Origin of the sequence: Vibrio sp. 2-2(8), assembly GCF_963888495.1 — a bacterium.
In the GTDB taxonomy this organism is placed as follows: Bacteria; Pseudomonadota; Gammaproteobacteria; order Enterobacterales; family Vibrionaceae; genus Vibrio; species Vibrio anguillarum.
This window is the reverse complement of record NZ_CAWPJM010000001.1, coordinates 1-57671: the sequence shown is the minus strand read 5'-3', so window position 1 is coordinate 57671 and position 57671 is coordinate 1. Positions and strand designations below refer to the sequence as shown.

51 protein-coding genes are annotated in these 57671 nt (G+C 45.4%); 26 read left to right on the top strand and 25 right to left on the bottom strand.

From position 1 onward, the window contains the following. Positions 1-134: 134 nt before the first annotated feature. Complete coding sequence (gene uvrD, locus AACV12_RS00255) at positions 135-2309, top strand: DNA helicase II (RefSeq protein ID WP_013855687.1); 2175 nt, start codon at positions 135-137, stop codon at positions 2307-2309. A 784-nt stretch (positions 2310-3093) separates the two neighbouring features. On the opposite strand, the gene AACV12_RS00250 is transcribed toward uvrD, so the two are convergent. From AACV12_RS00250 to rarD, 3 genes are all read right to left on the bottom strand, one after another. Further along, complete coding sequence (locus tag AACV12_RS00250; RefSeq protein ID WP_069212055.1) at positions 3094-3753, bottom strand: LysE family translocator; 660 nt, start codon at positions 3751-3753, stop codon at positions 3094-3096. 73 nt (positions 3754-3826) lie between these two features. Beyond that, entirely contained in the window at positions 3827-4633 is an 807-nt protein-coding gene (locus AACV12_RS00245) for an AraC family transcriptional regulator (protein WP_170901212.1), read from the bottom strand. Between the two features lie 120 nt (positions 4634-4753). Further along, entirely contained in the window at positions 4754-5671 is a 918-nt protein-coding gene (rarD, locus tag AACV12_RS00240) for an EamA family transporter RarD (RefSeq protein WP_013855691.1), read from the bottom strand. Positions 5672-5922: 251 nt separating this feature from the next. Here rarD and recQ point away from each other — a divergent pair, with 251 nt between their 5' ends. The 3 genes from recQ to AACV12_RS00225 all read left to right on the top strand — a co-directional run bounded on the left by recQ (position 5923) and on the right by AACV12_RS00225 (position 8509). Then, complete coding sequence (gene recQ / locus AACV12_RS00235; RefSeq protein WP_094165815.1) at positions 5923-7761, top strand: ATP-dependent DNA helicase RecQ; 1839 nt, start codon at positions 5923-5925, stop codon at positions 7759-7761. Next, positions 7754-8056, top strand: a complete 303-nt coding sequence (locus AACV12_RS00230) for a DUF3630 family protein (RefSeq protein WP_013855693.1) — start codon at positions 7754-7756, stop codon at positions 8054-8056. The genes recQ and AACV12_RS00230 overlap by 8 nt, the downstream gene beginning before the upstream one ends. 90 nt (positions 8057-8146) lie before the next feature. Further along, positions 8147-8509: a hypothetical protein gene (locus AACV12_RS00225; RefSeq protein WP_170901210.1), complete on the top strand. Its 363-nt coding sequence runs from the start codon at positions 8147-8149 to the stop codon at positions 8507-8509. 5 nt (positions 8510-8514) lie between these two features. Here the strand turns inward: AACV12_RS00225 and AACV12_RS00220 are convergent, their stop codons facing one another. Beyond that, positions 8515-9363: a MurR/RpiR family transcriptional regulator gene (locus tag AACV12_RS00220; protein WP_170901208.1), complete on the bottom strand. Its 849-nt coding sequence runs from the start codon at positions 9361-9363 to the stop codon at positions 8515-8517. Positions 9364-9604: 241 nt separating this feature from the next. Between AACV12_RS00220 and murQ the strand changes: the two genes are divergently transcribed. After that, on the top strand, positions 9605-10507 hold the full coding sequence (gene murQ, locus AACV12_RS00215) for an N-acetylmuramic acid 6-phosphate etherase (RefSeq protein ID WP_013855696.1): 903 nt from the start codon (positions 9605-9607) through the stop codon (positions 10505-10507). A 29-nt stretch (positions 10508-10536) separates the two neighbouring features. Continuing rightward, positions 10537-11985 carry a PTS N-acetylmuramic acid transporter subunit IIBC gene (gene murP / locus AACV12_RS00210; RefSeq protein WP_088721413.1) on the top strand — a complete coding sequence of 483 codons (1449 nt, stop codon included), beginning with the start codon at positions 10537-10539 and terminating at the stop codon, positions 11983-11985. A gap of 135 nt (positions 11986-12120) precedes the next feature. Here the strand turns inward: murP and AACV12_RS00205 are convergent, their stop codons facing one another. Continuing rightward, positions 12121-13953, bottom strand: coding sequence for an ABC transporter ATP-binding protein (locus AACV12_RS00205; RefSeq protein WP_017045934.1), 1833 nt, complete (start codon positions 13951-13953; stop codon positions 12121-12123). Positions 13954-14096: 143 nt separating this feature from the next. Here AACV12_RS00205 and AACV12_RS00200 point away from each other — a divergent pair, with 143 nt between their 5' ends. The 4 genes from AACV12_RS00200 to fhuB all read left to right on the top strand — a co-directional run bounded on the left by AACV12_RS00200 (position 14097) and on the right by fhuB (position 19965). Then, positions 14097-16193, top strand: coding sequence for a TonB-dependent siderophore receptor (locus tag AACV12_RS00200; protein ID WP_170901203.1), 2097 nt, complete (start codon positions 14097-14099; stop codon positions 16191-16193). Positions 16194-16298: 105 nt separating this feature from the next. Beyond that, positions 16299-17084 carry an ABC transporter ATP-binding protein gene (locus AACV12_RS00195; RefSeq protein ID WP_170901201.1) on the top strand — a complete coding sequence of 262 codons (786 nt, stop codon included), beginning with the start codon at positions 16299-16301 and terminating at the stop codon, positions 17082-17084. Further along, a complete protein-coding gene (locus AACV12_RS00190; protein ID WP_094133967.1) occupies positions 17075-18001 on the top strand; it encodes an iron-siderophore ABC transporter substrate-binding protein in 927 nt (308 codons plus the stop codon). The genes AACV12_RS00195 and AACV12_RS00190 overlap by 10 nt, the downstream gene beginning before the upstream one ends. After that, a complete protein-coding gene (gene fhuB, locus AACV12_RS00185; RefSeq protein WP_170901199.1) occupies positions 17998-19965 on the top strand; it encodes a Fe(3+)-hydroxamate ABC transporter permease FhuB in 1968 nt (655 codons plus the stop codon). The genes AACV12_RS00190 and fhuB overlap by 4 nt, the downstream gene beginning before the upstream one ends. 66 nt (positions 19966-20031) lie before the next feature. On the opposite strand, the gene AACV12_RS00180 is transcribed toward fhuB, so the two are convergent. Beyond that, the gene (locus AACV12_RS00180) at positions 20032-20520 is read right to left on the bottom strand and encodes a TIGR00645 family protein (RefSeq protein ID WP_017045929.1); all 489 of its coding nucleotides are present in this window, start codon (positions 20518-20520) and stop codon (positions 20032-20034) included. Positions 20521-20808: 288 nt separating this feature from the next. Between AACV12_RS00180 and AACV12_RS00175 the strand changes: the two genes are divergently transcribed. Both AACV12_RS00175 and AACV12_RS00170 read left to right on the top strand, forming a co-directional pair. Continuing rightward, on the top strand, positions 20809-23601 hold the full coding sequence (locus AACV12_RS00175) for a M16 family metallopeptidase (RefSeq protein ID WP_170901197.1): 2793 nt from the start codon (positions 20809-20811) through the stop codon (positions 23599-23601). Between the two features lie 337 nt (positions 23602-23938). Then, on the top strand, positions 23939-26827 hold the full coding sequence (locus AACV12_RS00170) for an Ig-like domain-containing protein (RefSeq protein WP_170901195.1): 2889 nt from the start codon (positions 23939-23941) through the stop codon (positions 26825-26827). A 105-nt stretch (positions 26828-26932) separates the two neighbouring features. On the opposite strand, the gene AACV12_RS00165 is transcribed toward AACV12_RS00170, so the two are convergent. Next, complete coding sequence (locus AACV12_RS00165) at positions 26933-27799, bottom strand: YicC/YloC family endoribonuclease (protein WP_013855720.1); 867 nt, start codon at positions 27797-27799, stop codon at positions 26933-26935. A 178-nt stretch (positions 27800-27977) separates the two neighbouring features. Between AACV12_RS00165 and rph the strand changes: the two genes are divergently transcribed. Together rph and pyrE are read left to right on the top strand one after the other, a co-directional pair. After that, a complete protein-coding gene (gene rph / locus AACV12_RS00160; protein ID WP_017042236.1) occupies positions 27978-28694 on the top strand; it encodes a ribonuclease PH in 717 nt (238 codons plus the stop codon). A 430-nt stretch (positions 28695-29124) separates the two neighbouring features. Further along, positions 29125-29766 (top strand): orotate phosphoribosyltransferase, encoded by a 642-nt coding sequence (gene pyrE / locus AACV12_RS00155; protein ID WP_170901192.1) that lies wholly within the window; start codon positions 29125-29127, stop codon positions 29764-29766. Between the two features lie 101 nt (positions 29767-29867). Here pyrE and lpxM read toward each other — a convergent pair whose 3' ends face one another. From lpxM to coaBC, 4 genes are all read right to left on the bottom strand, one after another. Next, positions 29868-30845 (bottom strand): lauroyl-Kdo(2)-lipid IV(A) myristoyltransferase, encoded by a 978-nt coding sequence (gene lpxM, locus AACV12_RS00150; RefSeq protein ID WP_029189937.1) that lies wholly within the window; start codon positions 30843-30845, stop codon positions 29868-29870. 22 nt (positions 30846-30867) lie between these two features. Next, the gene (gene lpxL, locus AACV12_RS00145; protein WP_017048263.1) at positions 30868-31815 is read right to left on the bottom strand and encodes an LpxL/LpxP family Kdo(2)-lipid IV(A) lauroyl/palmitoleoyl acyltransferase; all 948 of its coding nucleotides are present in this window, start codon (positions 31813-31815) and stop codon (positions 30868-30870) included. Positions 31816-31871: 56 nt separating this feature from the next. Further along, entirely contained in the window at positions 31872-32462 is a 591-nt protein-coding gene (gene slmA / locus AACV12_RS00140) for a nucleoid occlusion factor SlmA (protein ID WP_013855724.1), read from the bottom strand. A gap of 208 nt (positions 32463-32670) precedes the next feature. Continuing rightward, on the bottom strand, positions 32671-33885 hold the full coding sequence (gene coaBC, locus AACV12_RS00135) for a bifunctional phosphopantothenoylcysteine decarboxylase/phosphopantothenate--cysteine ligase CoaBC (protein WP_069573315.1): 1215 nt from the start codon (positions 33883-33885) through the stop codon (positions 32671-32673). Between the two features lie 221 nt (positions 33886-34106). Between coaBC and radC the strand changes: the two genes are divergently transcribed. The 5 genes from radC (at position 34107) to mutM (ending at position 36952) form a co-directional block, all read left to right on the top strand. After that, positions 34107-34781 carry a RadC family protein gene (gene radC, locus AACV12_RS00130; RefSeq protein ID WP_010318993.1) on the top strand — a complete coding sequence of 225 codons (675 nt, stop codon included), beginning with the start codon at positions 34107-34109 and terminating at the stop codon, positions 34779-34781. Positions 34782-35058: 277 nt separating this feature from the next. Next, positions 35059-35295: a 50S ribosomal protein L28 gene (gene rpmB / locus AACV12_RS00125; protein ID WP_004397476.1), complete on the top strand. Its 237-nt coding sequence runs from the start codon at positions 35059-35061 to the stop codon at positions 35293-35295. Between the two features lie 13 nt (positions 35296-35308). Continuing rightward, positions 35309-35476 carry a 50S ribosomal protein L33 gene (gene rpmG / locus AACV12_RS00120; protein ID WP_010318992.1) on the top strand — a complete coding sequence of 56 codons (168 nt, stop codon included), beginning with the start codon at positions 35309-35311 and terminating at the stop codon, positions 35474-35476. A 135-nt stretch (positions 35477-35611) separates the two neighbouring features. Continuing rightward, positions 35612-36079: a hypothetical protein gene (locus AACV12_RS00115; protein WP_013855728.1), complete on the top strand. Its 468-nt coding sequence runs from the start codon at positions 35612-35614 to the stop codon at positions 36077-36079. A gap of 63 nt (positions 36080-36142) precedes the next feature. Further along, on the top strand, positions 36143-36952 hold the full coding sequence (gene mutM, locus AACV12_RS00110; RefSeq protein WP_170901190.1) for a bifunctional DNA-formamidopyrimidine glycosylase/DNA-(apurinic or apyrimidinic site) lyase: 810 nt from the start codon (positions 36143-36145) through the stop codon (positions 36950-36952). A gap of 15 nt (positions 36953-36967) precedes the next feature. On the opposite strand, the gene coaD is transcribed toward mutM, so the two are convergent. Next, positions 36968-37459 (bottom strand): pantetheine-phosphate adenylyltransferase, encoded by a 492-nt coding sequence (gene coaD, locus AACV12_RS00105; protein ID WP_026028196.1) that lies wholly within the window; start codon positions 37457-37459, stop codon positions 36968-36970. 123 nt (positions 37460-37582) lie between these two features. Between coaD and AACV12_RS00100 the strand changes: the two genes are divergently transcribed. After that, positions 37583-38617 (top strand): glycosyltransferase family 9 protein, encoded by a 1035-nt coding sequence (locus AACV12_RS00100; protein ID WP_170901187.1) that lies wholly within the window; start codon positions 37583-37585, stop codon positions 38615-38617. Here AACV12_RS00100 and AACV12_RS00095 read toward each other — a convergent pair. Together AACV12_RS00095 and AACV12_RS00090 are read right to left on the bottom strand one after the other, a co-directional pair. Beyond that, the gene (locus AACV12_RS00095) at positions 38586-39371 is read right to left on the bottom strand and encodes a glycosyltransferase family 2 protein (RefSeq protein ID WP_170901185.1); all 786 of its coding nucleotides are present in this window, start codon (positions 39369-39371) and stop codon (positions 38586-38588) included. The genes AACV12_RS00100 and AACV12_RS00095 overlap by 32 nt on opposite strands. Next, on the bottom strand, positions 39368-40438 hold the full coding sequence (locus AACV12_RS00090) for a glycosyltransferase family 9 protein (RefSeq protein ID WP_170901183.1): 1071 nt from the start codon (positions 40436-40438) through the stop codon (positions 39368-39370). Before AACV12_RS00090 ends, AACV12_RS00095 begins: the two co-directional genes overlap by 4 nt. 115 nt (positions 40439-40553) lie before the next feature. Between AACV12_RS00090 and AACV12_RS00085 the strand changes: the two genes are divergently transcribed. Together AACV12_RS00085 and AACV12_RS00080 are read left to right on the top strand one after the other, a co-directional pair. Further along, the gene (locus tag AACV12_RS00085) at positions 40554-41246 is read left to right on the top strand and encodes a 3-deoxy-D-manno-octulosonic acid kinase (protein WP_170901181.1); all 693 of its coding nucleotides are present in this window, start codon (positions 40554-40556) and stop codon (positions 41244-41246) included. 16 nt (positions 41247-41262) lie between these two features. Then, positions 41263-42222: a WavE lipopolysaccharide synthesis family protein gene (locus AACV12_RS00080; RefSeq protein ID WP_161437790.1), complete on the top strand. Its 960-nt coding sequence runs from the start codon at positions 41263-41265 to the stop codon at positions 42220-42222. A gap of 3 nt (positions 42223-42225) precedes the next feature. Here AACV12_RS00080 and AACV12_RS00075 read toward each other — a convergent pair whose 3' ends face one another. Genes AACV12_RS00075 through waaF form a run of 8 tightly spaced genes read right to left on the bottom strand, consistent with a single transcriptional unit; the run spans position 42226 to position 50008 of the window. Beyond that, positions 42226-43155 carry a WavE lipopolysaccharide synthesis family protein gene (locus tag AACV12_RS00075; RefSeq protein WP_094144871.1) on the bottom strand — a complete coding sequence of 310 codons (930 nt, stop codon included), beginning with the start codon at positions 43153-43155 and terminating at the stop codon, positions 42226-42228. Further along, on the bottom strand, positions 43152-43895 hold the full coding sequence (locus tag AACV12_RS00070; protein WP_094149164.1) for a glycosyltransferase family 2 protein: 744 nt from the start codon (positions 43893-43895) through the stop codon (positions 43152-43154). Before AACV12_RS00070 ends, AACV12_RS00075 begins: the two co-directional genes overlap by 4 nt. Next, the gene (locus AACV12_RS00065; RefSeq protein ID WP_170901179.1) at positions 43892-45475 is read right to left on the bottom strand and encodes a capsular biosynthesis protein; all 1584 of its coding nucleotides are present in this window, start codon (positions 45473-45475) and stop codon (positions 43892-43894) included. The genes AACV12_RS00070 and AACV12_RS00065 overlap by 4 nt, the downstream gene beginning before the upstream one ends. Then, the gene (locus tag AACV12_RS00060; protein WP_088732963.1) at positions 45466-45846 is read right to left on the bottom strand and encodes an HAD-IIIC family phosphatase; all 381 of its coding nucleotides are present in this window, start codon (positions 45844-45846) and stop codon (positions 45466-45468) included. The genes AACV12_RS00065 and AACV12_RS00060 overlap by 10 nt, the downstream gene beginning before the upstream one ends. A gap of 14 nt (positions 45847-45860) precedes the next feature. Further along, positions 45861-47126 carry a lipid IV(A) 3-deoxy-D-manno-octulosonic acid transferase gene (gene waaA, locus AACV12_RS00055; protein ID WP_094163580.1) on the bottom strand — a complete coding sequence of 422 codons (1266 nt, stop codon included), beginning with the start codon at positions 47124-47126 and terminating at the stop codon, positions 45861-45863. Position 47127: 1 nt separating this feature from the next. Continuing rightward, the gene (locus AACV12_RS00050; RefSeq protein WP_166537971.1) at positions 47128-47922 is read right to left on the bottom strand and encodes a glycosyltransferase family 32 protein; all 795 of its coding nucleotides are present in this window, start codon (positions 47920-47922) and stop codon (positions 47128-47130) included. Between the two features lie 11 nt (positions 47923-47933). Further along, positions 47934-48974: a glycosyltransferase family 9 protein gene (locus AACV12_RS00045; protein WP_170901177.1), complete on the bottom strand. Its 1041-nt coding sequence runs from the start codon at positions 48972-48974 to the stop codon at positions 47934-47936. Further along, positions 48971-50008 (bottom strand): lipopolysaccharide heptosyltransferase II, encoded by a 1038-nt coding sequence (gene waaF, locus AACV12_RS00040; RefSeq protein ID WP_170901175.1) that lies wholly within the window; start codon positions 50006-50008, stop codon positions 48971-48973. Before waaF ends, AACV12_RS00045 begins: the two co-directional genes overlap by 4 nt. A 178-nt stretch (positions 50009-50186) precedes the next feature. Here waaF and AACV12_RS00035 point away from each other — a divergent pair, with 178 nt between their 5' ends. Both AACV12_RS00035 and AACV12_RS00030 read left to right on the top strand, forming a co-directional pair. After that, positions 50187-50924 (top strand): glycosyltransferase family 25 protein, encoded by a 738-nt coding sequence (locus AACV12_RS00035; protein WP_170901248.1) that lies wholly within the window; start codon positions 50187-50189, stop codon positions 50922-50924. After that, on the top strand, positions 50899-52104 hold the full coding sequence (locus tag AACV12_RS00030; protein ID WP_170901173.1) for an O-antigen ligase family protein: 1206 nt from the start codon (positions 50899-50901) through the stop codon (positions 52102-52104). The genes AACV12_RS00035 and AACV12_RS00030 overlap by 26 nt, the downstream gene beginning before the upstream one ends. Positions 52105-52202: 98 nt before the next feature. Here the strand turns inward: AACV12_RS00030 and AACV12_RS00025 are convergent, their stop codons facing one another. From AACV12_RS00025 to rfaD, 3 genes are all read right to left on the bottom strand, one after another. Continuing rightward, a complete protein-coding gene (locus tag AACV12_RS00025) occupies positions 52203-52763 on the bottom strand; it encodes an acyltransferase (RefSeq protein ID WP_170901172.1) in 561 nt (186 codons plus the stop codon). 63 nt (positions 52764-52826) lie between these two features. Beyond that, positions 52827-54596 (bottom strand): polysaccharide deacetylase family protein, encoded by a 1770-nt coding sequence (locus AACV12_RS00020; RefSeq protein WP_170901171.1) that lies wholly within the window; start codon positions 54594-54596, stop codon positions 52827-52829. A gap of 114 nt (positions 54597-54710) precedes the next feature. Then, positions 54711-55652, bottom strand: coding sequence for an ADP-glyceromanno-heptose 6-epimerase (gene rfaD / locus AACV12_RS00015; RefSeq protein WP_170901170.1), 942 nt, complete (start codon positions 55650-55652; stop codon positions 54711-54713). Between the two features lie 241 nt (positions 55653-55893). Here rfaD and AACV12_RS00010 point away from each other — a divergent pair, with 241 nt between their 5' ends. Further along, positions 55894-57033, top strand: coding sequence for a Wzz/FepE/Etk N-terminal domain-containing protein (locus tag AACV12_RS00010; protein WP_170901169.1), 1140 nt, complete (start codon positions 55894-55896; stop codon positions 57031-57033). A 241-nt stretch (positions 57034-57274) separates the two neighbouring features. Continuing rightward, the coding region (locus AACV12_RS00005) for an ISAs1 family transposase (RefSeq protein WP_170901168.1) at positions 57275-57671 on the top strand (397 nt) is incomplete at its 3' end.

Here is a 57671-nt window from a genome sequence, read left to right as displayed (position 1 = left end):
AGCTCGAATTAGCCCACCTTTGCGGTGGGCTTTTCATTTTTGAATGCCCAGAAAAAAGTGATAGAGACGAGCATCTTGCCGCGATTTGAGGTTATAATCTGGGCAATTATGTATAAATAACCAGTAGCTTAGCCATGATGGATCCTTCTCTCTTACTCGACGGTCTCAACGATAAACAGCGCGAAGCGGTTGCAGCGCCTTTAGAAAACTTGCTGGTGCTTGCCGGAGCGGGGAGTGGTAAAACCCGAGTATTGGTGCATCGCATTGCTTGGCTTATCTCGGTTGAAAACGCCTCGCCTTTTTCAGTCATGTCGGTGACTTTTACCAACAAAGCGGCGGCGGAAATGCGTGGCCGAATTGAAGAGTTGATGATGGGCAGTGCATCGGGCATGTGGAATGGTACCTTCCACGGTATTTGCCACCGTATTTTACGCGCTCACTATCTTGACGCTCGCCTGCCTGAGGATTTTCAGATCCTCGATTCTGAAGATCAACTGCGTTTGCTGCGTCGCTTAATCAAAGCACAAAACCTAGATGAGAAGCAGTGGCCTACACGCCAGGTGTGCTGGTGGATTAACGGTAAAAAAGATGAAGGTCTTCGTCCGAAGCACATCGATGCGTACCGCGATCCCGTGACTCAAACCTATTTGCAGCTTTATTCCGCGTACCAAGAGGCGTGCGATCGCGCTGGTTTGGTTGATTTTGCCGAAATTTTGCTGCGTTGCCACGAGATGTTGCGTGATAAGCAGCACATTCGTGAACATTATCAAGCGCGCTTTAAACACATCTTGGTCGACGAATTTCAAGACACCAATAACATCCAATACGCGTGGCTGCGCATGATGGCTGGGCGCGATTGCCACGTGATGATCGTCGGTGATGATGATCAGTCCATTTATGGCTGGCGTGGTGCCAAAATTGAAAACCTCGAAAAATTCACGCAGGAATTTCCGAGCGTTAATACCATTCGTTTAGAGCAAAACTACCGTTCAACCAAAACCATTTTGCAAGCCTCGAACGCACTGATCGCGAACAACACCGAGCGAATGGGTAAAGAGCTCTGGACAGATGGCAGCGAAGGCGAGCCAATTTCTATCTATTCGGCCTACAACGATCTTGATGAGGCGCGTTTTACCGTCAATAAAATCAAAGAGTGGCGAGATAAAGGTGGCGCATTAGAGGATTGTGCGATGCTTTATCGCAACAACGCCCAATCTCGTGTTTTGGAAGAAGCCTTGATTCAAGCAGGCTTGCCCTATCGCATCTACGGCGGCATGCGCTTCTTCGAGCGCCAAGAGATCAAAGATGCGTTAAGTTACTTGCGTTTGATGTCTAACCGCAATGATGATTCGGCCTTTGAGCGAGTCGTAAATACGCCACCGCGTGGTTTGGGTGATAAAACGCTGGAAACCATTCGTTTTGCGGCGCGAGATCGCGGCTGTACCTTGTGGCAAGCGAGCCTTGTGCTGTTGGAAGAAAAAGTGCTCACAGGACGTGCGGCAAGCGCATTAAGCCGGTTTATTGAACTGGTCAATGCCCTTGAAGATGATAGCGCTGAGATGCCGTTACACAGTCAAACCGACCATGTAATCAAAACCTCAGGTTTGTTTGAGATGTATCAGCTTGAAAAGGGTGAAAAGTCTAAAGCCAGAATTGAAAACTTGGAAGAACTAGTCACCGCAACACGCCAATTTGAAAAGCCAGAAGAAGCGGATGAGATGAGCATGTTGACGGCCTTTTTAACCCACGCAGCGCTGGAAGCGGGCGAAGGGCAGGCTGACGAATTTGATGATGCCGTACAGTTAATGACACTGCACAGCGCGAAAGGGTTAGAGTTCCCGTTGGTGTTTATGGTTGGCGTTGAAGAGGGCATGTTCCCCAGCCAAATGTCGGCCGAAGAAGCGGGGCGATTGGAAGAGGAGCGCCGTTTGTGCTACGTCGGAATGACGCGCGCCATGCAAAAGCTCTACATTACTTACGCTGAAATTCGCCGTTTATACGGTCAGGATAAATACCATAAGCCGTCACGCTTTATCCGTGAGCTGCCAGAAAACTGCCTTGATGAAGTGCGCATGAAAGCGCAAGTGAGCCGACCAAGCAGTGCCGGGCGTTTTAGTCAAACAGCGGTCAAAGAGAACTTTAACGAGACGGGCTTTAGCTTGGGCGCACGCGTGAAACACCCTATTTTTGGTGAAGGCACCATCATTAATTTCGAAGGTAGTGGCCCGCAAAGTCGAGTGCAAGTCGCTTTTAACGGTGAAGGCATTAAATGGCTAGTGACTGCTTATGCCAAGCTAGAGAAACTATGATCTTCCTTGTACAAAGAAAGGGTACTTTTCTTTGCTGAGATGGTTGGATTGTTCTCCTCCCCCTTTGAGGGGGAGGCAGGGAGGGGGTGTTTATGGCGTTGTTTAAACCAAATACCTAACCTAGCCGTTCAAGATATGAAAGCTGGATAACTCATATGCTTATCCGATCCAAAAGAAAAACCCCGAGGGCTTGCGCCCTGCGGGGTTATAGTCTTACTTGCAGCAATCCAGCTACGAAAGTGCTCCATGCATCAAATCCATGATAGTGGCTGAATTCCGTCAGCTTAATCCGTTCTTCGCCTTCCTAGCGGTGTCCTTGGTGACTTCCTAGTCTGCTAACCATCCACGTTAGCGCGCTTCACTTGTTCCTTGAGCGGTGTCCTTTACATCATCCTGATGTTCAGTCCTTGCCTCGTCCAGAGGTGTCCATTGTCTTTCCTTAGTAGTAACCATCCTAGCTACTATTGCGTCCATTCAATGTCCAATTTGCTTTCCGTGCCGACCATTCATCCTGAGCAGTCGTCTCTTCATCCTGAAGATGACCAATCCGTGGTGCTTTCCTGTTCCGTGTCAGAATCCTTCCGACAAGGTTCATATTACCCATCTCTAATTTATCGGCAATGCTAGAGAAACGCTTTTTCCGCAAAGGGTTTCTCTAGCTGGTTATTATTTTATTTAAAATCAAGTGTTTAGGTTTTTTGGTGTTGATTTTCCTACTCAAAAAGCGATATTTGCTCACTCGTTTGTAAGAGATCTCGCACAAAAATGGGCGCGAATCGCTGCATCAATGGCTAAGGCTAAGCAGCGCTTGCAATAAAATAAGTCCACCGATGAGCGTAAAAATGATGCCACATACCGCATCAATATACACAGTGAGTGATTGCAAACGTTTTTGTAGGCGGGCGGTGGAGAGCATCCACGCCAAGGTTGAGAACCACATAAAAGAGAGCCCCCAAAGAATCAGCAAGGCGATACCTTTACCTGAAAAGGACATCCCCACAGGCACTAAACTCGACATTAAGCTGATAAAAAAGACCAAAGCTTTTGGATTAAAAATATTGGTGATAAAACCGCGGGAAAAGGCTTGGCGTTGATTTTCGATCAGCTTGTAGCGCTCATTGTTGACTCCGACAGCTTGTGGCGATCGCCAGGTGGTGTAGATGGATTTGAGTGCGCCCAAGCCTAAATAGAATAAATACCCCCCGCCGGCCAGTTGCACCATCGCAAACAGTGCGGGTTGTTGATGCACCAAATAGCTTATCCCTGTGAGGCTAAGCAATGAGTGAATGACAATGCCACATGATAACCCTAGCGCAATAAAAACTCCGGTTCTGCGACCGTAACGGGTGGCATTTTGTACCACCAGTGCCACATCTGGGCCGGGGCTTAATAATGCCATAAAATGTACGCCAGCCAATGTGGCCAATATGGAAAGTTCGTTCATGTATTCTCCTCATGTTTTACGGTGAGTATGCGTGGAGAAAACGTGCTTGCCTTGTAAATTTCTGACAGTTTGGTTAGTAAAGTGTGCGATTGATGGCGGAGGGTGGCAGGCCAAAGGTTGTTTTGAACGCCTTACTGAAATGGGCTTGATCATAAAAACCGACTTGATAGGCGACTTCAGTGCTAGAGGTGCCGGTTTTCAACAATTTCATCGCTTGCTCTAAACGTAAACGCAATAACCACGCATAAGGTGTGATGCCCGTTTGCGCCTTGAAATGGCGCTGAAACTGAGTGGGTGAAAGCTGGCAAAGCTGAGCGAGTTGTTCAAGGCGGATTGGTTGGTCGAGTTGACTGAGTACCCACTCTTTCAGCGTGGCGAGGTTGCGCTGGCCAAGCGGTTTAACCTCCGGCAGTTTCAAGTGGCTATAGCGTTCAAGCAAAGGTGTGAACCCTTGGTAGGGTAAGCAATCTTTAGCGAGTTGGCTGAGCTTATCCTGCTTCATGGTTTGATGAAGTTGCAGCAGTGAGCAAAAAAGTGGCGCGTCATCGACTATTAACTGCTCAAAACCCAGCACTTGTTCAATCTGCTTGGCTTCTAAGGTTTGCTGTAGCCAAGTAGGTTCAATAGCAAACACTTGCACTTGGTAGCCAGAGCCATTGTGCGCTTGCCCATCGTGCAGTTCATCTGGCGACATCAGAACTACGCCGCCCCGTTGTACCTGATGCCAAGCGCCTTGGTGGTAGAAGCGCTGCGTTCCTTGAGTGATAAGGCCAATATGAATATCAAGATGGTAGTGGCGATCAAACGCAAACTGACGATAGTCTGCATCAATCAGACCGATCGCAGGATAGGCCGTTTGGCTGTAGCTCACTTTATCCATAGAGACCAAAATTTAGGGTTGAATAATGCAAGCTTAGCCAGCCATGTCGCCACTGTCTTGTAAAAAATGATCACAGGGCCCTCGATCGCTTTGACGAACGAGGGGAATAAACAATCCTAATTAAACGGATGCCCGTTGAGCGCGTCGCGCGGTTCGGCCTGTTTTTAAACCATCAAAACTGAACAGCAACAATGCAGCCCAAATAAAGGCAAAAGTAATGGCTTTATCACTAGAGAAGGCTTCACCGTAAACCAAGACAGCGAGCAAAAACATCAAGCTTGGGCCGATGTATTGGAAGAAACCCAGCGTTGAAAGTTTTAAACGCGTTGCTGCTCCTGTGAAACAAAGCAAAGGCAAGGTCGTGATGACGCCAGCTGCGATCAGCAGTAGGTTGAGGTTAAGCGGATTGAGCGCCATATCTGAAGTTGGCGAGCTGGCGATAAACAACAGATAAATCAACGCCGCGGGTAACATTACCAAGGTTTCGATAAACAAACCTGTTTGGGCATCAACCGCCACTTTTTTACGCAGTAAGCCATACAAGCCAAAAGTGGTCGCCAAAGCGATGGCGACCACAGGAATCGAACCAAACACAATTAACTGAATGGCCACACCAATGGTGGCTAGCGCTACCGCGACCCACTGCAGTTTGCGTAATCGCTCACCAAGAAAAAGCATGCCGAGCACCACATTGAGCAGTGGGTTAATGTAATAACCTAAACTGGCATCTAACATATGATTAGCATTGATCGCCCAGATGAAAATTAACCAGTTCACCGCAACCAGACAAGCAGTGGTCATTAGATAGATCATCTTTGATTTATGAGTAATCACACTGCGTACACTACGCCAGTTGCGGCCAAAATGAAGTAGTGCTGCTAACAAGAAAAACGACCACACTACGCGGTGAGTGAGGATCTCAAGTGCAGGAACATTGTTGATTGCTTTAAAATAGATCGGTGCGATGCCCCACATAGTGTAAGCACCAATAGCGAGTAAAACGCCTTGTCTGGAGCGTTGTTGTTCTTCTGCGGTCATGATGAATTCTCAAAGGAGTGAAGTGCTGAGCCAGCGAAACGATTCGACAGTATATACTGTTCCTCAAGTAAGTTGCAGCTTTGTTAATCGACCGCCTACTCGGGAGTTTGAGTGGCGAATAATGGCCGAGAATCAAGTGATTCGCTTTACCGCTACATTTTGCGGTTTTATTCACCATCGAACCCCACTACAATAAGACGCTTTGCGGTATAGCGGTTGCTCTACCCCTTTTGTTCACCCTTGGAAATTTCATGACCGCAACGTTAATGGCTCAACAAACCGATCCTCAACCTGAGACACCGCACAGTATTTTACAGACTGTGTTCGGTTATCAGTCGTTTCGTGTCGGCCAGCAAGAGGTGATTGACGCTTCGTTAGCGGGGCAAGATAGCTTAGTTATCATGCCAACGGGTGGGGGGAAATCGCTCTGTTATCAGATCCCTGCGTTAGTCAAAGAGGGCATCACTTTAGTCATCTCGCCGCTCATTTCGTTGATGAAAGACCAAGTGGATCAGCTCAAAGCCAACGGTGTCGCGGCTGAGTGTATTAATTCAAGTATGTCACGTGAGATGCTGATGTCGGTATATAACCGAATGAACGCGGGGCAACTGAAGCTGATTTACGCGTCGCCTGAGCGTGTTTTGATGTCCGATTTCATCGAACGCTTGCAGCAGTTGCCATTGGCGATGATTGCCGTGGATGAAGCACACTGTATTTCTCAATGGGGGCACGATTTTCGCCCTGAGTATGCGGCGTTAGGCCAACTTAAACAGCATTTTTCACACGTGCCTTTTATGGCACTGACGGCAACGGCCGATGACGCCACGCGCGTGGATATTTTGCACCGTTTGCAGTTGCAAGAACCGCATGTCTATCTGGGCAGCTTTGATCGTCCTAATATCCGCTATACCTTGGTCGAAAAGCACAAACCGGTTTCACAGGTGATCCGCTATCTTGATACGCAAAGAGGACATTGCGGCATCATTTACTGTGGCAGTCGCAAAAAAGTAGAAATGCTGACAGAGAAACTGTGCAATAACCATTTACGAGCAGCCAGTTACCATGCGGGTATGGACGCCGATGAGCGCGCTTATGTGCAAGAAGCATTTCAGCGTGATGACATTCAGATAGTGGTTGCTACCGTCGCATTTGGAATGGGGATTAATAAACCCAACGTGCGTTTTGTGGTGCATTTTGATATTCCGCGCAACATCGAATCTTACTATCAAGAGACCGGGCGCGCAGGGCGAGACGGTTTGCCAGCCGAAGCCATGATGCTCTATGATCCGGCCGACATCAGTTGGCTGCGTCGAATGTTAGATGAGAAGCCGGAAGGGCCACAAAAGCAGGTGGAAAGCCATAAGTTGGGCGCGATGAGCGCTTTTGCTGAAGCACAAACTTGTCGCCGCCAAGTGTTGCTCAATTATTTTGGTGAATATCGAGATAAACCTTGCGGCAACTGCGATATCTGCCTTGATCCGCCCAAGCATTTCGATGCCACGCAAGAGGCGCAAAAAGCATTATCGTGCGTTTATCGCGTCAACCAAAGTTTCGGTATTGGTTATGTGGTGGAAGTGATGCGCGGTATGCAAAATATCCGTATTCGTGAAAATGGCCACGACAAGCTCACTACTTACGGCATTGGTCGCGATCATAGCCATGATTATTGGGTGAGTATTTTCCGTCAGTTGATCCATAAAGGGTTGTTGCAGCAAAACATTACTCGCAATTCGACCTTGCAGTTGACGGAAGAGGCGCGACCGCTGCTGCGTGGAGAAATGCCATTAGAGTTAGCTATTCCACGCTTAGACACAGCCGCTCGTGCGGCGAAATCAGATAAGTTATCCAACAAAAACTACGACAAACCACTGTTTGCCAAATTGCGTAAATTGCGTAAATCGATTGCTGATGAAGATGGCCTGCCGCCTTACGTGGTCTTTAGTGATGCGACCTTAATTGATATGGCGGAGATATTGCCCACTTCGTACGGAGAAATGTTGGCCGTTAATGGTGTTGGGCAACGCAAGCTTGAAAAATACGCCGACCCATTTTTAGACCTGATTCAGGAGCACTTAACCCACCATGGCTGAGTTCGGTTTAGCACACAATTTACAAGATGAAGGGCGACTCGTCTTGAGTACACCGCGTTTTGATGTCGATACTTTTCCTGCACTAGGCGAACGTTTGGTCAAGCAGCTTTCAGCTACAGTGATAGAAAAACAGTGGGATGCGGACATTCACTCATGGTTGATTGATTTTGAAGGTTGCTTACTTTTTCTCAAAGCCGAGCATTACAGCGAGTCAGTTTGGCTTGAAGCACTTGCCATCAAAGAGAGCCAAGAAGAGTTGGCGTTTCTCGCGCAATTATTAGCGCGAGGTTTCTAAGCGTGTAGATCAACTCTGCATATCCGCCTTTTGGTCCTTCATTATTAAGCCGCCATTGCTTATGATGAGGCAAACATCAAGGAGGCTGGCGTGAAATTTGAATCGATTCATCAAGAAGTTATCTCCGTTGAGCGTTTTACATGGCGCTGCTTACGCTATGCGGCGATCGCTGCGTTACTGCTGTTGACTGGCCTCATTCCCGGAGTGATGGGTTTTGTCTACCTAGCTGATCTCCCAGCGGCGCAAGCGTGGTTGAATGCGCTTTCGATGGTCAGTGGCCTCGAGCTTCCCTACCCGATAATCAATCTGCATCTTGCGCCGAGCTTGCATCTCTTTTTAGCCTTTTACAGCTTATTTATCGAAACGGTCTTTTTCGTTTCATTGGCTACCTTATTTGCGCCGATCATTCATCGCGTTTTTCATCGCATGCACTGCATTGAAGAGAGCGATTAGTTCCGTTAAAAGATTTGACGAATATCAGATGAAATGTCTTGGATCAATTGACGCGCCGACTCGTCTCTTTGCTGTACAAGAGTAATAAACAACAGGTCGGTTAGAACATTCTGCGCGGTGCGAGAGGCGATGGATGAGCTGCGATGTTCATTTTCATCGGCAATCGTATCAAAAGAGAGATCGGCTAATTCACGTAATCGATTTTTCTTCGGAGAGGTGAGCGCGATAACGCTTGCTCCTTGCTGCTTGGCCGCTTCGGCGGCAATCAAAATCTCTTTTCTCTCTCCTGAAAATGAAATCACAATTTGAACATCTTGCGCACCTAGCGTGCGTGCGGTGGCGATTTGTACGTGGCTATCTTGTTCTGTGAGCGCTGTGATGCCTAATTTCAGGAGCTTAAAAGCCAAATCTTTTGCGGTGAGCGCCGAGCCGCCGATACCGATAATTTGCACGCGGTTGGCGAGGTTTATCCACTGTACTGCTTGGTTGAAATGGGGAAATGAAAGCGCGTTGGTGGTGTGAAACATCGCCTCTGTTTTCGCTTGCACCAATTTTTGTGCGATCACCGCCAGTGGGTCGTTAGCCAGAATATTGCTGTGCAGTGGCGTGGTCTGAAACGCCAATTTACGGCCAAGCTCTTCGGCCAGCGCTAACTTAAACTCACTGTAGCCCCTAAAGCCAATTTTCTGGGTAAATTTGACAATGCTCGATTGGCTGACTTTTGCGTGTTCGGCCAATGCTTGGCTGGTGGCGAGCGCGGCTTTTTCTGGATGAGCGATGATCCAATCGGCGATTTGTAATTCACTGCGAGAGAGTTGAGTGCGGCGGCTGACGATTTTATGCATCACAGACATGCGCGATCCTTGTATTATTTGGAATAAATTATTCCAAATTTAAAATAACGAACATTAGTGTAGTGGCTTGTATTAACTAGCCTTTTGTTCAGAGGCTTAAAAGATATCGGTGCATTGTAGGCCATTATTCCATGTAATGGCTGGTCAAAGAATAACCTTTGTTGTGATTTTTGTCACTAAAATGGAATATTTTATTCCATAGAATCGCCCTCAGTTCCGAATTCAAACCGAGAAATAGACGATGAACCTAGACCTAACCCAGTTGGTTACCGAAAGCCGCAACCCTGCCAGTGCTGACATTGACACCCTTTCCACCTTAGAGATGTTGCAAGTCATTAACCATGAAGATCAACTGGTCGCGTTGGCGGTTGAAAAAACCTTACCGCAGATAGCGCAAGCGGTGGATGCCATTACCTTGGCATTTCAAGCGGGTGGACGTTTGATCTACATGGGAGCGGGAACCTCCGGTCGCTTGGGGATTTTAGATGCTAGCGAGTGCCCACCCACCTACGGCTCTGATCCTAAACAAGTGGTTGGGCTTATTGCGGGCGGACACTCAGCGATTCTTAAAGCGGTTGAAAATGCCGAAGACAATGTTGAGCTTGGGCAAAGCGATCTGAAAAATATTAATTTGACCCGCAACGATGTGGTGGTGGGTATCGCCGCCAGTGGTCGCACACCCTATGCGCTAGGCGGTATGGCTTACGCTAAATCACTTGGTGCAACGGTTGTGGCAGTAGTGTGCAACCCAGATTGCGCGATGCAGCACGCGGCTGACATTGCCATTGTGCCTGTGGTGGGCGCGGAAGTGGTCACGGGCTCTTCACGTATGAAAGCGGGCACGGCGCAAAAACTGGTGCTTAACATGTTAACCAGCGGCGCGATGATTCGTTGCGGTAAAGTGTTTGGCAACCTCATGGTCGATGTCGAGGCGACCAACGCTAAGTTGATTCAGCGCCAAAATAACATTGTGGTCGAAGCGACAGGTTGCAGTAAAGAGGAAGCAGAACAAGCACTGAGCGCCTGCCATCGTCACTGTAAAACCGCCATTGTAATGATTCTTGCGGGGCTAAGCGCCGAGCAAGCGACGCAAAAACTGGCCAAGCATAATGGTTTTATTCGCGCGGCACTGAATGATCAATAACCCGACTGGATCTATCCAAGGATGTCCCAATGGCAAAAATAACCTCCAATATGATCGCCAAGCTGCTTAGTGCAGTCGGTGGTAGTGGCAATATCGGTAAGTGTGGTAACTGCATGACGCGCTTACGTTTAACATTAAATAATACGGCATTGGCCGATCAGGCTCTGCTGAAAACCCTTCCCGGCGTAATGGGCGTGGTGGAGAGTGACCAACAACTGCAGATCATTTTAGGCCCAGGCAAAGCGCAAACGGCGGCCGATATGATGAATGAGATGATCGCCAACGGTGACGGTGCTGAGACGGATGTGGCCGTAACTGCCGATCTATCCGCGATTGCTGCTGAGCAGAAAAAGCAGATGAAGAGCAAGCAGACCAGCGGTGTACAACGTTTTTTAAGCAAATTTGCGACCATTTTTACGCCGCTGATCCCCGGTTTCATTGCTGCGGGTTTGTTGCTTGGTTTTGCCACTTTGCTGGAGCAAATGTTCGTTATCGATCAATCGCCTAGCCAGTTTATGCTCGATCTCATTACTTATATGAAAGTGTTTGGTAAAGGGCTATTTGCCTTCTTGAGTATTTTAATTGGTTATAACGCGCAGCAAGCTTTCGGTGGCTCGGGTGTTAATGGTGCCATTTTAGCTTCGCTGTTTGTGTTGGGGTATAACCCAGAGGCGACAACGGGTATCTACTCGGGTATGAGTGAATTCTTTGGCTTCGCCATTGACCCACGCGGCAACATCATCGGGGTACTATTGGCCTCTATTTTGGGCGCGCAAGTAGAACGTAAAGTGCGCCAATACATGCCTGATGATTTGGATATGATCTTAACCTCTGTGGTGACGTTACTCATCATGGGCGCGGTGACTTTCTTGGTGATCATGCCGATTGGTGGTGAGCTGTTTAAAGGTATGTCATGGTTGTTTTTGAACCTCAATGATAACCCGTTGGGCGCGGCGTTACTGTCGGGTTTGTTCTTAATTTCGGTGGTGTTTGGTATTCACCAAGGATTTGTGCCAGTCTATTTTGCGCTGATGGATGTACAAGGGTTTAACTCTCTGTTTCCTATTTTGGCGATGGCGGGCGGCGGCCAAGTGGGAGCGTCACTGGCACTCTATTTTAAAGCGAATAAGGATGCGTTGCTGCGCACGCAAGTGAAAGGGGCGATCATTCCCGGTATTTTGGGAATTGGCGAACCACTGATTTATGGCGTGACCTTGCCGCGGGTTAAACCGTTTGTCACCGCTTGCATTGGTGGGGCGGCGGGCGGTTTCTTTGTCGGCTTAGTTTCTTACCTTGGTTTGCCAGTAGGATTAAATACGGTGTTTGGCCCGTCAGGCATTGTCGCCATTCCATTGATGACTTCCGAGCAAGGAATTTTTGCTGGGATGATGGTGTTTGTTGGCGGTCTTTTAATCTCCTACACTGTTGGCTTTCTCGCGACCTACTTTTTTGGCTGCAAAGATGTCGATTTAAGCTAATTCACCACCCCCTATGTATGCAAAATACCTAAACTCGGAAGTGAGGGTATTGGGTGAAATAGCGCGGCCTTTAGCACATCTTCTTTCTCTGTTGGATGTGTCTAAAGGCCTTTTATTTGGCCTAAAGAGCATCCACTACGCAAGTTCGCCTATAAACCCACCCGTTTGATGTGCCCATAGCTGAGCATAAACGCCTTGTTGTTGCAGCAACTCTTGGTGTGAGCCTTGTTCAATGATTCGTCCTTCATCCAGCACAATTAAGCGATCCATGGCGGCAATGGTTGATAAACGGTGCGCAATGGCGATCACGGTTTTGTTTTCCATCAGCGTTTCAAAATTTTCTTGAATAGCCGCTTCCACTTCTGAATCTAGGGCCGAGGTGGCTTCATCCATGATCAGAATCGGCGCATTTTTTAATAGCACTCTGGCAATCGCAATGCGTTGGCGTTGGCCGCCAGAGAGTTTGACACCGCGTTCTCCCACTTGAACATCGTAGCCAAGGTTGCCATTCTCATCCTGCAACTGCGCGATAAAATCATGAGCATGCGCTTGACGGCTTGCTTCTATCAGCGCCTCTTCCCCGGCATCTGGGTTGCCATACAGAATGTTGTCGCGGATTGAGCGGTGCAACAGAGAAGTATCTTGCGTGATCATACCAATGTGTTGGCGCAGTGAATCTTGGCTAACCTGCGAAATATCTTGCCCATCAATGCAGATTTTGCCGCCATTCAAATCGTAAAATCGCAGCAGCAAGTTAACCAATGTGGATTTACCCGCTCCCGAACGACCCACTAACCCCACTTTTTCGCCCGCTTTTAACTCAAAGTTAAGCGCTTCAAACACAGTGTTTTCTTGTCCATAGTGAAAGTGAACGTTATGGAAGCTGATTTGCCCTTGCGTTACTTGCAGCGGCGGCGCATTGGCTACATCCGTTATGGTCACTGGTTGCGACAAGGTATTCATTCCATCCACCACAGTACCGATATTTTCAAATAGTGCGCTCACTTCCCACATGATCCATTTCGACATGCCTTGTACGCGCAGCGCAATGCTAATCGCAATCGCAATGACACCAACAGTCACTGAGGCATCGAGCCACAAATTGATTGATAAAGCGGCGATAGAAAACAGCAGTAAATAGTTGATGGCGTCAACACTCCACAACAGGCACGTCACCATGCGCATCTGTTGGTACACGGTGTTCAAAAACCGTTTCATGCTGCTTTTGGCGTACTGCATTTCTCGTTGCGAATGGGAAAACAGTTTCACGGTGGCAATGTTGGTGTAACTGTCGACTATGCTGCCCGTCATAGTTGAGCGAGCATCGGCTTGATCGGTCGCCACTTTTTTCATCTTGGGAATGAAATACAATTGAATGATGATGTAGGCCACGAGCCAAATCAGAATCGGGATCATCAAGATGCGGTCAGATTCGCCCATCATCCAAATCATCGAGACGAAGTAGACCGCGATGTAAACCAGTACATCGACCAGTTTCATCACTGTTTCTCGCACGGCGAGTGAACTTTGCATCACTTTGGTGGCAATTCGCCCCGCGAAATCGCGTTGGAAAAAACTGACGCTCTGTTTGAGTAAGTAGCGGTGGATCATCCAACGTATCGACATCGGGTAATTACCCAGTAGCGTTTGGTGCATGATCATGGAGTGGAAGAAAGCCAGCAGCGGCATAATGACCACCACCAGCGCGGCCATTACCCACAAGCGGTCACTCTGATCAGCCCAGAATGTGGCACGTTGTTGGCTGCCAAGCATATCAACCAATTCACCCATATAGCGAATGAGGGTGACTTCGGCAATCGCCACACAAGCACTGAGCAGTGACATGACCAATAACGGTACTTCAAAACCCCGCGTGTAATGACGGCAGAAGGCTAATAAGGAGTTAGGCGGTTGTTGCGGCTCTTCTTTAGGAAACGCCGTCGTGAGATTTTCAAACCATTGAAACATAGGTGATCAACTTATGGTGATGTGCGAGTGAGATTCATTCTTATTTTTATCTGTTAAATATTGAATTTATCAGTAAAATGACGGGCAATAATAATGATAATAAAAACGTTTCTCAAACTAATTAAAGCAGGAGGTATCCTTTAATGGATCTCATTCGCCCAAGCTTGCTGGGGACAGCAATTCACAACATATTAAAAATCAGCGCATTACCTTGTCTGTTCATGGTTTCGGCTACGGCACAAGCTGAGCAAACACCGCCACCAGTTTTAGACACGATCGTGGTAACGGCATCGGCATTGAAAGTCGATACCCCGACACAAGAAACCGCAAAGTCGGTCACTGTCATTGAACGTGATGAACTCGACCAGCATAACGTACAAAAACTGGATGAAGCATTGCGCTATACGCCGGGGTACACCTCACCTTATGGCGCGGATAACGACGCCGAATGGATGTTTGTGCGTGGTTTTGAACCGAGTGTCTATCTCGATGGTAACCGTCTTTATAAAGAAGGTTTCTTTGCTTGGACGGTTGAACCCTTTGGTTTAGAGCAAGTTGAATTGGTGAAAGGCCCATCTTCTGTGCTGTATGGTGAGTCCATGCCGGGCGGTATTGCCAACGTGGTGCAGAAAAAGCCGACTGATGGCGCGCAGCATTCCGTATCTCTGTCGGTGGGGAATAAAAATTACCAGCAGTTGGGTGTCGATATTGCCGATTGGGCCAACCAAGATGGCAGCCAGCGCTACCGCTTGGTGGCGATGGTTAATCAAAAAGAGGGTGAATTGGATGGCATTGAGAGCCAGCGCGTTTATGTTGCGCCAAGCTACGCTGTCGATTTATCAGATCAAACCACGCTAACGCTGATGGCCACTTTCTTAAAAGATAACGGCGTGCCACAAAACGGTTTCTTCCCAAGCGATGGCACATTAATGGCGCTGCCCAATGGTGAGACGATTGCGCCTAACCGCAACTTTGGCGAGCCGGATCACGATGATTTCGATAAAACACAACTGTCGTTCGGCTACCAACTCTCTCATCAACTGAACGACACTTGGAGCCTCAAGCAAAACTTCAACTACGCCTATGTTGATCTGTACCTACGAAGCTCTTCGGCCTATCAAAATGCTTGGCAAGACAGCGACCCATACACATTGGCACGTTATACCTTGATCAATGATGGCGATGCACACAGCGTAACCTTAGATAACAACGCCCAAGCACAATGGCAAAGTAGCCAATTTGAACATCGCTTACTGACCGGGTTTGACATTCAGTATCACCAAAATAAATGGCTGGGTAATGGCACTGGTTCACAGGTGGGCGTGATCAACAGCCTTAATCCGACCTACGGCAATGTGCCTGATCTCTCAAGCAGCTTGTATGACAATGAGATTGTCAAACAGCAACTGGGTGTGTACGCGCAATATCAAACGAAATGGCAACAGAAATGGGTGCTGAATTTAGGTGGCCGCTACGACAAAATTGATGTTGAAAGCAAAGGTTTGAATAAAGATGAGCTTGATGATGGCCAACTGTCATTAAACAGCGGTTTGATCTATTTAGCCGATAACGGTTTGTCACCTTATGTGAGCTACTCAGAATCTTTCTATGTGATCAGCAGCTTAGATTTCACCACCAACAAACTCTACAAACCCGTTGAGAGCAACCAAACCGAGGTGGGTGTGAAATACATGCCAAGCTGGCTCGATGGCTATGTCAATCTGGCGTGGTTTGATATCGACCAGAAAAACGCAACCGCCTCTACCGTCGGCAGCAATGGCGCGTTAACCACCAGTCAATCGGGCACAAAAACCAATACGCAAGGGTTCGAAGTGGAAGCTCGCATGGCTGTGACAGAGAATCTGATGCTGAATGCCAGCTACACCTATCTCGATGCTCATACGGGTGAAGGAACGAGCCAGAAGCGCAAGTCGATGATTCCGCGCCACTTAGCGACAGGTTGGGCGAGCTATGATTTTGCAGGCCTTGGGATTGAGGGGCTGACGTTGGGCTCTGGCGTGCGTTATACCGGAACGTCTGTGGATGCCTCGCTCGATAAAAAGGTGCCTGCTTATATGCTGTGGGATGCAATGGCAAGCTACGCCATCAATACACAGTGGGATGTGCAGGTTAACCTCAATAATATTTTGGATGACGAGTCCCTTGCTGGTTGTGATTTCGGAACCTGCTATTACGGCGAATCACGTCGTATGGTGGCAAGCGTGAATTACCGCTGGTAAGCCAGCATGAACTCACCTTCGCTGAAGGTGAGTTTGACGGTTTTTGAACATTCCCGCGCCGGCGGGGATGTGTGTTTTAGGTGGTTCGATTTTTGGGGGAGAGTGATGTTTACCTTATCAAATGTTCAAGTGGTACGCGGTGGACGAAGCATTTTATCCATTGAATCACTGAATATTCCCACCACAGAGTTAACTGTGGTACTCGGCCATAATGGCTCTGGTAAATCCACGCTGGTGAGTTTGATTTCTGGTCAGCAAGCACCTGACCGTGGCGACGTGTTACTTAACCAGCAGCCGATTGCCGAGCTCAGCGCCAGAGCGCTGGCTAAAGCGGTGGCGTTTTTGCCACAAAAATTGCCAACTTCAGCGGGGTTAACGGTACGAGAGTTAGTGCGCCTTGGGCGTTTTCCGTGGCGTGGTCCTTTTGGTCGCTGGCAAAATCAGGATGAAGTGATCATCGATCAAGCGATCGCCCAAACCGGCGTCACTGAATTTGCCTATACCTTGGCCGATGAATTGTCTGGTGGTGAAAGGCAACGCGCTTGGGTGGCGATGCTGTTGGCGCAGCAGTCTCCGGTGCTGATTTTAGATGAGCCAACTTCAGCGTTAGATGTGCAGCACCAATATCAGTTAATGGCTCTGCTTGCGCAATTAAACCAGACACAAGGCTACGGAATTATCGTCATTTTGCATGATCTGAACCTTGCGCTACGTTACGCGACCCACATTGTCGCGCTCAAGCAGGGCAAGGTTGCTTTTGAAGGCGATGCCTCTTTATTGGCCGATGAAGCACGTTTATCGGCGCTTTATCAAACGCCGATCCAACTGCTGGATCACCCAATGTCCAATTCAGATTCTCACACGCATAAGGTCGCGATTGTATGTGCTTAAACCTTGTAAAGCGCTGGCTGGTTGCTGGCTTACTCTCTGTTTTTTCGAGTGTCGCTTTTAGCGCGCCATTGACCGTACACGACAGCCGCGGAGAGCAAACTCTACAGCAGCGGCCACAACGTGTGGTGGTGCTCAATTGGGATTTACTTGAGCAAGTGATTGAACTGGGTATCACACCCGTTGGCGCGCCAGAGCTTGCCAGTTATCAAGATTGGGTTGTCAAACCGCAAGTGCCGCAAGGGGTAGAAGATATCGGCACGCGTGTTGAACCCAATTTGGAAAAAATTGCTGCACTGAAACCAGATCTCATTCTCGCTGCTGCGCCGCAGCAAGATTTAATCACACCGTTAGAGCGCATTGCTCCGGTGCTCTATTTCTCTAATTTTCAAGCCAATGATAACAGTGGCGCAGTCGCGATTGACCATTTTCGCCAATTAGCGCAGCTCTTTGACAAGCAAGCGCTCGCCGAGCAAAAACTGACCACAATGACGGAACGTTTTGCGCAGTTAAGAGCACAAATTGACATCGCATTTTCTCATCAAACACCCGCGGTGGTGGCGATGCGTTTTGCTAATCCAACCTCGGTGTTCCTTTACGGTGAAAACTCCACCACTCATTATGTGTTGAAGCAATTGGGCTTGCATGAAGCGCTGCCTCAGCCCGCCAAAGAGTGGGGGATTGTGCAACATCGGTTAACGGATCTGCAGTATGTTGAGCAAGGTTATGTGCTCTATTTCTTGCCATTTGCCCAGCAAGCACAGCTAGAAAAATCAATGCTTTGGCAAGCGATGCCGTTTGTGCGTCAAGCGCGAGTGAACTCGGTTGAGAGTGTCTGGAACTACGGCGGCGCGATGTCACTACAATACATTGCAGAAGCGCTGACACGCAGTTTGCTTGAGGTTGCGCCTAAGTCATGAACGGAAAACTGTTTCTCGTACTGAGTAGTGCGCTGCTGCTTGCGGCGATGCTCAGTGTGCAAATTGGCAATGGCGTTGATCTAGTCACGCAATGGCAACTGTTGTGGGCGCAACGTGAAGCGAGCTCTTTTGCGGAGTTCAATTTCCTATATGGTCAATTGCCCCGTTTGGTGATGACGTTGCTGGTGGGCGCGATGTTAGGTTTGGTCGGCAGTGTGATGCAACAACTGACGCAGAATAACCTCACTTCACCATTGACGCTGGGCACCTCATCTGGAGCTTGGCTGGCGCTGATTATTCTCAACATTGGTTTTCCAAGCCTAGTTGCCAGTTACAGCGCGTTGGCGGCAATGAGTGGTGCTTTGCTCGCATTTGCGTTGATCGTGGTGATTGCGGGCGTGCGTAACATGACGGGCTTGCCGTTGATTGTGGCAGGCATGGTGGTGAACCTGCTACTTGGCGCGATTGCGACGGCACTGATTCTACTCAATGAACAATACGCCAAAAACGCCTTCATGTGGGGCGCGGGCGATCTGGCGCAAAATGGCTGGGATTGGGTGCAGTGGTTGCTGCCGCGGTTATCGGTCTCCTTATTGATTTTACTGTTTGCGCCAAGGGTTCTGACGTTATTGCGTTTAGGTCATCAAGGTGCTGCGGCTCGTGGTCTGCCTGTCATTCCTGCATTTTTAATCTTAATGGTGCTCGGGATTTGGTTGGTTTCAGCCTCGATTACAGCGGTGGGCGTCATCAGTTTTATCGGGCTACTCACGCCAAACATCGCCCGTGCTATGGGGGCAAGAACGCCCAAACAAGAGCTCTATTCGAGCTTACTGCTTGGCGCGTTACTGCTTTTATTAACCGATATGCTCGCAATGTGGTTGAGCCTATGGACTACGCAAGTCATCGCCAGCGGTATCACAGCCGCGGCGATTGGCGCGCCCGCATTGATCTGGTTTAGTCGCCGTCAGCTCAAGGCGCAAGATACCTTGACTATCTCACTGCCTCAGTCGCGCGCATCATTAAGCCGTGTCGCACTATTGGGGTTGTTGTTAATGATGCTGGCAGGACTTGGGTTGCATACGTTGTTTCAAATGAACGAACTCAGTTGGCAATTGGCACTGCCAAGCAGCTATCAGTGGTCATTACGCTGGCCGCGCATGCTTACCGCATTGTGTGCCGGTATTGGTCTTGCCCTAGCAGGTAGCATTTTGCAACGTTTGATATACAACCCGTTAGCCAGCCCAGATATTTTAGGGGTCTCGTCAGGGGCGACGTTTGCGTTGGTGTTTGCCAATCTCTTTTTAGGTCAAAGCTTGTTAGCCGCTCATTGGGTGACAGCGTTGTTGGGTAGTTTGCTGGTGTTGGCGGCATTAGTTGTGCTGGGTAAGCGCCATCAATACGCCGCGTCGAGTTTGATTTTAACCGGGATAGCCATCACCGCATTACTTGAATCCTTAGTGCAATTTTGCTTGGCTAAAGGGTCAGAAGACAGTTATCGAATTTTACAGTGGTTAGCAGGCTCAACCTATCGCGTTACGCCTGACCAAGCGCTGTTGCTGGCTGTTTTGGTGCTGTTGCTGGCCGCAGCCGCCATCGCGCTGTCGCGTTGGCTGACTTTAATCTCCATTGGTCGTCGTTTTGCCAGTGCGCGCGGCGTTAATGCGCAAAGCACCAGTTTGATTTTATTGACCATTGTGGCGCTGTTATGTGCGCTGGTGACGGCGACGATGGGGCCAGTGTCGTTTGTGGGTTTGATTGCGCCACACATGGCGATGATGCTAGGCGCACAGCAAAGTAAAACCCAACTGCTGGTGGCAAGTTTAGTCGGTGCATCATTAATGTTGTGGGCAGATTGGTTCGGACAGGTGATCGTTTATCCGATGCAAATTGCGGCTGGCACGCTGGTGGCGATTCTCGGTGGGAGCTATTTCTTGCTGTTACTGTTGGTCAATCGTTCAAAATAAGCTCAGTCTATTTACCATTGGCATCGATAGTGTTAACGAATAGCCCTGTGAATACAGGGCTTGCGGCTATTTTTTGGTGATTTTATCTAAATAACCCATCGCAAAGGCCGATAAGACAAAGGTAATGTGCAGCAGTAAGTACCACTTGATTTTTTCACTGTCGATATTTTCAGTGTTCATGAAGACTTTCAGCAAATGAATTGAGGAGATGGCGACAATCGATGCCGAAACCTTATTTTTCAACGATCCTGTGTCTAATTTTCCGAGCCAGCCGAGCTTATCATCCTCTTCGGCGATATCAATTTTAGAGACAAAATTCTCATAGCCTGAAAACATTACCATCACAATCAACCCACCAACCAATGAAATATCAATCAAAGAAAGTGTCACTAAAATCAGGCTGACTTCATCGGTGCTCAAGATGTTAGGTAGCAGATGAAACACTTCTTGGAAAAATTTAATGCCTAATGCCAGCAGCACTAAACTTAACCCCAAATAGATAGGAGCCATAATCCAGCGCGCTGAATAGAGTAGTTTTTCGACGATATTTTCCATAATTATTCCGTTTATGATCTCCACGAAGTATGTGGAATAAGGGGTGATAATACTGTGTTTTCTTGTGATTTGGCTACGTTATTGCACAAAGTTTTTGTAGAGCAATATAAGCCAGCTAAGCTGATATTCAAGGGGGTGTGATACGCGTTTGATCACTATGGCATGATGTTGAAAATATTGTACGGTTTTGTATGGAATTGTCTTGATGTATTTATAAGTTCAATAAATGGGTGATAATAAGCGCTCAATTCGAATGAGTGTCGTCCCATACATACTGAGAATCTTAATTTGCGTAATATTCTATTTTTTCACCCATTGAGCTTATTATTGCTGCTTGTCATATCGGCCAGTTCGCTATCGACGGAGTTACCTAAAAGTCATCGCATTCACGAAGGTCAGCTTGAAAACGGCTTAAGGTACCAATTAGTCCATAACACGACTCCTGCTCATGCTGTCATTATGCGTATGCGCATTGCGGGTGGTTCTTTAGTTGAGTCAGATCAAGAACAAGGCTTGATGCATCTTTTAGAACACATGGCGTTTAAAGGTTCGGACTCTGTAGCCGAAGGGGAGATGATTCGCCAACTTGAACGCTTAGGATTAAGTTTTGGATCCGATACCAATGCGGTGACTCAATTCAATCAAACCGTGTATGAGTTCAATATTGCTCAAGGAGACTCACAAAAAGTAGCAACTGGTTTGTGGCTTATGAGAGAGATTGCGGATCGCCTTAAGCTTGAGCCAAAGGCGTTGGAGCAAGAAAAACCGGTTGTTGTGGCGGAATGGAAAGAGAGAAATTCCGCTGATGTTGAGAATTATCGTCAACAGCTGAGCTTCTTATATCCGAGGAGCCCTTTGTCAAAACGTTTGCCAATTGGTGATCTCGATGTAGTAAAACATGCTAGCTCAGAGCAGTTACGTTCACTCTATCAACGCTTTTACACGCCAGAGCGCACCACAATCATTGTGGTGGGAGACCTTGATGTTGCTCAGGCCGAAGAGCAGATCAAACGACTTTTTTCTAACTGGGTACCTCACCGGGATGCAGTACCGCTACGGGCTGACCATTTGATGTTGCCTGCAGTAAGGACACACTTGCAAGCTGATGCTTTCTTTGATGCTCGTTTGCCGACCCAAATTTCGCTTGGTGTGATTGCACCACAAGAGCGACAAGCAGATAGCGTTGAAAGTCGCCATGAAATGATCCTTGAATCAATATTGTCGAACTTACTCTACCAACGGTTACTTCCCCATCTGATAGACCAAGAGGGGATAACGAATGCTTTTGTTCATATTGAACAAGATTTCGGTATCGCATCACGGATGGAATTGTCACTGGTAACCTTGCCCGAGCAGTGGCGGCATGGGCTGACATTACTTGAACAGACGGTGCGACAAGCGATTCGATACGGCTTTAATCAGAACGAAATTGATCAAGCGATCAAGGCAATACATGCTGATTATCAGCAAAGAGCAGCAAGTAGCGATACTTTGCATAGTTTTTCGATTGCGCAAGGCCTAGTGACAAGTGATGCTCAGCAATTTGTCCCGATTGAACCGACGTTCGCGCTTGCTCTTTTTGAAGCTTATCAACCTCAAATCACCGCCGCTCGATTGCACGACCTGCTTACAGAACGTTGGCAAGGTAAGCCGTGGATTTATCTTTCTGGGCCATACAAGGTTGAGAAAATCAATCAAACGCTACTCGATGTATATGAACAAAGCCAAAAACAGCCAGTAGAGCCTTATCAAATATCATCGGTCGAGGCATTTGCCTACCGTGAATTTGGTGAGGCGGGCACGCTCGTTCACGACAAGCGAGATCCCGAAACGGGGATTCGGATGTTGAAATTTGCCAATGGCGTTAAGCTCAACATCAAGCCAACTGAGTTAGAGAAAAACGTCATCTACCTCAATCTTGCATTAGGTTTTGGCGAATATCCGTTACCTAGAAAAGAGGGCATTCAGGCACTGTTTAATGATGGCTTTGTTGCTGGTGGGTTAGAGCAGCATTCGTTTCAGCAGTTAATTCATCTCTTTTCTGCTGCCAATGTGACGACGGGGTTCAATGTCGGAACGCTTGGTTTTGCGAGTCAGGATTTCACCAATCAAGCGTCGCTTGACCAACAGTTAGCACTGCAAACGGCATTTTTAACGAGCCCGGGCTGGCGAGAAGAGGGGATGAACCAATTTCGTCAACGAGTACTGGCAGCGAGTAACAGCCAGAACACGACGCCAGAAGAGGCATTTTGGACGGTGTTACCTGAATTATTGCACCCTGACGACCCACGATTTCGTAGCCATGACGAGGAACTGTTAAAGCGTCATTTTTCAGAATTAGTTCCAGTGTTTGCCTCGGCGGTAGATAAAGGCCTTTTAGAAATAGCCATTGTGGGTGATCTTGACGAAGAGAAAACGATTCGATCGGTTGCTAAAACACTGGGCGCTTTGCCGCGTCATCCAGAAAAAGAGCTGCAAGTTGAGCGCGTTGAGTTTCCACCAGTGCCTGCATCACATATTGTTGAGCATCAAGGTTCAGCCAATGCCGCGGCATTGGCTTGGCTGTGGCCAACGACTGATAAGGTGAATGCCGAACACTACGCAAAACTGATGCTGCTTGAAGAGGTTCTCAGTATTTTGTTGACGGAAGAAGTGAGAGAAAAGGCTGGCGCGAGTTACTCACCTTACCCATTTAGCAGCAATGATTTTCTTCCCACAGGATTTGGTTATTTGGGGCTGTTCAGTGTGACAGACACAACGCAACTTAAATTAGTGGAAGAGAGTTTCGATGCGGTATTGTCTCGAGTGAAAGCTGATCATGGCATTGATGCTGATATGTTGCAACGAGCGAAACAACCGCTTCTACAATGGTTAGATAGCCTGCCAGAAAAGAATGTATTTTGGCTTGATGTCGCATCGTTAACTCAAACTTATCCGCATCGCTATAGTCGTTGGCAGGAGGTTCGTCACGCCATCAATCAGGTGAGTACGAATGATCTGCGTCATGTTGCTAATCAATATTTACAAGCAGACAAACGACTGAGTGTTAAGATATTACCCAGCACTACCTCTGCAATCTAAAAATAAAATGAGCCTCCTATTGGGGGCTCATTTTTATGATGAAACTTATCACTTTGTTATATTTTTCTTGGATTAATGTCACTTATTTAAACATAGATAATATAATATTTGTTTTTACATTTAATTAGAATAAAAAATCAGGTTTTTTCATGTTTTTAATTTATCTTAAAATGTAATCAATATAATTTAATGCATTCATGCCGATTATTTAGATTTTAAATAAATATTGATTGTCATTCCAAAAATTATTTTAAACGAAAATTGTTGATGTTAATTATTAACGGTGGTGCTAATAAATATACTGAATATTATAAATTTAATATGAGGGTATAAAATAATGTTTAATCAAAAAAACACGCCAGTCTCAATGGCCGACAAAAACTATTACCGGGTCTTAGGCCTAACCATGCTTTTTTCGGGTCTATTGCTAAACCCAATATCTCAGGCTATTGCTGTTGAGTTTAGCGCGGATGCGGTAGCTGAGTCAGAGGGGCAGTGGTGGAGCACTTACACCTTAGCGATTAAAAATACAGGAGCAGAGTCAGCGGATATGCGCGATGCGGTCATCGAATTTGTATTACCCATTGCGATTAACGATATAGGTTGGCAATCATCGGCGCTATCTCATCCTACGTGGAGTCTATCTCATACTGCTCAAGCGGGCGGTATTCTCCATTCAGTGGCGCTTAAATTCCCTGAAGGTGCTTGGGTTGACAGCGTTCTGAATTCCTCAGAATCACTCTCCTTGACGATAGCTTTTGCTGGTTCATTGGAAAACCTGAGTGCTTTTGAAGATTCTGTTATTGTGAAAATGGAAGGGGGCATCACACCACCGCCCGATTTTTCGCTAGATATTCTCTCTCCAGCGCCAAATTCAGTGGTATACACGGGCACAGACGTTAGCATTATGGCTCGTATTGATGGTGAGAGTGCCGGTAAGCTTGAGTTTTGGGCTAACCAAGACAAAATTGCTCAACAACCATTGAAGCAAGGTGTCACCGAGTATCAGCAAGTGTGGCAACCGAAAGAAATAGGAGCCGCTTCCATTTCAGTTATCGCGTTCAATGAGGAAGGCGATAAGCTCTCTGAGCAAAGCGTGCCTGTTTCTGTCGAGTCAGAATCGACGGCGCCTAATCCTCCGGTCGTTGAGTTCATTTCCCCAGAAGCGGGATCATCCCACCCACAAGGCACAAGTTTGACGATCTCTGCTGAAGTGACCGATGCTGATAATGATCTGGCTACCGTTAAATTTTTTGCTAATGACACCGAAGTTTGCAGTATCGATGCCAAAACAGAGCAAGTGTTCTCTTGTGACTGGACCCCTCAAACGGCCGGAAGCGCTGCATTACGTGTTGAAGCGCAAGATGATGAACGGCATGTAACACAAAAAAATCTGACGATTACGGTTACTGATGTGAGTGGTAGTTGCGGTGACGTTGCTCAGTACCAAGATGGCGTGAGCTATCAAGTGGGAGATGAGGTAACCAATATTGGCCATATCTACGCATGTAAAATCGCAGGTTGGTGTGGTAACCCAGTATGGACACCGGGTACTGGGCATCCAAATTATCCAGATGCATGGAAAGATGCATGGAATGACGTTGGTGAGTGCGATCCTAACCCTGTTCCTGAAGTGCATGTTCAATCGCCAGAAAATGGACAAAAAATAGCACCCAATCAGCCATTTGAGGTGGTCGTTGAGGCGAGCGACGATACCCAAGTGGCGCGTGTCGATGTTCAATTGAATGGCGAAGTCGTTGCAACATCCACCTCTTCTTCGGGCGATCTCTATACCATCACTGTGCCTGCTCAAGTTGAAGGACAATACACACTCACGGTTGCCGCGTATGACGATCAAGGTGCAAGTGCTCAAACTGCACCGATTTCGATTGCCATTACTGATAAAGATCTGCTGGTGTCACTCTCTGCCCCTGTAGACGGTTCAAGTTTCTTTGAAGGCCGAGCGATCTCAATCAAAGCGGATGCTAAGAGCTATGAAGGCGAGGTGACGTCCGTGACGTTTATTGCCAACGGCAAGGTACTGAATCAAGACACCGAAGCACCTTATGAATATGAGTGGATTGGAGCGCAAGCAGGCAACTACGCTATTTACGCAAAGGCGCTCAACAGTGCCAATCAAGAGCAAATGTCAGCCCCATCCAATATTACAGTGAAAGAGAGTACCGGTGGTGGTGGCCTTGCCGATAACCCAGACCGTGCCATTAGTTATCTCACTTCTTGGGGATTAAACGATTATGAAAAACTGTTTAATTCTGAAGGTGACGGTTATTTATTATCGTTCGGTAAATGGGATGCTAGCGGCAACATTACGATTTCTGATGACATGGTAACCCCACCAAGTTACAACCCAGATTGGATGCCATCTCAGTACTTAGCGTGGTCAACCTTAAAACACGATAATAGCAATGTCACCATGATGGTCGCGTTTGGTGGTCAAACTTATGAAAGTATTTGGTCTGCGATTGGTAGCGATGCAAATCGGGAGGCGGTGGCCAATGGCCTAGTTGAATTGGTCAACAAACCCTTCCCTGTCTATAAGAAGAACCTAAAACCAGAAGAGGTAGTGGGTGACTGCCTTGCGACGGGTGGTGATGGCCAATGTGATTACAGCAAGTACCAATTAGCGGGTTATGTGCAAATCGATGGTCTTGACTTCGACTTCGAGAAAGCAGCGCGCATTACCGATAAAGAGAACCAAGACCTAACCGCATTGATTAAGCTGATACGCCAAAAAGTGGGAGACAATAAAGTGTTGTCGCTGACCACATACCATGTCGGTGCTGATCCTGTGGCATGCATGGATTCAAGTGTGTTTGAAAATTGTTCTTACGTTGAGCCATCAGGTCGCTCGTCTCACCATGGTGAAGTGATCGATCTGTTACAAGCAACCAAGAACGATTTCGATTTCTTCAACGTCATGACCTATGACGCCGGCCAAAACTTCCTCTACGATGTCGCGATGGCCAATTACGCTCAATACATTGGAGATAAGTCGAAAATTGTTTTGGGCAATACGATCAATAGCCAGTGGGGGCCAAACGGCAATTTTGTGGAGAGCCGTGAAAACAACCTCAACCGTGCCAAGTGGCAAAAAGAGAATGGTTACGGTGGTTTCTTTATCTGGGCGTTGGGTTCAAATAATCAAAGTCTGAGCATGGAACAGCAAGTCGAGTACTTCAACGAAATGATCAGTGTCAGTAAGTAGCCTGCATGGTTACTTTGTGAGTTAATTAGATAACGGAAGGCCATGGTGCCTTCCGTGTTTTTATCCATCGTCATCAACTTAATCTGAATCGCCGAAGCTGAAAAACTATTCGATGTTTTGGATCTGCTCTCTCATTTGCTCAATCAGAACCTTAAGTTCGACGCCGGAGGCCGTGATGTCGGTGCTGATTGATTTCGAGGCTAACGTGTTCGATTCGCGGTTAAATTCTTGCATCATGAAATCGAGCTTACGGCCGCATGAGCCGCCTTTTTTGAGCACATTACGTGCTTCTTTGACATGCGAATCGAGGCGGTCTAACTCTTCGGCAACGTCTGACTTTTGTGCAAGTAAAATCAGCTCTTGCTCGACGCGCGTTGCATCAAGCTCAATCTTTGCTTCTTCAAACTTAGTCAATAGACGTTCACGTTGCCATTGCAGGATTTCTGGCATGCGTGCGCGCACTTTTACCACTTCTTCACTGATCGCCGTCAGGCGTTGTTCGATTAACGCCTTCATGTTGTCACCTTCACGGCCACGTGCGTCAATGAATTCAATGATTGCGTCATCAAAGCCTGCTAATAAGGCTTTATTAATGCTGTCCATGTCTTGTTCTGGCGTTTCCATTACGCCGGGCCACTGCATGATTTGAAATGGATTAATGCGGCTTAACTCGCCCGTCATGTGCATTACTTGGTTGGCGGCTTTAATCACTTGATTGGCGAGTGCTTCATTGATATTCAGCTCACTTTTAGCCGCAGGGTTTGCTTCATAACGTAAGTGACATTCTACTTTGCCGCGCGCTAAACGTTGGCGAAAGCGTTCACGCAGTACAGGCTCAAGACCACGAAATTGTTCCGGCAGGCGGAAGTAGGTTTCAAGATAACGTTGGTTTACCGAGCGAATTTCCCATACCGCGGTACCCCAATCACCTTTAACTTCTTTACGCGCGTACGCGGTCATGCTGTAAATCATTGATTTGTCCTTTGCTCACGAAGATGAAATATCAAACGAGAGGTATGTTAGCACTAGCTTCACGCGTGTACTAGGTTCACGCCAATGCAAAGGGTGACCAACCTAGCGTCAAGGCGGCTAATCCGCTATAATCTCGCCCCAATCGATTCCGTCTCACCCGATAAAAGGTAGATGCACTATGCGTCCAAATGACCGCGCGGCCGATCAAATTCGCCCAATTAAAATCACTCGCAACTACACTGCTTATGCTGAAGGGTCAGTATTGGTGGAATTTGGTAATACCAAAGTATTGTGTAATGCCACTGTCGAAGAGGGTGTTCCTCGCTGGTTGAAAGGTCAGGGTAAAGGTTGGGTTACTGCCGAATACGGCATGCTGCCACGTGCAACCCATTCACGGACTCGTCGTGAAGCGACCAACGGTAAACAAGGTGGCCGCACCATGGAGATCCAACGTCTCATCGCTCGCAGCTTACGTGCTGTGGTGGATTTAGAGGCAATGCCAGAGGTGATGATCACGGTTGACTGCGACGTTATTCAAGCGGATGGCGGTACTCGCACTGCATCAATTACGGGCGCAAGTGTGGCACTGGCGGATGCGTTTGCTCATCTGGTTGCTAGCGGTAAATTGAAGAAGAATCCAATGAAAGGCCATGTTGCTGCTGTCTCAGTTGGCATCTTGGGTGAAAACATTTTATGTGATTTGGAATACGTGGAAGATTCTGCCGCTGATACCGATATGAATGTGGTGATGACTGAAAACGGTAAGATGATTGAAATTCAAGGCACCGCAGAGGGTGAACCGTTTAGCCATGAAGAGCTGATGGATTTACTGGCCGTTGCCAAGAAAGGTATCGCTGATATTGTTGAAGCGCAGAAAGCATCGTTATTAGATTGATCAAGTAGCTCCCAGTTGGGGGCTATTTTTTTGCCCGTTTTATTCATTGTATTGTTGTACGTGATGACCCCACCCTAACCCTCCCCTATAAGGAGAGGGAATAAAGGAAGTGTTCCTAATATTGCCCTTGAGGGGAGGGAATTCATCATCTTAGTACCTCCCCTTTTAGGGGAGGCAAGCATTATCTTAGTACCTCTCCTTTTAGGGGAGGCGAGCATTATCTTAGTACCTCTCTTTTTTCGGGGAGGCGAGCACCATCTTAGTACCTCTCTTTTTTCGGGGAGGCGAGCACCATCTTAGTACCTCTCCTTTTTCGGGGGAGGTGAGCACCACTTTAGTACCTCCCCCTTTTAGGGGGAGGCTAGGAGGGGGTTGTTCTTGTTGAGAAAGCGAAATAAACCAAAGTGTATGAGTTAAGAGAGAGAAAATCATGAAAGCATACCAGCGTGAATTTATTGAATTTGCACTAGAAAAAGAAGTCTTGAAGTTTGGCGAGTTTACTTTGAAGTCTGGCCGAAAAAGCCCTTATTTCTTTAACGCTGGCTTGTTTAATACTGGCCGTGATTTAGCGCGCTTAGGGCGTTTTTATGCCGCTGCTTTGGTCGATTCTGGGATTGAGTTTGATGTGCTATTTGGACCTGCGTACAAAGGGATCCCAATTGCGACTACAACTGCAGTAGCGTTGGCTGATCATCATGATGTTGATACGCCGTATTGCTTTAACCGTAAAGAAGCGAAAGACCACGGTGAGGGCGGTAACTTGGTCGGTAGCGCATTAGAAGGGCGCATTATGCTGGTGGATGATGTCATTACAGCTGGTACTGCCATTCGTGAGTCGATGGAAATCATTCAAGCTAACGGTGCGGATCTTGCTGGTGTTTTGGTAGCAATTGACCGCCAAGAAAAAGGCAAAGGAGAGCTTTCTGCAATTCAAGAAGTCGAGCGTGATTTTGGTTGCACGATCATCTCAATTGTTAGCCTGACCGATCTGGTTACTTACCTTGAAGAGAAAGGGGCAGATGCTAAGCACCTTGAGGCGGTAAAAGCGTATCGTGCGCAGTACGGAATTTAAGCATCAACTTATTTGCGAATCGTAGAGCCACTTATTGAAAAGTAAAAGCCCCGAGTTTGTCGCTCGGGGCTTGTTTGCTATTAGTTTAGTCATTCTAGCGATTAACTTTGATCGCCATGGTGCGAGTTATCGTAAATTTCCGAGCCATCACGCTGCGTTTTCAACAGTGATAAATTCCACATGTACTGTTCTGGGCGTGGTGTGACTAAATCTTCAATCGCCTTATTCATAGCGCGTGCATCTTGCTCTTCATCGCCCGTTGGAAAGTTTTCTAATGCAGGCAAAATATGCACTTCGTACTTACAGGTTTTATCGTTATAAGCAGGCAAAATTGGCACGACTTTCGCCTTTGATAGGCGCGCCATTTTACCAAAACCTTTTAACGTGGCTTTTTCAGTGCCAAAGAATGGAACAAAGACCGAGTTGGCCGGGCCAAAGTCTTCATCGGGCAGCCAGTAGCCTAAGTATCCATCTTTAATTGAACGTACAAACGGTTTTACCCCTGCATCACGCGCAAAAATACGCCCGCCATATTGCATGCGTTGGACGTGCATTAACCAATCACCGATAGGATTGCGCTGTGGCTTCATGATGGTGGTTACTTTATAGCCTTTTGCAGCAAGCATTACCGCAGGGTAATCGACCGCCCAAGCGTGAGGAGCGAGGATAATCACGTTCTCGCCAGCATCTAACAATGGCAATAAGTTCTCTTCACCAATCATGATGCCGCGTTGCTGATTGTGTTTTGTGGAACGAACCAAAAACTCCGAATAACCGAGCATGTATTGTGCTGCTTTGACAAAGGTTTCTTCCAAAATAGCCTGGCGTTCTTGCGGGGATTTTTCAGGAAAGCATTTTTCCAGATTCACTCGCGTGCGGCGTACAACACGGCCGTTTTTACGTACCGCAAAGGTGGATAATTTGCGTGCTAGCCTATCTCGCCATACGGGTGGCATAAAGGCGAACAGAGCGGCAAAGAAGATCCCAATCCAAGTTCCCCAATGTTTTGGGTGTAAAAAAGACCATTGGAATGTGGGGTTGTGCAAGTGTTTGTCTGTGCTGTTTTCGTTGTTGCTCATTGAAAGCAAAACCTTTTTCTAGTTATAAATAGCGAGAGTTAGTTAACGTTTCATCTGGCAAAGATTTAAAACGCTTATGCAGCCACATCCACTGTTCTGGTGCGCGTAGAATCACTTCTTCAACGTATTTATTCATGTAAGCGGCGGCGGCGGTCATGTCATCTTTTGGATAGTCGCCATCAATGGTTTTATCGGCGATGATTTCATATTTTCCGTTGGCGTTTCGAAACCCTGAACCAGGGACAATCGCACATTGGCTAGTATAAGCCAGAATACTGGTGCCTGTGGTGGTACACGCTTCTTTGACCGCAAAGAAGGGAACAAACACCGATTTGTTATGGCCGTAATCTTGATCGGGTAGATAAAATAGGCGCTCGCCCTGTTTGAGTACGCGGATCATCTGTTTAATGTCGGTGCGGTAGATAAGTTTATTGCCATTGCGTGTGCGACCACGGTATTGGATAAATTCATACGCAGGGTTGCTGTGTGGGCGGTAAACGCCATAGCCTTCAAGGCCTATTACACCAAAAGCACGTGCCGTAATTTCTAAATTTAACGCATGTACGCAACACAGCAGTGCGCCACGTTTTTCTTGTTTGAGTTGCAAAAGGGCGCTGACATCTTTCACATCAAGTAGGCGAGCAAAACGCCAAGTCGGCCAAAACCAAGTAATTCCGGTTTCTATCAGTGCCATGCCAGTGTTTTTAAAGTTTTCGTTAACAATATGCTCAATCTCACCTGCACTTTTCTCTGGAAAAGATAGCTGTAGATTACGCGTGGCAATGTGTACTCGCTTGTTAGCAAAGCGCATTCCAAACGCGCCCATGCTGCGTCCTATTTTTAGTAACGCAGAATAAGGAAGCAGGTTGACCACTAAAGCGAGTAGCCCAAAGCTAAGCCACACGCCCCAATATTTAGGGTGCAGTAGCGAGAGGGAAAACTCAGGTTTACCGTATTTTTCTTTGCTCATTACTCTTGATTCTTTCACTGATGATGATTCTTTGTCACGACGGTGGTGGTTTGTTTTTACTGAATCTGAGCGCTTAATAATGCCCAATACTCTTCAAAATTTGCCGTCGGTTGGTATTTAAAGTCAGATCGCACAAAGCGATTTAGGCTTCCTTCCACTTGGCCAAGCAGTTGAGCGGCTAAAATGCTTTCGTCGACGGGGAAGGATTTACCTTCACGCAGTTTACGTTCGCGAAGGATCTGGCGTAGTGACGTTTCTATGCGTTCGAACAGTTGGTTGATCCGTTCACGCAGTCGCTCATTTTCAAACATTAGAGCATGGCCGGATAAAATTCGTGTCAAGCCCGGGTTACGTTCCGAAAAAGCCAAGATAAGCTGTAGCACTAAGCGGATGCGGTTGAGTGTATCTTTCTCTTCATCCAAAATGCGATTAATCCGCGACATTAAAGACTCTTCAATAAACTCAATCAAGCCTTCAAACATCCGTGCTTTACTCGGAAAATGACGGTACAAAGCCGCTTCAGAAACGCCCACTTGTTTGGCTAGCTTTGCTGTGGTGATGCGTGATGCGCCATCGTTAGATTCCAGCATTTCAGCGAGTGCTTGTAGAATCTCTTCACGACGATTGATTTTCTTATTGACGGCCATGACTCGATTTCCTTTTAGTTACCACATGCTTGTGAGCAAATATTTATACCCTTCAGATGGTTTGGGTATTGTCCATTAAGCGCAGTAGTTTAACGGACAGTTTTCGGACTGCGTAGCGTAAAAATGAAAATGATTGAACTGGGTGGTGATTTTACCACCCAATAAACGCTATGAACCCTAAAAGAAGCTTAGAACGTCTGTTTGTAGCCTACAGTTGACTCGCGATCAGTTGCATCAGCGCGTGAGCTAATGCAGATTTTGAACTCAAAGGTAATGCTTGCTCTCCACCTTGCCAATAAACGGTCAGCGCATTGTCGTTACTATTAAAGCCTTGGCCTGCAACAGAAACATCATTGGCGCAGATCATATCCAGTTTTTTGTTGAGCAGTTTAGCGCGGGCATATTTTTCAACTTGCTGCGTTTCAGCCGCAAAGCCTACCGTGAACGGGCGGTTTTCTTTCAGTGCAGCTACGCTGGCGACGATGTCGGGATTTTTGACCATGGTGATGAGCATGTGATCGCTCGCATCGGTTTTTTTGATCTTTTGATCGGCGACGATCTCAGGGCGATAGTCGGCTACGGCGGCGCAACTGATGAACACATCATGTGATTGCGCTTGCGCCATCACTTGCTGATGCATATCGCAGGCACTTTCCACATCAATACGTTGTACTTGTGGCGGTGTGAGCAAATTGACCGGGCCACTGATCAGAGTCACTTTCGCGCCCAATTGAGCGGCGGCCTGCGCAATCGCATACCCCATTTTGCCTGAACTGTGGTTACTGATATAGCGGACTGGATCGAGTGCTTCACGGGTTGGGCCTGCGCTAATCAACAGTGACTTACCGGCGAGCAGTGTGTTGTTTGCCACCTCTGTTTGGAAAAAAAACTCGCAGCGCTCAACCAATTGCATTGGCTCAAGCATGCGGCCTGGGCCAACATCGCCACACGCCTGTTCACCAGCTGCAGGGCCCCAAATCATCATGCTTCGACGTTTAAGCGTGGCAATATTCTCTTGTGTGGCGATATTGCGATACATCTGCTGATTCATTGCCGGCGAGACGGCCACTGGCGCATTGGTGGCTAAAATCAAAGTGGTGAGTAAATCATTACCCATCCCTGCGGCGACGCGCGCGATGAGATCCGCTGTCGCGGGAGCCAGTAGGACTAAGTCTGCCCATTTGGCAAGTTCAATATGGCCCATAGACGCTTCGGCGGCTGGGTCTAATAAGCTATCTGAAACTGGCCTGCCAGAGACGGCTTGCATGGTCAGTGGCGTTATAAACTCTTTTGCAGCGTGGGTCATCACCACTTGTACTTGAGCGCCTCGTTCAATCAAGCGACGCGTTAGCTCAGCACATTTATACGCAGCAATACCGCCGCTAATGCCGAGCAGAATCTTTTTTCCTGCCAGTGTTTGCATTGTCTTTTCCTCAAAAATTCTGCGCATTATGTTAGCACAACTCTCGCATCGAGTGACCTTATGATCCGCTCAATCCTTTCATATTGGACGAGTGTTTCTGCGTCTTTCATCACTTATCAATTACAAAAAACCATGAATCAAGCCTAAATAAAGAGAAGCAAAGTTGCAGGCTTGGCTATTTCTCTATGTTGTCTGGGTATCTTAGACCCTAGGAGTGCTTAATGAGCCTCAAATCACTGCCCACAGAATCAATGCCACGCGAAAAATTGCTTGCTCGCGGTCCTCAGGCATTATCTGATGCTGAACTGCTGGCGATTTTTCTTCGTACTGGCACTCAAGGAATGAATGTGCTCGCTCTCTCGGATCTGCTGCTGCGCGAGTTTGGATCACTTCGAGCGCTTTTTTCGGCCAACCAGCAAGAGTTTTGCCGCCATAAAGGGTTGGGCGAAGCCAAATACGTTCAATTGCAGGCGGTGCTTGAAATGACGCAGCGCTATTTGGCCGAAACGCTCAAACGAGGTGGCGCTTTGACTAGCCCAGAGCAAACCAAGCTTTATTTATCGAGTGTGCTACGCGATCGCCATCGAGAAGCCTTCTATATTCTGTTTTTGGATAATCAACACCGAGTGATCAGCGATGAAGTGCTGTTTGAGGGGACGATTGACGCGGCCAGCGTTTACCCTCGTGAGGTGGTTAAAAGAGCACTCCACCATAATGCAGCGGCATTAATATTGGCCCATAATCATCCGTCAGGCGTTGCTGAGCCTAGCCAAGCCGATCGCAGAATCACACGTCGATTAACCGATGCACTAGCGTTAGTGGACATCCGTATTTTGGACCATTTTGTGGTGGGCGATGGCGAGGTAATTTCTTTTGCAGAAAGAGGGTGGATTTGAATCACATTTTAGGTTGTGACTTAAGATTATTCTGGTATGATTCGCGCACTAAATTATCAACCTAAATCAGCTCTGCTTAAAAAAAGATCGCCAAATCCGTAAAAAGGATCTGTTCGGGTCTTGAGCAATGCATGTCAAGTTAGTATAATACGCGACCTTTGATAGCCTTGTATGGATTTTCCATAACGGTTTTTAACCTCAAACTTCTTAATACATCGAGAACGAGGTTCGGCCACCAAGGTTGATATCGAGCTGAAACGATTTGGAGAAGACATTCATGTCCCGAGTATGCCAAGTAACTGGTAAGCGTCCAATAACGGGTAACAACCGTTCACACGCACGAAATGCTACTAAGCGTCGTTTTCTGCCGAACCTACAAACTCATCGTTTCTGGGTAGAGAGCGAAAAACGTTTTGTTAAACTACGTCTAACTGCTAAAGGCATGCGTATCATTGATAAGAAAGGCATTGATGCTGTTCTTGTTGATATCCGTGCACGTGGCGAAAACGTTTAAGAGGAATTGAGCAATGGCTAAAGGCATTCGTGAGAAAATTCGACTAATATCTTCTGCAGGTACTGGTCACTTCTACACAACTGACAAGAACAAACGCAACATGCCAGGCAAATTTGAGATCAAGAAATTTGATCCAGTAGTTCGCCAGCACGTTCTTTACAAAGAAGGCAAAATCAAGTAATTGATTTTACGCTTTGTAAGCATTGAAAGACCCAGCTTTGGCTGGGTTTTTTATTGTCTGGAATTTGTACCCTGCAATGTCAGCTCTCACTATAATGTGCTAAGTTACTCAAAGATAAACTCTTAGGGATCACTTATGCGTATCAATCGCCGCCGTTGGAATAATATTCTTATCTTGGCTGTTATTGCTTTTATTGCCATTTTGAATTTACCCACAGTCATCAAAACTTATCTTATTGAACCGCCTGCTAGCCCTTATCCTTATGTGATTAATCCAAATGCACAGCTGCAAGCACTGCATTTTACTGACTGGTCACTTGAACTGAATCAGAATCGTTGGCGATCAAGCAAAGCAATTTCAGTTGCTCCTGAAATATTGGCACAACGCTGGCAGAGTTTAGTTGGTACTGAAGTTGATGATGCCACTTACGAGTCGCTTGCATCTCTACTACGTAACCCACAAACCGTGGAGGTGTGGTATCAGGATCGCGAAGAGCCGCAAAGGATCACCTACTACCAAACCCCCCAGTTTTGGTTATTGAAAAATTGGCAAGAGAAATGGGTGGCACTTTCGGTAGAAGAAGCTTTTCTTTTTCCGAACTGAGTCATTATTTCTCTTTGAGCGTTGAACAAACCAAGAACGACGAATGAAGAATCGAGATGTATCATGCCTGAGTTACCCGAAGTTGAAGTAAGTAAAATGGGGATTAGCCCGCATCTAGTTGGGCAAACGATCCAGCAACTGACATTTCGCACGCCCAAATTACGTTGGGCCATCCCTCAAGAGCTGAAACAGTTAGAAGGGCAAGTGATCCGCAATATTGCCCGCCGGGCCAAATATTTATTGATAGAGACCGATATTGGCAGCGCGATTGTTCATTTGGGAATGTCAGGTTCATTGCGAGTATTGGAGTGTGATTTTCCGGCAGGCAAGCATGATCACGTTGATCTGCGATTAACCAATGGCAAGGTGCTGCGCTACCACGATCCACGTCGATTTGGCGCTTGGCTATGGTGCGAACAAGGAGAAAGCCACTCGGTGTTGAGTAATATCGGTCCTGAGCCATTAACCGATGATTTTGATGCAGATTACATTGCGCAAAAAGCGAACAGCAAACGTATCGCCGTTAAGCAATTTATTATGGAAAATAAAGTGGTGGTTGGCGTAGGCAATATCTACGCGAGTGAATCACTGTTTAATGCGCGAATTCTCCCCACTCGGCCCGCTCATTCGCTGACACTGCCTGAGTGGAATTGCCTCGTGCGAGAAATTAAATCAGTCTTAGCAACGGCGATTCAACAAGGTGGCACAACCTTGAAAGATTTTGCACAAGCGGATGGCAAACCGGGCTATTTTGCTCAAGAGCTTAATGTGTATGGCAAAGCGCAGCAGCCTTGCCCAGCGTGTGGGCAAGCGATTGAAGCGCTGAAAATTGGTCAGCGTAACACCTTTTTCTGCTCTGCTTGCCAAAAATAAGGTACGTCCTAAAGGCTATATTTTCTTGCCATGCAAGGCGTTAGCGACAATGTCAGGAACAAATTGATCAACTTCTCCACCATGAATCGCCACTTCTCGCACAATGGTGGAGGAGATAAACGCATGCTCCTCTGATGGCGTAAGAAACACACTTTCCAGCCCAGGCATCAAACGACGGTACATGTTGGTCAAACCAAATTCATACTCGAAGTCAACCGTAGTACGCAAACCGCGGATCAGCACATTGGCTTTTTCATCACGCGCAAAATCGACCATTAACCCAGCAAATCCTTTGGCAGTGACATTCTCTAAATGTTGAGTGACTGCGCTGGCAAAGGCGACCCGTTCTTGCAGAGTAAACATGGTGTTTTTGCTTGGGCTGGCGGCGACAGCGATGATCACTTCATCAAACATATTGGCGGCGCGTTCGATCAGATCCAAATGACCATTGGTGATGGGGTCAAAAGTGCCGGGATAAATCACACGCGAAATTCTTTTTTGGCTCACATTGGAAGGCTCATATTGGTTAACTGGCACTGATATTAACAAAAAGACTCAAAATTACCTATTGAACTCGGTATGATGTAGCCCGCACTAAACTGTGACACTTAGCAAGTGAGAGAAGAGACGATGAACAAGTTGTTGGTGATCCGTAACGATAAAATTGGTGATTTCATGCTGGCTTGGCCAAGTTTTGCGATGCTAAAAGCCTCGTTGCCAGATTGCCATATTACCGCGCTAGTCCCCAGCTATACCGTCGCGCTGGCCGAGCTTTGCCCGTGGATTGATGCGGTGATGGTCGACCCAACGGGAAACGCGTCCTCTGCGCAGAAAAAGCAATGTATTCAAGCGATTAAACAGCAACACTTTGATGCCTCGATCAACCTCTTCTCGACCACTTACAATGCACTATTAGTTTGGAAATCTCGTATTCCTTATCGTTTAGCGCCGGCGACTAAATTCGCTCAAATTTTTTACAACAAACGAATTAAGCAAAAACGCTCTCAATCAGCCAAACCAGAATATGAGTATAACTTAGATTTGGTACGCGCTTTTTTGCATGATATTGGCAAAGAGGTTGTCGAGCCGAGCGCACCTTATCTGCAATTTGACCAAGCGATGCTTGTTGAACAAAAAAGCAAACTGGCTACGCAACTTCATCTCGATACAAGTAAACCGTGGGTGTTTGTTCATGCCGGAAGCGGCGGCTCAGCGAATAATTTGTCGCTAGAGCAATACACGCAGTTAGTTATGGGGATTGATAACAAGCAAGAAATTATCCTCACCGCCGGGCCGGGAGAAGAGGCGAAAGCCGCGCAGTTAAAAGCTTTAATTGAAGAAAAGGGCGGGCGAGCGGCACTGTATGATAAAAATGAAGGGCTTGTTGATTTCTCACGCTCGATTGCTTGTGCTGATATTTTTATCGCAGGTTCAACCGGGCCTTTGCATATTGCCGCTGCGATTGATGTGCCCACAGTTGGCTTTTTCCCCGCCAAACGTTCAGCCACGCCACTGCGTTGGCGACCATTGAATTCACAAGGTCGCCATATCGCTTTTTGTCCACCACAAGCAAAAGACAAAGAAACTCAGGCCGATATGAGCCGCATTGATATTAATGCGGTGTTAGCTGAACTTAACCCTTGGGCGGCTCAGTACTGGTTCTAACCCATAAATCGGCGTATTTAACAAAGGTTGAGTGCGCCGATAATAAAGAAAGCAAGAAGCCTTGCTTACCATCTAAAAAGCCTGCTTTTAAAACGTACATTTTCAAAAAGCAGCCAAACGCATGCAAAATACCTTGGCTAATGCTGCTTTTCTTACCACGTTTTTCTCGTTGCTCTGCCCATGCCTTGGCATAACCTGCGGATTTAACTAAATAATGATGAATATCGTTATAGGTGTAGTGAATCGCATCACCTGCAAGATTCTCGACTTTCATGCCATCTGCGGCTTCGACTTTTTCATGCACCAAAGCCTCGTTATATTGCGTTAATTGAGTTGGGTAGAGGCGCAACACGCGATCAGGATACCAACCGCAGTGGCGAATATAGCGGCCAAAAACCCAACTTAAACGGGCAAATTGATACAGTGTATTGGGTTTATTAGCTGCGACCGCTTGCTGAATGCTATCTTTTAACTCTTTGGTCACGCGTTCATCGGCATCTAGCCACAACACATAATCAGACTCGACATACGACTGCGCTAAGCGGCGCTGTGGGCCAAACCCAAGCCACTGCGAATTGACAAAAAACTTGTCAGTATAACGGCGTGCAATCTCTTCGGTATTATCACTGCTACCTGAATCTAAGACGACGATTTCATCTACCCATTGGTGAACGGTTTCCAAGCAAGCTTGCAGATGTTGCGCTTCATTTTTAACGATCAGCGCAACGGCTAAAGTAGGTTTGCTCACATTCATTCCTCGGATATTGGGTTTAGCTGAAAATCAGCCGTTATCTTATCAAACATTTGGATAACATGGCTTGCTTGAATGCGCTGCATCGCTTGTTCATCTTTGACGCGAGTACGCCAACTGACTTGCTCTTTCGTTTTTCCTGTTTCGGCAAACAGTGCTTCATCATAAGCCGACACTACATAATCACGATACTGATAAGGCCCTGTGCGCTGCGGATTATGGTGAGCGTATAAACCGATAACGGGAGTATTCATTGCATTGGCCATGTGCGCTGGGCCTGTATCTGGCGCTATCACTAAATCGGCTAAGTCGAGCAGTGCCAACATCTCTTTAAGCTGGCTTTTACCAACGACATTGAGTACCGGCTGAGTAAGTTTACTCGCTATTTCGGCTGCTAGATCAACTTCAATTTGCGCAGGGCTACCGGCTAAAATGATATGCCAACCAAGTTGTTGAGCATGCGTTATCACTTCTACATAGCCTTCAGCGGTCCAATTTTTATAAGCCTTACTCGCGGCAGGAACTACGACTAAATTACGCTTTGAATGTGCAAGTTGCTGCTTGGCCCATTGATGATCGGAATCTGAATAAGTGAGTGACCACTTAGGTTCTAGTTCTTTGATTCCAAGGCACTTTGCAAACGCGAGTAAGCCATCTAATACATGAGGTGCTTGAGGCGATATCACTTTTACATTGGTAAATAGGTGCTGGAAATCTTGGCTGCGGGCGGCATCAAAACCGAGTTTATATTTAGCTTTAATACCCAGAGTGGCAATACTGGCACGAAAGGCATACTGCATATGCAAAAGCGCATCGAAGGATTGCCCTTTAAGTTCTGCCCACAGTTTTTGATATGCTTTCCATCCCTGTTTTTTGTCGAATATAACCACGTTTATATTAGGCAAATCAGTGAGTAACTGCGCTTCCAGTTTTCCAGTGATCCACGTGATATGAGTTTCAGGCCATTGGTGTTGAATTGCTTGCACGGCGGCCACTGCATTGCACACATCGCCAATCGCCGACAGACGCAACACACAAATAGAGCGTGGAGCAGAAGAAAAAAGAGCCATAAGTGACATCGATATAGAGAAAGTTAGTAAGAATTATGCAGACAGCGCTGATAAATGTAAAATGCCAAACAAGCACGATGAAGCATATTCAATCTCGTCATTAAAAAGTGAAACGATGAAAACGCTGAAAAAAGAGAATCAAACAATTTGGTATGACGAGCATTTACTAGTTGAAGATCCGCTCCGCTGTTTTAACCCTGAGTTTTGGCAGCAGGCTGGTAGCGTCACAGGTAGTGCAACTGGGCGCGGTACAACATGGTTTGTAAAAGCGGAAAAAATAGAAGCGGCACTACGCCACTATAAGCGTGGTGGATTGTTTGGTAAGTTAGTAAGTGATCACTACTTTTTTTCCGGTTGGAAGAAAACGCGCAGCTTCCAAGAATTCGAATTGCTCAATACTCTGAGAGAGTCTGGGGTAAATGTTCCACGCCCGATTGCAGCGCGAGCAGTAAAGCGCACTTTTTGTTATCAGGCAGATTTACTCAGCGAAAAAATCCCGAACGCCCGCGATCTGGTGTCTATTTTACAAGAACGTCCATTACCGACTGAAATGTATGAGAAAATCGGCCTAGAAATTCGCAAAATGCATGATGCGCAAGTCAATCACACCGATCTCAATATCCATAACATCTTGATTGATGACCAAGAGAAGGTATGGATTATTGATTTTGATAAGTGTTGCCAGCAACAAGGCGAGAGCTGGAAGAAAGGAAATTTAGATAGATTGAAGCGATCGTTTGAGAAAGAATTCCGTAAGCGAGGGATTCATTGGATTCCTGAAGCTTTTCACATTATTTCTAAGTGCTAAAATGAAGAGTAAAAATATGCTATTCGAGCAGATTACATTCGTTATTCAAGGACCTATTGCTCCGTCTATTACCTCAATATCTGTTCAACGTTTACGATCAATTTTCCCCGGCTGCCAAATTATCATATCCACTTGGGAAGGAGAAAATACACAAGATATTGAAGCTGATCTCATTATTTATAACAAAGATCCAGGTTCTACGGTATTTGTGTATAGCAAACAAAACGATCCTATACCTATCAATATAAATAGGCAAATTGTGTCAACTGTTTCTGGATTACGTCATGTTAAAACTAAATTTGCTGCGAAATTGAGAGCTGACAATATATTAAACAAAACAAGGATGTTAGAACTGTTTGAGCAATTCCCTTTACGCAGAGATAATTATGCAATACTGAATAATCGGCTTGTTTGTTCTAATTATTTTGCGAAGGAGTTTGAGAGGGGGTTACATGTACCTTTTTTCTTCTCTGATTTTTTCCAATTTGGTGAGGTGGAAGATCTACTTAAAGTATGGGATTGTCATATGTATAGTGATTATGATTTCCAATCAGCGTTGAGTGGTAAAAAACAGCACAAACATTATCCAAATGATAGCGTCAATGTAGAACAGAAGATTTGGAGCCATGCCGCAAGGAAGCTATATCCTGATGAATTAACAGATGAACATGGTGACCATTTTGCGCGGCAACAGTCATATAATTTTATGATCAATAATCTTATCATTGTTGACGGAGATGAACTTGGATTAGAGGTACCAAAACGCCTTCAACAGTCAAATGGCTATCCCTACGATTTTATTACGTTTCAAAGATGGAAGTGGTTATATGAAAAAGAATTTTTAAAAACTAAAAGTACTCCATTGAAATTTAAATTTTTTTGGTATTTTTCATTCATGATTAAGACTTTGAAAAAAGGAGTTAGACTCAAATTAAGGAAAATGTTAACCCCTATTGTTATTAAAGTCAGAGAGTGATATTTAAATCAAAGAATGGAGCTTTTTAAGTATACGGCCAACTTGATTTTTATAGTAACGGTACAGACGTTTCTTATCACGTGGGATTGATGTTATTTGGTTAAGATACAGCCAATCTTTTAAATCATACTCAAGTGCTAGATTACCTCGCTGATAGAAACGTTCAGTCACATCTAATCCCAGTTTTTCTGGGCCATCAATCAGTAAGTTATTCGCTATAAACTGTGGCCAAAACTCTTCACCTAACCCTGCATGATCGCAGGTTTTACTCTCGATATGGTGCTCTTCACTGAGTAGCGCTGAGATCCAATTCAGACATAAAACTTGCTCTGTTGCTGGGTGGCGTGCTTTGTAGCCCGGCTTAAGCGTAAAGTGTAATTCTGGTATCCAGCGATCAGACCAAATGGTCAGGAGATCTCGGGTCAGGCCAAAGTCAAACAGATCGCTTTTATGAAAATGAACCGGATGCCCATAGTGACTCGAAATAAAAAACGTGCTGCTGGTGAGTACCCGCTGAGTCAAAAATTGATAATTCTGTGCTCTGGGGACATCGGCATATTGTTCATACAGCTCAACAAATTGGCGACCTGTCAGCAGGTTATCGGTGCGTAGCTTAACCGCATAAGGCGTTTTTACCGCTTTCAGCCCCATGTGGGTACTGTACATCTGACGGTTATTATTGAGTTTGAGCGGCTGACCGTCATAAAAAACGGTATTTGAGCCGGGATCATCCAATTCCAACACTTGGTCGTAATCAAGGCCATCCAACGGCTGCCCTTTCCAAGTCGACAGAATGATGGTCGATTTAGGAAAAAAGCGACGTATGGAGTTCAAACATTGCTCTGTGATGCCAGCGATTTGCTGGCGACTGGCACTGGCTTGCACTGGCCCCTGCACAACAAAGGTGATCGCTTCATCATCAATCTTGATCATGGTTGTGGTTGCCTCAAAAAGTCCGTGTATTCATCTGGTACGCCACAAAAAATGACCTCATGGCGTGCGATCAAGTGGTAGTGAATATTCAACCCCTTTTGAATGAGTAAATTGTAGAGCGGCGCAATGTATAGCTCGCCTCTCTCCCATTCTTGGCTAGGTCTGGCAACGTATTCACGATACGCCTCCAAGTAATCTTCTTTACGATTGAAGTGATAAAGCCCGGTACTACAGAGATCGGAAATCGGGTTTTTCTCCGCGGTCTGGATCACTTTGGTGCTTCCGGTATGTTCTGGTTTGGCGAAAGACCAATTGTTACCGCTGCCCTGAAACACTTCTAGGTAGCCATCACTGTGTTGGCTAATGTCAGGGAATACAAAATTCGGGCGGAATGTGTCGATGTTAAACACCGTGATCGATCCTTGATAGTCCACGCCTTGCTTTGCTAATTCCTCTAACCCTAAAGTCACCGTTTCGGCTTGGCCGCGAGTTTCTGTATGCAATTCAGCAATGTAAAACTGTTTAATGCCAAGCTGAGAGGCTTTTTCGCGCACAAACGCTGCAGTGTTGTAAACATTGCGCACAATGAACAGAAACGGAGTGTTAGCAAAATACGCAGCAAAGCTGCTGACCGAGTGTTCAAATAGGGTTTGACCGTGGGCTTCAAGCATATATTTGGGCTGGGTATAACCGGCTTTAAAGAAGCGAGAACTCATTCCCGCCATTGGGATCACAATCATTGATCAAGCCTCAATAAAATTTGATGGAGACGGAACGCATTGGCAAACAAGGCATCTTGACGACGGCGATCATCGGCATGCAAAGGCAACATCGATAAGAAAAGTTGAATTTGCATCGCGTAGAGATTTTTCGCCGTGAGGCCAAAAGTCTGTTCAATTAGTTCGATAAAGCCTTGCTGCGTCTCTTTATGTTGGCTCTGCTCTGCAATCTTTAATTCGATCGCTTTGTCGCCAATCTCAACATGGTAGTAACCGGCAATAATCCAATCATACAAACCAAGAATTGAATGACTCAGCTTAGCTAAATCGTAGCGGATATCACCATACAGTGTTTTCTGCCCGTCAGGCGTCATCCCTCTAGGGTCGATCGTTTTAATTTTGTTGGCTCGGAAGTCATACAAAATATTGCTAAAGCAAAAATCACCGTGCAAGACGCCCAGTAAGGGTTCTCCATTAGGCAGATGTTTTTGGCTATCGCGCAGAATTTGCGCGAGCGAGACATCTTGTCCTGCAAATTGCCACTTTTTTTCTAACGTGATGCGTCGCGATGCACAGAATTCGTTAAGGCGTAGAGTGGTTTTATCGGCAAACAGTATGTCGAGAGTATTGATGGGATCATTCGGCTCGGTAGGTTGCTCAAGGCACAGGCTTAAAAACTCCACCGCGCTGGCTAAGATTTTTTGCCAGATTTGACTCGGCAGCTTGGAAAAAACGAATAACTCATTCAGCGCAGTGAGGTAGAGATATTCTAAGCGATAGGAAATTTTCCCCTCGCTGTTTTGACTACCTAAATATTGTGGGATGAAACCACGCATTGTCATCGGCAGATTGTCAAACCAGTAAGCTTCAGCAGCTATTTTTTGGTTCTTTATGCTCGATTTTTCAATCCATTTGGCGGTTATAGTGAGCTCATTAAAGGCGCGCTGAGTTGTGAATTCAGCTTTGGAATGATAGTAAGTATTCACATGACCAAAATCGAGCCAGCCAATCGAGTTGACGGCACTTAAGCCTACCTTTTTATGATAGCGGTTAAGACCAGCAATAAATTGCCACTCACTCTGTGTAATACTGCGAACCAGTTCACGTGGGCGGCTGAATTTAAAGTAGCCATCGATAATCCGCTGACTTTCGCTATTCATTGGAGTGTTGGCATCTTGTAGCCAATCAACTTCATCATTAGTCAATACGGCCCAGTTATAACTGTCTTTCGCGGTGGAAACGCTGACAATATCATCTCCAACAGGAAGTTGGTTAAAAAGCGTATCACCGTAGAGGATGTGCAGTGGGGCATTAAGTGAGTGGCCACTGATATTGAGTGCAGCAACCAAAGAAGCGCCAAGGCTCAGTCCATCAGGCGTAGCGATAATCGTCACCTGATGCTGTTCAAGCCACTGACTGTCGATTTCTGAGATGGTAAACGACTCGGGCAAGGAGAGATAGATCTGCACCCCCTGCGGTGCTAAAGCGACTTGATGTTGGAAAAGAGGTCGATTGCCTAAAGGTAGAAAGCTAGGTGGAATACGTCCAAATTCAGATTCCAATTCTTGCCCGACGTAGGCACCAGACATTATCAGGAACATGATTTTTCCTTCTCGAAGAGTTGGTGGATCTCTTCCAAACTCATTGAGGAAAATTCGGTAGGGCGCACGGCGCGATCATCAATATAAAAGCCGTCGTGCCCACACCAAGGTTTGCCCACTAAAATTTCATCATACGGAACTTGGTGTTTATCCAGCCACTCAGTAATGATAGGAAGAGTATGGATATTGATTTTACCGACGTTACCTTCATAAGTTCGCATGTTACGCGCCGTTGAAATCACAATCTCAAACCCCTTTTGCTTATAATTGCGCAGTTGTTCAATCACATCCATTCTCGGTAGGACGTTTTTATAATCGGAAGTATTGGCTTGAGTTAGTGTCCCATCAAGATCAACAATTAGTCGTTTCATTAAGAGTATTCTCTTTATAAATCTAAATATTCAAGTGTTTTGGCAAGAGCGCCACGGTTTTGTTCTACGATTTGATAACCCTGCTTGCCGCGATGAATACGCTGTTTGTTATCAGTGAACCATTCACAAAGCATTTGTGCAATTTGCTCTGCATCTTGTGTGATCACACAAGCATCGGCTTGATTGAGGGCTTGAGTGATTTCACTGAAGTTGTAATAGCTTGGGCCAGTCAACATGGGTAAACCAAGCGCAGCTGGCTCGAGTAAATTATGCCCACCGACTTTGTCACCCGCTAAGCTTCCGCCCATAAAGCAAATGTCAGCAGATCCCATGAGTACTAGCATCTCCCCCATAGTATCAGCTAGATAGACCTGTACTTCTGGATCGAGTTTATTCTCTGTTTGAGTTCGCCGCACACTCATAAATTGTGTTTTACATAACTCAAAAACAGCATTAAATCGCTCAGGGTGGCGCGGAACAAGCATAAGCAGTGCGCTAGGGTGTGCTTTAAGTACTTTTGCATGAGCGGCTAACACTTGTTCATCTTCACCTTGGTGAGTGCTTGCGGCAATCCAAATTGGTCGTTCTTTACCTAGTTGATGCCTTAACTGCTGGCCTTTTTCTATGGTTTGTTGATCGATATTGATATCAAACTTCATCGAACCGGTGACTGTCACTTTGTCAGCAGGTAATCCGAGTCGAATGAAGCGCTGTGCATCATCTGGATATTGGCAAAGTACACGCGTTAAGTTAGATGCTAGTAAATTAAAAATCGGCTGAAATTTAGCATACCGTCGACATGAGCGTTCAGATAAGCGAGCATTAATAACAGTAATAGGAATAACTGCTTTTGAAACCGTATGTAATGTGTTTGGCCATAACTCTGTTTCCATGATCAGCATTTGGCTTGGCTTTATCCGTTTTATAAAGCCACGAACGGCAAAAGAAAAGTCAAAGGGCATGTATCTATGCTCGGCAAGCTCTTTTAATTTAGCCGCTTGCTCTGCACCGGTGGGGGTTGTGGTGGTAATAACAATCGGCTGATCAGGATATTGTGATTTGAGTTCTTTTATCAGTGGAGAAACTGAAAGCGTTTCTCCAACCGATACTGCGTGGATCCAAATAGGGGATTGATTAGTTTTAAGCGGTGGTGTGAAGCCAAAATGCTCTTTCCAGCGAGCACCAACACACGGCTTGCCCGGCCGCTTTTTGTACAAGCCCCACATTAAAAAAGGAGAAGCTACACAGAGAAGTAAGGTATAGAGAGCACGAATGACCACTCTACTGTTCCTTTTTCTTTACCAAATCATCCGGATTAATGTGAGTCCATTTCGAACGAGGGCGATCTATATATTGAAAATGTTCATTGGTAAAACTACCTTGAATACAAACGTATTTTCTATCTTTTGTGCAAAGATCTTCTCTGCCTTTAAGTAATTCATCAAATACGCCAGGCCCGGTTGAATAATAAACGCCCATTTTAGGGTCGTAGTTCTCAATGTTATGCAGTACTTTTTCAATCGCTTGGCTGAGGTCGTTATTATTGGGTGCTGAGGCGATAAAGTAGTTGGTAAAACGAGTATTGTTGTCAATCTTTATGTAAACCGCTTGTTGCTCATCGCCAATCAGTTTATCGAGAGACCATACCAAAGTTGCGTCAATGTCCATATAGACGCCCCCTTCGTTATTGAGTACTACTAAACGCCATAAATCGGCTTGAGCAGCGCCGTTGGTTAGCCGCATGTAAGCATCATAGATTTCAGTTGATGCGTGTGTTCGTAAATACTCACCACGGGCTTCGGTACTTACATAGCAATAGTCACAATTGAGCGACATTAATCGATTAAATAAGTAGTTAATATAAACGGGTAGGGAGGCTTGATCGGTAAAGTTGGTTTGCCAAATTGTACGTGGAATAGCACTGCGATTAGAACGAGTCCATTTTGCTGGTGAATAGGCAGGAATGGTAAAACGCAATTTTGGAAACACCCAATGAAATGGGTAAGCGAGCATTTTAAAAATATTCCCGGTCAAGCGGATTAATCGGTTGGCGATTAATACAGTTACTTGGCTCATATTGATTGATCCTATCTGTTTTTTTCGGTTATCGAGCGCTGTTTCAACGTGGCAGTAATCGCTGCAGTAATTTGCTCAGTAGAAGGCTTTTCACCATTAGCATTCATCACGATCGTATGTGTTTCATACAATGGTGTATAACGAAAAGGGACGGTAGCGTAAAAAATACCAACAGTTGGTGTGTGGGTCGATATGGCCAAATTGCGTATGCCAGTGTCTGGAGCAATCACTAACGTTGCTTTCGCAATAAACGTGACTAATTCATCTAAAGGTAAGCATGGCTGAATCGTTAATTTTCCAGCCTTTGCAAGATCTTGTAGATACTCACCTTTTTCAAACTCATTTTTTCCCTCAAGGAAGACATGTTTTACATTGGGTTGCTGCTCAATAGTTTGCTCGATGACAGCACGCATTTCAGGCTTAGATAAGATTTTTCTCAGCTGCGAAGCTCCACTGAAATAGACAAGGTAAGGTGTCTCAAAATCACAAAGTTGCCTGTTGTCTGGGTAGGCAAAATCGAGAGGATAGCTTGGGCTGTGGCCAAGGATTTTAAGCATATCGAGCATGCATTCTACTTCTGGTTGAAAGTCAGAGCGAAATACTGCCAAGTTATACAAGGTGCCACATAAAAATGGCGTGTAAGGAAAGCCAACTTTGAGTTTTGCTTTAGTCAGTAATGTCATCCAGTAAGAGCGATTTGTCCCAGCGACATCAAATATAATATCTTGCTCTTCCAGTTGGCTGTAGTCTTGCCATTTTTGCTTGAGTGATAAGTGTTTTGAATCCTCACGGCTTTTCATTACCACTGTTTTATCCGCTAACTCTGCTGGTGTTCCATAGAGGTAGTTTGAAACGGTGACTAATGTTATTTCTGCATGAGGGAAGAACTTCCGAGCTTCAATCAAAAAGGGGCGCACAATGACTTGATCACCGAGCGCAGCATGGCGAATGACGGCAATTTTCTTGATCGATAAAGGATTAAAATAACCATTCAAGTATTGGCGCGCGGCCTTCGAGGCATAAGCCCCTTTTTCAAACCAGAGGTGTTTCATGAATCTTTTCCAATAAATCTATCTAAAGCTTGAATAACTTGCACCGGTTGCAGTTGATTTAGGCAATTTAAGTGCCCTAATGGGCAGGTTCGCTTAAAGCATGGGCGGCATTCAATATCGGTATACACCATTTCTAAGCGCTCAGTTAGCGGTGGCGTGTATTGCGGTGAGCTTGATCCATAAATTGCGACGATATTACAATCTACGGCGGCGGAGACATGCATTAATCCTGAATCATTACTGATGACGGTATGGCAAGCCGCCAACAGATCCACAGCTTCAACAAGTGAGGTTTGTCCAGCTAGATTAAAGGCATATTTTTGTTGTTCGGTGCTAAGTGCTGAACGAATGAGGTCACATACTTTGCTATCCTTGGTCGAGCCAAAAAGCCAGATTTGATAGCCGCTTTCAATAGCGTGTTGTGCAACTTGAGCATAATAGTGGTCAGGCCATCTTTTAGCCGGACCAAACTCAGCCCCTGGGCATAAACCGACAATTGGTTTGGTTGTCGATAAGCCTAATCTTGAAATGGCATATTGCTGAGCTTTGCTATCAACTAATAAAGAAGGGTGAGGGCAGTTTTCTAGCTGTACTTCATCGAGCATGCTTTCTTTTGAATAAGCAAGAGCCACATAGCGTTCAACCATATACTGGAACACTTTACGGTTAGGGCGAAGATCAGTAAGTAAGCCGTAGCGAAACTCACCCTTCCAGCCAGTACGAGAAGGAATACCCGCAAATAGCGGTATGAGTGCTGATTTTGCCGAATTTGGTAAGACATAGGCATGAGTGTAATTGTTGCGTTTTAGCTCTTGTGCGAGCGCCCATCGACCTACAAGATTAAAAGCGCCGTGCCCAATCGACATTTCAATCGCGCAATTAACTTCTGGCATGCGTTCCAAAATAGGTTTGCACCAAGCGGGGGCTAGAACGTCAATTTGTGCATCAGGGTGCTGTTGCTTAAGGCGTTGATATAAACTTTGTGACATCACCATATCGCCTACCCATGAAGGGCCCACAATCAGTAACTTCATTTTTCACCGTCATTTTTATTTTACGGCCATTCTAGCACAGCGTTCGTTTGATAAAACTCAATTTCTGTTAACAAATGCATTCAAATGCTAGGCAAGATATGCTCTAATCCGCCTCAATCTGAGAATAAGTATTGTGCAGCATATTGGCGAGCATATTATAGAAATTCGAGTTTTTGTGATGAAAATCTACGTTATTAGCCTTAAAAACAGCCTAGAAAGACGAGCATCCATTGAGCAACAAATGGCTAATTACGGCCTGGATTTTGATTTCTTTGATGCGATTGATGGTCGAGTTGTTCCTCCACACCCTTTATTTGCCAATTATGACTATACCAAGCGGTTATGGTTTACCAGTGGTAAAATGCCTTCAAAAGGGGAGATGGGCTGCTACGCGAGCCATTATCTACTCTGGCAAAAGAGTGTTGAGTTGAATGAGCCGATCATTGTTTTAGAGGATGATGCTGAGCTATTACCCTGCTTTATACATTTTATTGATCTAATCAAAATTAAAACCCAAGAATATGGCTTTTTGAGATTGGAGGAAGCTTGTGATCGCAGTGAACTGTTCTTGAAGGAACAGGAAAATAACTATGACATCTATTTTCTAAGTAATAATTTTGGTGGCGCTAGAGCTTATGCACTTTCTCCTGATGCAGCAACGAAATTACTTAAGTCTTCACAGTGCTGGTCGATGCCTGTTGATAACTATATGGGGTCACTATATTTGCATCAGATGCCTTCATTCTTATTTTTACCAAGTGTGGTTGCAAATCCTCAATACTTTGACACAACGTTTCAAAACGAACAGCAACCCAAGGCTCCATTGTACAGAAAACCCACTCGTGAATTGTACTCACTGTACCGCAAAGTAAAAATGGCTTTAGCAAATAATGCTTATAAAAAACAAAAAAATTAATCATATAGAAAAGTTGTTTTTATTATCACCATTATTGGTTGTTCTAATGGTGATATTTAATTTCTCTGATAGTAAGTTTATTATTTCACGCTTGATACCAATGGTTTCTATTTATTGTCTGTTGAGATATCGACATGCAATTAGGGAAAACTGGCATTCAGAGTTAAGAGGTTTTTTTATCTCTGGATTATTGATAATAGTGATTTTCTCTGGCTATCATTTTTTTCGTAGTGATGAATTTTCTTTGCCTAGAACGTTAATTGCAAGTTTGGTTTATTTGCTTTTTGTACCGTGGAATAAAATATCACGCCAGTGGATTTATTATATTGTTGCATTAGCTTCAGTTATTTGCGGGCTGAATGCGTTGTATGAGCATTTTGTGATGAACATTGCGCGTGTTGGCATTGCGACAAACCCGATACCTTATGCGTTATACGTTTCTTTTCTTTTGTTGTGTTGCATTTACTTTGTTTTAAATCAATCAGATAGAACATTAAAAACGCTTGCTAGTATAGGCGGCTTGCTTTCGTTGACAGCCATCATCATGACCGATGTGCGAGGGGTAATTCTCTTTTTACCTGTGGCGATTCTTTATTTGATGATTGTTGCAGTAAAGCCGACCATTAAACATTATATTGTTTTGTGTTTTTCAATATGTGCTATTTCGGTGCTATTTTATGCATTTTTTGAGAAAGAAATTGATACTCGGATTAAACAGACGCAATACGAAATTTCGATGATAGAGAAAGGGAACCATAATACCTCTATCGGTATTCGGTTGGACTTATGGAAGCATGGTTTGGATGTGATTGTTAATGACCCTATTTTGGGGCTTGGGGATGACAGTTTGCAAGACAGCATTTCCGGTATGAAAAATCGTGGTGCAGCTATTCAGCCCCATTTACATAATCAATATTTAGATTCTTTAGCCCGCTATGGGGTAGTGGGAACTCTGGTAATGCTTCTATTTTGTTTTACTTTAATCATTAATTTTACTCGTTCGGGTGTTAAATATATCGGTAATCCACTAGTTAATAGCATGCTTATTATGCTTATACTTGCAGGTTTAACTGATGTTCCTTTGCACCATACACATCTTATTTATTTACTAACGATCTTATGTGGCTTGTTGATCCGTTTTTCAGAGATAGGAAAGGATAAAAAGCCGCCATCTTTTTAAATAATATTTATTATTATCTACTTGTACGTTAGAATAAAACAGGCCTTTATGATGAGGCCTGTTTTAAATATTTATTGAATAATGAGTAAACGGTTAGTTTAAAAAGTTAACTCTTCCTGCCAAACTATAGAATCAGCGATAACTCGAGCAGGATTACCCGCTGCTGCTGAGTTATCGGCAACGGAATGTGTTACTGTTGAGTTAATACCAACGATCGAACCATTGCCAATTGACACGCCTTTTAATACAGTGACGTTATCGGTTAACCAAACTCGTGAACCGATATAAATACTTTTAGCTAAATTGATACGCTTCCCATCACGCAATATATCATGGCCATCACTGGTCATTATCTTTACATTACGTGAAAACATACAGTTGTCACCGATAACAAGTTGAGTATTACGTTCTCGGCAAGAGAAAAAGCAATTCTCCCCTATAACACAATTTGTCCCGATTTCTAAGGTACAGTTTTCACCATTCAACTCAATTGAGACGCCTTTTAAATTAGCACCATCATGAATGATAAGGTGATTGTTTTTACCATTAACGTGAATGTCACAGTAACGGATTCGAGTATTTTTACCAACCTGAATATGATTGTTCGGTTTAATCCTAATTTTATTACGCAATTTTTCTATAAAAGAGAAACCAGACATATTCAATCCCTTAGTATGAGTTTCGGTTAATAAACTAAAGTTGTTATTATTTGCACGCCATAGTTAGTTTCCTAATTTACGAAACGTATAATTACCGCGTACTTTACGCCATAGGCCAAATACATCGGTTTTAGGGAATATAGCAATACGTCGAATTTGATATGGGTCTTGATGCATTAACAATGGGCCGCTGTTGGTTGCAACCGCAAATTGATAGCCACATTGATGCACGAGCTGTTTTGAGATCGCATCATGATCGCCATAGGGGTATGCAAAAGAAACCAGTTGTTCGCCTAGTAGCTCTTCGAGTTCAAGCTTATTACGTGAGATCTCTTTACGCTGTTCAGATTCACTGAGTTTGCTGAGAAATGGATGAGTCATTGTATGGCCGCCAATTTCAACCAGCCCTGAATCGTGTAATGCTTTGACTTGCTGACGAGACATTAAAGGCACTGGTTTTTCTGGGTTGCTCGGTACTTCAACATCCCAACGGTTAAAACCCTCCCCCGTTACTACATAGACAACCGCTTTAAAACCGTATTTTTGTAATAGTGGCAACATCAATTCGTAGTTATCTTGATACCCATCATCAACCGTTAACATGATATAGCGCTTACTTGGTTCAAGGCGATGTATCAGCCTTTTATCTACCAAGTCTTTAAACGTCAGAGTCTCAAAGCCCATGCGCTTGAGTAACTTGAAGTGTTTTTCAAGCATATTGATATGAAGATAAGTTCCATGTACACCTTTTTCACTATCATTTTTGATAAAGCGGTGATACATGATGATTGGCATCTCTTTACGCAGCTTTTCAACGTAAACCGTTTGGTAAATATCTTCTATTTGATCGACTATATTCGATAAGCTATAGCTATGCTTAATGATCTCGCTGACCTGTGGTGAGCAGTGTTTCATTTTTAACCCTTGCTCTACGTGTCGGCTAATTTGCGTAAAGTCAATATCGAGATCTTTAGGGCCGATGTCACCGAAGTTGCTTGCCATGGCTGCAGCGATATTATTGTCATCGACAATACCAACCGCACTAGCTTCACCTATCGCTAGTGTGGGTCTTCCACACAGCAAAGATTCCATTGCAACCCTACCGGCACCTATGACTAAGTCTGACTGGGCTAGTATTGAGACAACATCTTGTGAATAACCAAGAAAATGAACGTCAGAAGTAAACTTATCAAAACGCGCTTCAATTTTAGAGCCTGATATGACCTGAATATGGTATTTTGCTGAGTCTAAACATTCATCGAGCAACCGATAGCAAAGATCCCCTTTGGGGCCAGTTAACCTACCAATAATACTGATAACAGGTTTGCTATTTTGAGGAGCGTTTTGCCAAGAGAACTCTTGAGTTTCAATACCATTTCGACTAACGATTAGCGAACTTTGTGGAACATCCAATTCAGTAATGAGTTGTTGTTCAATGGCTTCACAAACCGGTAGGGCTTTGTCGCCCATCGCGTGAAATTTCTTGCGAGATGTGTGCACTGGCTGACGACCATGTACTGTCGTAACCATAGGTGTTCCGGTGATTTTACACGCAATATGACAACTCCAACTCGATGCTCTTGAGTGAGCATGCACTAACTGGATGTTATGCTTCTGTATCAGATAAATAAGATAGCCAACGTGCCAAAAACGGCGAGGAATACTACGCTTATTAAAGCGGAGTTTGTAGAATAACCCTTGATGTGACTTGGTTAGGGTGTCTGAAACGTAGAATACACGATGTCCTCTATTTGTCAGTTCATCGCCAACAGTTGTTGCATACACTTCAGCCCCTGTGACTTCCAACTGGGACAAGGCCATCAAAATATTCATACATTCTCTTTATAGCTTGGTGAACTCTAAAAATGTCCCGCAGCCTTTCCTCTGGAAAAGCGACATTTGGTAAAGAGGGAGAAATATAACGTTAATTTCTCCCTCTTAAAATCACTAAGCGTTAATAATGCTCATATATTCAGCAACACCTTCAGCGACAGTTTTAAATTTGTGATCACAACCAGTGCTTCTGAGTTTACTCAAGTCAGCTTGAGTAAATTCTTGATACGCACCTTTTAAGTGTTCAGGAAATGGAATGGTTTCCACTTCACCTTTACCATGGTGTTTGATAACGGCTTTTGCAACTTCCTGGAAAGATTCAGCATTACCCGTCCCTAAGTTATAAATACCGGATACGCCACTGTCCATAAACCATAAGTTCACCGCAGCAACGTCACCAACGTAAACAAAATCACGTTGGAAGGTTTCACTGCCTGCAAACAGTTTCGGGTTTTCACCCGCATTCATTTGATTATTTAAATGAAAAGCAACAGAAGCCATTGAGCCTTTGTGCTGTTCGCGCGGGCCATAGACATTGAAATAACGAAAACCGGTAATTTGGGAAAGGGTCTCACCGTGTGCTTGTGCTTCTTGCCAAATGCGGCGCACATAGTTATCAAATTGCTGCTTGGAATAGCCGTATACATTCAGCGCACCTTCATACTCTTTTTCTTCAATGAAGGTATCGGTATCGCCATAGGTTGCGGCTGATGAAGCATACAAAAATGGAATGTCGCGCTCTAAGCAGTAGTGCAGTAGCTCTTTAGAATATTCATAGTTATTAAGCATCACATACTTGCCGTCCCACTCAGTTGTTGCAGAGCAAGCGCCTTCATGGAATATGGCTTCGATAGTGCCAAAATCCTCACCAGACATGATCTGCACCAAGAAATCATCTCGGTCCATGTAATCGGCAATGTCCAGATCAACTAGGTTTTTGAATTTACGTCCATTTTTTAAGTTATCGACAACAAGAATATCAGTAATGCCTTGTTCATTTAGCGCTTTGATAATGTTGCTACCAATCATGCCAGCGCCACCCGTTACGATGATCATACAAAATTCCTATGGTTATAATACGAACAATTATGCGCATTATAGCGGTTTAGCTAGTGGCTGTAATCACAAAAGCATGCTTTTCTCATCGAACGCCTCGCCTTGAAAAAGGTTTTGCTTTAAACTTCGGCACGCGATGTCGCTTGACGATGAAGCCTGCGCAACAACTAAACAATAAGTCTTTAGGAGCGGATACCTAAGGGCGGTAGCGTGCCTAAAAATCAATGATAGGATCAACACTGTGAATCAATCCCCTTTTTCGCACTCTTCATACCCACCTGTGCCTTCTTACTATCAGCAAAGCAATAATGATGAAATTGACCTGCGTGAGTTGTTTAGTGTGCTATGGCAAGGGAAACGAACCATATTGTTGTGCACGGTTTTGTTTGCTGTTGCGGCAGTGATTTATGCATTGACGGCGCAGCAGTGGTGGAGTGCCAAAGCGACCGTTACCCAACCTGAATTAAGCCAAATTGTAACCTTCCAGCAACAGGTGAAGCAGTATCAGCCACTGTTTGACCTCTATCAAGAAGATGGCACTATTGTGGTTAGCGAAGAGCTCAACGAGTTGATTAACCCAACAACGATTTTCCAACGTTTTGTGCGCGCTTTTAATGCAAATGACAATAAAAAGCGCTTTATGCAAACTAACCCAACTTTTTTAGCGATTAAGCAGCAACAGCTTAAAACGTATGAAAATAACGAAACTGATGATGCACAGGCGAGCTTTTATCAGGAGTGGTATGGCAAGATTACGGCTCAAAAAGTGGGTGAGAAACAAGCGGATGATTTTCATCTCAGCTTTCAGTCGGTTGATAAAGCTAGCAGTTTAATGTTGCTTAACGCCTATATTGACTTTATTAACCAACAGCTAAACCAACAACTGACCAATGATCTTGATAGTAAGTTGACGGTAAAGCATAACCAACTTAGCCAGCAATACTGGAGCTTACAGCAGCAAACTCAATTGCGCCTACAGGTGGAATTAGCGCGCGTGCAGAATGCATTGGTGATTGCAAAAGCGGCTAATATTAGTGAGCCTGTACAAAACCTGAATGAAGAGAAGCTGTTTGCTATCAGCATTGGGAGTAAAGCACTGCAAGCCAAAGTAGTTGCATTAAAAAGCATAACAAATTTAAGTGTGTTTGAACCAAGTTTGGCATTGCTGCAAGCTCAAATTCAGCAGGTTGAGCTGTTAGGTAAAGTAAAACCAGCGCAAGTCCAAGGTTACGCTTATTTAGAACAACCAGAGGCCCCGATTAGCCGTGATAAGCCCAAACGAGCACTAATAGCTGTGCTTGGAACCTTGCTGGGCGGCATGCTTGGCGTTGCCATTGTGCTAGTGAGGTTTGCGTTTAGAAAAAAAGAGGAAAGGGCTTAAACCTAAAACCGAGGAGCCCTAGACCGTCAGTTTTTTAGGAAATAAGCATGAAGATTATAGTGACAGGCCAGGGAAGCCGCATGAAGGTTGTTGATATATAAGGGCTGTAAAGATGTTAAGAATCCGCTTTGAACCTATCACTAATCCCAACTATTGAATGTAACCACATGAAAATAAAGATCTGCTTGTAGATCATTTTCGTTGTTTTGTAATAGCTCCTAGACAATATAGGAGCCTAAATATGAGCGAGTTAACCAACCCATTTATGCACTTTCAAATCATTAAAGATTATCGACAGGAAAATAAAATAGCACACAAATTATCAGACATTATTTTGCTGACAATTTGCGGCGTCCTGTCGGGTCATGACGGTTGGGATGGCATTATTGACTTTGGCAATGCTCGCTTAGATTTCCTAAAACGATATGGTCATTTTGAGGCAGGCATTCCATCGGCAGATACTTTGTCTCGTGTGATGGGCATGATGAATCCGGCAGGGTTGCAAAGAAGTTTTATAGCTTGGATGAAGGACTGCCATACACTGACGGATGGAGAAGTCATCGCTATCGACGGTAAAACATTACGTGGCTCTTATGACCGCTCGAAAGGTAAAGGAACGATTCACATGGTGAATGCTT

What these genes read in the sequence shown, in the direction of transcription:
- AACV12_RS00065 (WP_170901179.1), bottom strand. Translation starts at nt 45,475, where the DNA reads ATGTTCCTGATAATGTCTGGTGCCTACGTCGGGCAAGAATTGGAATCT.
- AACV12_RS00070 (WP_094149164.1), bottom strand. Translation starts at nt 43,895, where the DNA reads ATGATTGTGATCCCAATGGCGGGAATGAGTTCTCGCTTCTTTAAAGCC.
- slmA (WP_013855724.1), bottom strand. Translation starts at nt 32,462, where the DNA reads ATGGCCGTCAATAAGAAAATCAATCGTCGTGAAGAGATTCTACAAGCA.
- AACV12_RS00095 (WP_170901185.1), bottom strand. Translation starts at nt 39,371, where the DNA reads ATGAATGTGAGCAAACCTACTTTAGCCGTTGCGCTGATCGTTAAAAAT.
- AACV12_RS00180 (WP_017045929.1), bottom strand. Translation starts at nt 20,520, where the DNA reads ATGGAAAATATCGTCGAAAAACTACTCTATTCAGCGCGCTGGATTATG.
- AACV12_RS00220 (WP_170901208.1), bottom strand. Translation starts at nt 9,363, where the DNA reads ATGTCTGTGATGCATAAAATCGTCAGCCGCCGCACTCAACTCTCTCGC.
- waaF (WP_170901175.1), bottom strand. Translation starts at nt 50,008, where the DNA reads ATGAAGTTACTGATTGTGGGCCCTTCATGGGTAGGCGATATGGTGATG.
- AACV12_RS00030 (WP_170901173.1), top strand. Translation starts at nt 50,899, where the DNA reads ATGCTTATAAAAAACAAAAAAATTAATCATATAGAAAAGTTGTTTTTA.
- AACV12_RS00090 (WP_170901183.1), bottom strand. Translation starts at nt 40,438, where the DNA reads ATGGCTCTTTTTTCTTCTGCTCCACGCTCTATTTGTGTGTTGCGTCTG.
- lpxL (WP_017048263.1), bottom strand. Translation starts at nt 31,815, where the DNA reads ATGAGCAAAGAAAAATACGGTAAACCTGAGTTTTCCCTCTCGCTACTG.
- AACV12_RS00115 (WP_013855728.1), top strand. Translation starts at nt 35,612, where the DNA reads ATGCGTATCAATCGCCGCCGTTGGAATAATATTCTTATCTTGGCTGTT.
- AACV12_RS00020 (WP_170901171.1), bottom strand. Translation starts at nt 54,596, where the DNA reads ATGAATATTTTGATGGCCTTGTCCCAGTTGGAAGTCACAGGGGCTGAA.
- rpmG (WP_010318992.1), top strand. Translation starts at nt 35,309, where the DNA reads ATGGCTAAAGGCATTCGTGAGAAAATTCGACTAATATCTTCTGCAGGT.
- AACV12_RS00035 (WP_170901248.1), top strand. Translation starts at nt 50,187, where the DNA reads ATGAAAATCTACGTTATTAGCCTTAAAAACAGCCTAGAAAGACGAGCA.
- AACV12_RS00230 (WP_013855693.1), top strand. Translation starts at nt 7,754, where the DNA reads ATGGCTGAGTTCGGTTTAGCACACAATTTACAAGATGAAGGGCGACTC.
- AACV12_RS00100 (WP_170901187.1), top strand. Translation starts at nt 37,583, where the DNA reads ATGAACAAGTTGTTGGTGATCCGTAACGATAAAATTGGTGATTTCATG.
- AACV12_RS00250 (WP_069212055.1), bottom strand. Translation starts at nt 3,753, where the DNA reads ATGAACGAACTTTCCATATTGGCCACATTGGCTGGCGTACATTTTATG.
- rpmB (WP_004397476.1), top strand. Translation starts at nt 35,059, where the DNA reads ATGTCCCGAGTATGCCAAGTAACTGGTAAGCGTCCAATAACGGGTAAC.
- AACV12_RS00085 (WP_170901181.1), top strand. Translation starts at nt 40,554, where the DNA reads ATGAAAACGCTGAAAAAAGAGAATCAAACAATTTGGTATGACGAGCAT.
- murQ (WP_013855696.1), top strand. Translation starts at nt 9,605, where the DNA reads ATGAACCTAGACCTAACCCAGTTGGTTACCGAAAGCCGCAACCCTGCC.
- mutM (WP_170901190.1), top strand. Translation starts at nt 36,143, where the DNA reads ATGCCTGAGTTACCCGAAGTTGAAGTAAGTAAAATGGGGATTAGCCCG.
- AACV12_RS00075 (WP_094144871.1), bottom strand. Translation starts at nt 43,155, where the DNA reads ATGATCAAGATTGATGATGAAGCGATCACCTTTGTTGTGCAGGGGCCA.
- AACV12_RS00060 (WP_088732963.1), bottom strand. Translation starts at nt 45,846, where the DNA reads ATGAAACGACTAATTGTTGATCTTGATGGGACACTAACTCAAGCCAAT.
- rfaD (WP_170901170.1), bottom strand. Translation starts at nt 55,652, where the DNA reads ATGATCATCGTAACGGGTGGCGCTGGCATGATTGGTAGCAACATTATC.
- AACV12_RS00205 (WP_017045934.1), bottom strand. Translation starts at nt 13,953, where the DNA reads ATGTTTCAATGGTTTGAAAATCTCACGACGGCGTTTCCTAAAGAAGAG.
- rph (WP_017042236.1), top strand. Translation starts at nt 27,978, where the DNA reads ATGCGTCCAAATGACCGCGCGGCCGATCAAATTCGCCCAATTAAAATC.
- AACV12_RS00195 (WP_170901201.1), top strand. Translation starts at nt 16,299, where the DNA reads ATGTTTACCTTATCAAATGTTCAAGTGGTACGCGGTGGACGAAGCATT.
- lpxM (WP_029189937.1), bottom strand. Translation starts at nt 30,845, where the DNA reads ATGAGCAACAACGAAAACAGCACAGACAAACACTTGCACAACCCCACA.
- AACV12_RS00245 (WP_170901212.1), bottom strand. Translation starts at nt 4,633, where the DNA reads ATGGATAAAGTGAGCTACAGCCAAACGGCCTATCCTGCGATCGGTCTG.
- AACV12_RS00025 (WP_170901172.1), bottom strand. Translation starts at nt 52,763, where the DNA reads ATGTCTGGTTTCTCTTTTATAGAAAAATTGCGTAATAAAATTAGGATT.
- fhuB (WP_170901199.1), top strand. Translation starts at nt 17,998, where the DNA reads ATGAACGGAAAACTGTTTCTCGTACTGAGTAGTGCGCTGCTGCTTGCG.
- recQ (WP_094165815.1), top strand. Translation starts at nt 5,923, where the DNA reads ATGACCGCAACGTTAATGGCTCAACAAACCGATCCTCAACCTGAGACA.
- coaBC (WP_069573315.1), bottom strand. Translation starts at nt 33,885, where the DNA reads ATGCAAACACTGGCAGGAAAAAAGATTCTGCTCGGCATTAGCGGCGGT.
- uvrD (WP_013855687.1), top strand. Translation starts at nt 135, where the DNA reads ATGATGGATCCTTCTCTCTTACTCGACGGTCTCAACGATAAACAGCGC.
- AACV12_RS00200 (WP_170901203.1), top strand. Translation starts at nt 14,097, where the DNA reads ATGGATCTCATTCGCCCAAGCTTGCTGGGGACAGCAATTCACAACATA.
- AACV12_RS00170 (WP_170901195.1), top strand. Translation starts at nt 23,939, where the DNA reads ATGTTTAATCAAAAAAACACGCCAGTCTCAATGGCCGACAAAAACTAT.
- AACV12_RS00050 (WP_166537971.1), bottom strand. Translation starts at nt 47,922, where the DNA reads ATGAGCCAAGTAACTGTATTAATCGCCAACCGATTAATCCGCTTGACC.
- pyrE (WP_170901192.1), top strand. Translation starts at nt 29,125, where the DNA reads ATGAAAGCATACCAGCGTGAATTTATTGAATTTGCACTAGAAAAAGAA.
- rarD (WP_013855691.1), bottom strand. Translation starts at nt 5,671, where the DNA reads ATGACCGCAGAAGAACAACAACGCTCCAGACAAGGCGTTTTACTCGCT.
- radC (WP_010318993.1), top strand. Translation starts at nt 34,107, where the DNA reads ATGAGCCTCAAATCACTGCCCACAGAATCAATGCCACGCGAAAAATTG.
- AACV12_RS00190 (WP_094133967.1), top strand. Translation starts at nt 17,075, where the DNA reads ATGTGCTTAAACCTTGTAAAGCGCTGGCTGGTTGCTGGCTTACTCTCT.
- AACV12_RS00080 (WP_161437790.1), top strand. Translation starts at nt 41,263, where the DNA reads ATGCTATTCGAGCAGATTACATTCGTTATTCAAGGACCTATTGCTCCG.
- murP (WP_088721413.1), top strand. Translation starts at nt 10,537, where the DNA reads ATGGCAAAAATAACCTCCAATATGATCGCCAAGCTGCTTAGTGCAGTC.
- AACV12_RS00165 (WP_013855720.1), bottom strand. Translation starts at nt 27,799, where the DNA reads ATGATTTACAGCATGACCGCGTACGCGCGTAAAGAAGTTAAAGGTGAT.
- AACV12_RS00045 (WP_170901177.1), bottom strand. Translation starts at nt 48,974, where the DNA reads ATGAAACACCTCTGGTTTGAAAAAGGGGCTTATGCCTCGAAGGCCGCG.